This is a genomic window from Bifidobacterium intestinale (assembly GCF_023656765.1).
In the GTDB taxonomy this organism is placed as follows: Bacteria; Actinomycetota; Actinomycetes; order Actinomycetales; family Bifidobacteriaceae; genus Bifidobacterium; species Bifidobacterium hominis.
Genome location: NZ_JAMOKR010000007.1, coordinates 1 through 53019 on the forward strand (window position 1 = coordinate 1; position 53019 = coordinate 53019).

The 53019-nt window shown below is 56.4% G+C and carries 39 protein-coding genes and 2 pseudogenes; 26 read left to right on the plus strand and 15 right to left on the minus strand.

The annotated features are described in order from the left end of the window. Positions 1 to 346: 346 nt before the first annotated feature. Both ahpC and NBH13_RS08440 read left to right on the plus strand, forming a co-directional pair. Positions 347 to 910, plus strand: coding sequence for an alkyl hydroperoxide reductase subunit C (gene ahpC / locus NBH13_RS08435; protein WP_039776050.1), 564 nt, complete (start codon positions 347 to 349; stop codon positions 908 to 910). A gap of 102 nt (positions 911 to 1012) precedes the next feature. Beyond that, positions 1013 to 2779, plus strand: a complete 1767-nt coding sequence (locus tag NBH13_RS08440; protein ID WP_284703051.1) for an FAD-dependent oxidoreductase — start codon at positions 1013 to 1015, stop codon at positions 2777 to 2779. Positions 2780 to 2927: 148 nt separating this feature from the next. On the opposite strand, the gene NBH13_RS08695 is transcribed toward NBH13_RS08440, so the two are convergent. Beyond that, a complete protein-coding gene (locus NBH13_RS08695) occupies positions 2928 to 3050 on the minus strand; it encodes a hypothetical protein (RefSeq protein WP_004223384.1) in 123 nt (40 codons plus the stop codon). A 274-nt stretch (positions 3051 to 3324) separates the two neighbouring features. Between NBH13_RS08695 and NBH13_RS08445 the strand changes: the two genes are divergently transcribed. The 4 genes and pseudogenes from NBH13_RS08445 to NBH13_RS08455 all read left to right on the plus strand — a co-directional run bounded on the left by NBH13_RS08445 (position 3325) and on the right by NBH13_RS08455 (position 4615). After that, the gene (locus NBH13_RS08445; protein WP_236824334.1) at positions 3325 to 3645 is read left to right on the plus strand and encodes a carbohydrate ABC transporter permease; all 321 of its coding nucleotides are present in this window, start codon (positions 3325 to 3327) and stop codon (positions 3643 to 3645) included. A 255-nt stretch (positions 3646 to 3900) separates the two neighbouring features. After that, positions 3901 to 4011: pseudogene (locus NBH13_RS08450) on the plus strand (dihydrodipicolinate synthase family protein); the annotation flags it as partial. Between the two features lie 17 nt (positions 4012 to 4028). Continuing rightward, the gene (locus NBH13_RS08795; protein ID WP_444128536.1) at positions 4029 to 4268 is read left to right on the plus strand and encodes a glycosyl hydrolase family 95 catalytic domain-containing protein; all 240 of its coding nucleotides are present in this window, start codon (positions 4029 to 4031) and stop codon (positions 4266 to 4268) included. A gap of 68 nt (positions 4269 to 4336) precedes the next feature. Next, positions 4337 to 4615 carry a type 1 periplasmic-binding domain-containing protein gene (locus NBH13_RS08455; protein WP_250779563.1) on the plus strand — a complete coding sequence of 93 codons (279 nt, stop codon included), beginning with the start codon at positions 4337 to 4339 and terminating at the stop codon, positions 4613 to 4615. A 248-nt stretch (positions 4616 to 4863) separates the two neighbouring features. Here the strand turns inward: NBH13_RS08455 and lacZ are convergent, their stop codons facing one another. Then, positions 4864 to 7935 carry a beta-galactosidase, LacZ type gene (lacZ, locus tag NBH13_RS08460; protein WP_250779564.1) on the minus strand — a complete coding sequence of 1024 codons (3072 nt, stop codon included), beginning with the start codon at positions 7933 to 7935 and terminating at the stop codon, positions 4864 to 4866. Between the two features lie 311 nt (positions 7936 to 8246). Between lacZ and NBH13_RS08465 the strand changes: the two genes are divergently transcribed. From NBH13_RS08465 to NBH13_RS08480, 4 genes are all read left to right on the plus strand, one after another. After that, entirely contained in the window at positions 8247 to 9767 is a 1521-nt protein-coding gene (locus NBH13_RS08465) for a glycoside-pentoside-hexuronide (GPH):cation symporter (protein ID WP_250779565.1), read from the plus strand. A gap of 286 nt (positions 9768 to 10053) precedes the next feature. Continuing rightward, complete coding sequence (locus NBH13_RS08470; RefSeq protein WP_250779566.1) at positions 10054 to 11421, plus strand: ABC transporter permease; 1368 nt, start codon at positions 10054 to 10056, stop codon at positions 11419 to 11421. Beyond that, positions 11418 to 12641 (plus strand): ABC transporter permease, encoded by a 1224-nt coding sequence (locus NBH13_RS08475; protein ID WP_250779567.1) that lies wholly within the window; start codon positions 11418 to 11420, stop codon positions 12639 to 12641. Before NBH13_RS08470 ends, NBH13_RS08475 begins: the two co-directional genes overlap by 4 nt. 12 nt (positions 12642 to 12653) lie before the next feature. Next, entirely contained in the window at positions 12654 to 13289 is a 636-nt protein-coding gene (locus tag NBH13_RS08480) for an ABC transporter ATP-binding protein (RefSeq protein ID WP_250779568.1), read from the plus strand. 306 nt (positions 13290 to 13595) lie between these two features. Here NBH13_RS08480 and NBH13_RS08485 read toward each other — a convergent pair whose 3' ends face one another. Then, complete coding sequence (locus NBH13_RS08485) at positions 13596 to 14033, minus strand: GNAT family N-acetyltransferase (protein WP_080723487.1); 438 nt, start codon at positions 14031 to 14033, stop codon at positions 13596 to 13598. 212 nt (positions 14034 to 14245) lie between these two features. On the opposite strand from NBH13_RS08485, the gene NBH13_RS08490 reads away from it, so the two are divergent. The 4 genes from NBH13_RS08490 (at position 14246) to NBH13_RS08505 (ending at position 20026) form a co-directional block, all read left to right on the plus strand. Beyond that, positions 14246 to 14947 (plus strand): phosphatase PAP2 family protein, encoded by a 702-nt coding sequence (locus tag NBH13_RS08490; protein WP_250779569.1) that lies wholly within the window; start codon positions 14246 to 14248, stop codon positions 14945 to 14947. A 266-nt stretch (positions 14948 to 15213) separates the two neighbouring features. After that, positions 15214 to 17643 carry a beta-glucosidase GluB gene (gluB, locus tag NBH13_RS08495; protein ID WP_250779570.1) on the plus strand — a complete coding sequence of 810 codons (2430 nt, stop codon included), beginning with the start codon at positions 15214 to 15216 and terminating at the stop codon, positions 17641 to 17643. Next, positions 17636 to 18193, plus strand: a complete 558-nt coding sequence (locus NBH13_RS08500; RefSeq protein WP_250779571.1) for a GtrA family protein — start codon at positions 17636 to 17638, stop codon at positions 18191 to 18193. Before gluB ends, NBH13_RS08500 begins: the two co-directional genes overlap by 8 nt. Positions 18194 to 18691: 498 nt before the next feature. Further along, positions 18692 to 20026, plus strand: a complete 1335-nt coding sequence (locus NBH13_RS08505) for a chloride channel protein (protein ID WP_284703052.1) — start codon at positions 18692 to 18694, stop codon at positions 20024 to 20026. Between the two features lie 104 nt (positions 20027 to 20130). Here NBH13_RS08505 and NBH13_RS08510 read toward each other — a convergent pair. Beyond that, a pseudogene (locus tag NBH13_RS08510) lies at positions 20131 to 21476 on the minus strand (sensor histidine kinase). A gap of 104 nt (positions 21477 to 21580) precedes the next feature. Continuing rightward, positions 21581 to 22297: a LytR/AlgR family response regulator transcription factor gene (locus NBH13_RS08515; RefSeq protein WP_180753713.1), complete on the minus strand. Its 717-nt coding sequence runs from the start codon at positions 22295 to 22297 to the stop codon at positions 21581 to 21583. A gap of 319 nt (positions 22298 to 22616) precedes the next feature. On the opposite strand from NBH13_RS08515, the gene NBH13_RS08520 reads away from it, so the two are divergent. Next, complete coding sequence (locus NBH13_RS08520; protein WP_004220968.1) at positions 22617 to 23744, plus strand: ABC transporter ATP-binding protein; 1128 nt, start codon at positions 22617 to 22619, stop codon at positions 23742 to 23744. 383 nt (positions 23745 to 24127) lie between these two features. Continuing rightward, a complete protein-coding gene (locus NBH13_RS08525) occupies positions 24128 to 25537 on the plus strand; it encodes a DUF4032 domain-containing protein (protein WP_250779572.1) in 1410 nt (469 codons plus the stop codon). 220 nt (positions 25538 to 25757) lie between these two features. On the opposite strand, the gene rlmB is transcribed toward NBH13_RS08525, so the two are convergent. Next, a complete protein-coding gene (gene rlmB, locus NBH13_RS08530) occupies positions 25758 to 26759 on the minus strand; it encodes a 23S rRNA (guanosine(2251)-2'-O)-methyltransferase RlmB (protein ID WP_099571454.1) in 1002 nt (333 codons plus the stop codon). A 67-nt stretch (positions 26760 to 26826) separates the two neighbouring features. Between rlmB and NBH13_RS08535 the strand changes: the two genes are divergently transcribed. Next, positions 26827 to 28107: an MDR family MFS transporter gene (locus tag NBH13_RS08535; protein WP_250779573.1), complete on the plus strand. Its 1281-nt coding sequence runs from the start codon at positions 26827 to 26829 to the stop codon at positions 28105 to 28107. Positions 28108 to 28241: 134 nt separating this feature from the next. On the opposite strand, the gene NBH13_RS08700 is transcribed toward NBH13_RS08535, so the two are convergent. The 4 genes from NBH13_RS08700 to NBH13_RS08545 all read right to left on the minus strand — a co-directional run bounded on the left by NBH13_RS08700 (position 28242) and on the right by NBH13_RS08545 (position 31889). Continuing rightward, complete coding sequence (locus tag NBH13_RS08700; protein WP_267471485.1) at positions 28242 to 28364, minus strand: hypothetical protein; 123 nt, start codon at positions 28362 to 28364, stop codon at positions 28242 to 28244. 397 nt (positions 28365 to 28761) lie between these two features. Then, positions 28762 to 30240 (minus strand): ATP-binding protein, encoded by a 1479-nt coding sequence (locus tag NBH13_RS08540; RefSeq protein WP_250779574.1) that lies wholly within the window; start codon positions 30238 to 30240, stop codon positions 28762 to 28764. Between the two features lie 314 nt (positions 30241 to 30554). Beyond that, positions 30555 to 30677 (minus strand): hypothetical protein, encoded by a 123-nt coding sequence (locus tag NBH13_RS08705; RefSeq protein ID WP_267471485.1) that lies wholly within the window; start codon positions 30675 to 30677, stop codon positions 30555 to 30557. Positions 30678 to 30998: 321 nt separating this feature from the next. Then, a complete protein-coding gene (locus NBH13_RS08545; protein ID WP_250779575.1) occupies positions 30999 to 31889 on the minus strand; it encodes an HdeD family acid-resistance protein in 891 nt (296 codons plus the stop codon). Between the two features lie 574 nt (positions 31890 to 32463). Here NBH13_RS08545 and NBH13_RS08550 point away from each other — a divergent pair. Beyond that, positions 32464 to 35469: a cation-translocating P-type ATPase gene (locus NBH13_RS08550; RefSeq protein WP_250779576.1), complete on the plus strand. Its 3006-nt coding sequence runs from the start codon at positions 32464 to 32466 to the stop codon at positions 35467 to 35469. Positions 35470 to 35756: 287 nt separating this feature from the next. Here the strand turns inward: NBH13_RS08550 and dcd are convergent, their stop codons facing one another. The 3 genes from dcd to NBH13_RS08565 all read right to left on the minus strand — a co-directional run bounded on the left by dcd (position 35757) and on the right by NBH13_RS08565 (position 39969). Further along, on the minus strand, positions 35757 to 36338 hold the full coding sequence (gene dcd / locus NBH13_RS08555) for a dCTP deaminase (protein WP_055063865.1): 582 nt from the start codon (positions 36336 to 36338) through the stop codon (positions 35757 to 35759). 233 nt (positions 36339 to 36571) lie between these two features. Then, positions 36572 to 37375, minus strand: coding sequence for an alpha/beta hydrolase (locus NBH13_RS08560; protein WP_144171032.1), 804 nt, complete (start codon positions 37373 to 37375; stop codon positions 36572 to 36574). A gap of 521 nt (positions 37376 to 37896) precedes the next feature. Continuing rightward, on the minus strand, positions 37897 to 39969 hold the full coding sequence (locus tag NBH13_RS08565) for a cation:proton antiporter (protein WP_250779577.1): 2073 nt from the start codon (positions 39967 to 39969) through the stop codon (positions 37897 to 37899). 107 nt (positions 39970 to 40076) lie between these two features. Between NBH13_RS08565 and NBH13_RS08570 the strand changes: the two genes are divergently transcribed. Beyond that, positions 40077 to 40526 (plus strand): nucleoside deaminase, encoded by a 450-nt coding sequence (locus NBH13_RS08570; RefSeq protein WP_003835363.1) that lies wholly within the window; start codon positions 40077 to 40079, stop codon positions 40524 to 40526. 234 nt (positions 40527 to 40760) lie between these two features. After that, entirely contained in the window at positions 40761 to 43073 is a 2313-nt protein-coding gene (locus tag NBH13_RS08575; RefSeq protein WP_099571448.1) for an alpha-galactosidase, read from the plus strand. Between the two features lie 75 nt (positions 43074 to 43148). Here the strand turns inward: NBH13_RS08575 and NBH13_RS08580 are convergent, their stop codons facing one another. Further along, on the minus strand, positions 43149 to 44351 hold the full coding sequence (locus NBH13_RS08580) for an ROK family protein (RefSeq protein ID WP_250779578.1): 1203 nt from the start codon (positions 44349 to 44351) through the stop codon (positions 43149 to 43151). 207 nt (positions 44352 to 44558) lie between these two features. Here NBH13_RS08580 and NBH13_RS08585 point away from each other — a divergent pair, with 207 nt between their 5' ends. From NBH13_RS08585 to ilvA, 5 genes are all read left to right on the plus strand, one after another. After that, positions 44559 to 45851, plus strand: a complete 1293-nt coding sequence (locus tag NBH13_RS08585; protein ID WP_250779579.1) for an ABC transporter substrate-binding protein — start codon at positions 44559 to 44561, stop codon at positions 45849 to 45851. A 14-nt stretch (positions 45852 to 45865) separates the two neighbouring features. Then, positions 45866 to 46789 carry a carbohydrate ABC transporter permease gene (locus tag NBH13_RS08590; protein ID WP_237949477.1) on the plus strand — a complete coding sequence of 308 codons (924 nt, stop codon included), beginning with the start codon at positions 45866 to 45868 and terminating at the stop codon, positions 46787 to 46789. 18 nt (positions 46790 to 46807) lie between these two features. Then, positions 46808 to 47698: a carbohydrate ABC transporter permease gene (locus NBH13_RS08595; RefSeq protein ID WP_250779580.1), complete on the plus strand. Its 891-nt coding sequence runs from the start codon at positions 46808 to 46810 to the stop codon at positions 47696 to 47698. Between the two features lie 402 nt (positions 47699 to 48100). Continuing rightward, the gene (locus tag NBH13_RS08600) at positions 48101 to 49921 is read left to right on the plus strand and encodes a glycoside hydrolase family 13 protein (RefSeq protein WP_250779581.1); all 1821 of its coding nucleotides are present in this window, start codon (positions 48101 to 48103) and stop codon (positions 49919 to 49921) included. Between the two features lie 245 nt (positions 49922 to 50166). After that, positions 50167 to 51432 carry a threonine ammonia-lyase gene (gene ilvA / locus NBH13_RS08605; protein ID WP_099571442.1) on the plus strand — a complete coding sequence of 422 codons (1266 nt, stop codon included), beginning with the start codon at positions 50167 to 50169 and terminating at the stop codon, positions 51430 to 51432. Between the two features lie 106 nt (positions 51433 to 51538). Here ilvA and NBH13_RS08610 read toward each other — a convergent pair whose 3' ends face one another. After that, the gene (locus NBH13_RS08610) at positions 51539 to 52300 is read right to left on the minus strand and encodes an SIR2 family NAD-dependent protein deacylase (protein ID WP_099571441.1); all 762 of its coding nucleotides are present in this window, start codon (positions 52298 to 52300) and stop codon (positions 51539 to 51541) included. Between the two features lie 128 nt (positions 52301 to 52428). Between NBH13_RS08610 and NBH13_RS08615 the strand changes: the two genes are divergently transcribed. Next, complete coding sequence (locus tag NBH13_RS08615) at positions 52429 to 52725, plus strand: alpha/beta hydrolase family protein (RefSeq protein ID WP_250779582.1); 297 nt, start codon at positions 52429 to 52431, stop codon at positions 52723 to 52725. Positions 52726 to 53019: the final 294 nt, after the last annotated feature.

Consider the following 53019-nt stretch of genomic DNA (forward strand, 5'->3'; position numbering starts at 1 on the left):
AAGCTAAGGCCTGGCTGCGGCGATGGTACTGCACTCGAGAGGGTGTGGGAGAGTAGCGCGCCGCCGCATTCTACTTGAGGGGGTTCCCGTCGAGCGTCACGCTCCGGGAACCCCCATTTTTTTTTATCCGCTCGCGTCCCCTTTTCATCCGTCTCCCGGTCCTTGCTCCCCGTGGCATGCAGGAGTTTTTATTTTGCGGCACCTTTGTATCGCATGGTCTGTCGGCGTGACTGTTATTAATGATGTGATGAGTCTCACGCGTTATACCCGCGCGGGTTCCAGAGAATCACGTTACGATAGAAAACGGCAGAAGCCAGATGATTGACAATCAGCGAAAGGACCGATGATGACTCTTCTGCAGCATGAACTGACCGATTTTAAGGTGAACGCGTTCCAGAACGACGAGTTCCATGAGGTGACCAAGGCTGATGTGCTCGGCCACTGGTCCCTGTTTTTCTTCTACCCGGCTGATTTCACTTTCGTGTGCCCCACTGAGCTTGAGGATCTGGCTCGCAACTACGCCAAGTTCAAGGAAATCGGATGCGAAATCTACTCCGTCTCCTGCGATACCCATTTCGTGCACAAGGCATGGCATGATGCCAATGAAAAGATCGCCAAGATTCAATATCCAATGCTTGCTGACCCGACCGCTCTATTGGCCAAAGATCTTGATACCTACAACGAGGTCGATGGCATGGCTGAACGCGGTGATTTCATCGTGAGCCCCGAAGGCAAGGTCGTGGCCTATGAAGTCATCTCCTCCAACGTTGGACGCAATGCCGAAGAACTACTACGCCGTGTGCAAGCCTCTCAGTTCGTCCACGAACATGGCGATCAGGTCTGCCCTGCCAACTGGACTCCGGGCGAGGACACCATCGAACCTAGCCTCGATCTTGTTGGCCAACTGTGATCGTTATTTGACGGACGGATTGTCAATCTAATCCGACGGGTTGTCCGGAGAACCTCCGGGCAACCCCTTGAACAGACAGATTAAGGCGCGAAGGGATTCATTATGTCTCGAAATGATTTGTACGATGTCATAGTTGTCGGCGGCGGTCCCGCTGGTCTGACGGCGGGATTGTATCTGGCCCGTGCCCGATATCGCGTGCTGATTCTCGAGAAAGACGATTTCGGCGGACAGATCACCATCACCAATGAGGTGGTCAACTATCCGGGTGTCGGCCGCACCACTGGCCGTGAGCTTACCCAGACCATGCGTCAACAGGCGCAGGACTTCGGCGCTGAATTCCTTTCCGCCGAAGCCATCGGCCTCGACGTGCATGGCGACGTCAAAACCGTGCATACTTCACGCGGCGACTTAAAGGCTTTCGGTATTCTCATCGCCACCGGCGCCAGCCCACGCAAACTAGGGTTTGAAGGGGAATCCGAATACGCTGGCCGCGGTGTGGCCTACTGTGCTACCTGCGATGGCGAATTCTTCACCGGCAAGGAAGTACTGGTGGTCGGAGGAGGGTTCGCAGCAGCCGAGGAATCCGTGTTCCTGACCACATACGCCTCCAAAGTCACCGTTCTCGTGCGGGAACAGGATTTTACTTGCGACGCCACGGTGGCCGCCGCAGCCAAAAACAATCCAAAAATCGACGTGCGTTACCAAGTCGAGCTGCAAGGCGTCACTGCCGGTCAAGGCGGTTTGCGTGAAGCTACGATCCTGAACCGGGCCACCGGCCAGACCGAAACGTGGAAACCTGCTGACGGTGGCACGTTCGGCGTGTTCGTGTTCGCAGGATATGTGCCCGCCACGAATCTGGTGCGCGGTGTGGTGGAACTGGACGATTATGGTTACGTGGTCACGCACGGCTATCTCGAAACATCGGTGCCCGGCGTGTATGCGGCCGGTGATCTGCGGGCCAAAAACCTGCGGCAAGTTGTTACTGCCACCGCCGATGGTGCTATTGCCGCGGTGGAGTTGGAACGGTATGCCAAGCGGATGAGCGAGAAAACCGGTTTGATACCACAGCGCCCGACCTCTTGCGTCTACGAGCAGTCCACGGCGAAGACAGATGCCGCCTCGTTGGCTGACACCACGCCCGCACCGGCACCCGTCAAACGCAGCACCGATGCCGCTGCCGCAGCAAACGCCGTCAGGAAGCCCGGCGAATTGTTCTCCGACACCACCAAACAGCAGCTCAACGTGGTCTTTAACCGTATGTCTCGCCCGGTCACGCTTGCTTTGGAACTGGATGATACGCCGCTGTCCACGGAACTGCGGGGATTCATTGATGCGATGGTCGCGTTATCCGATGGCAAGCTGAAATCGGTAGTGGTCGATGGTGAGTACGAGAAGGATGATGCGGGGCGTGCGGTATTCGACGTGGAACACGTGTTGCCGGCAGCACGTCCATGCGTGCGCATGGTGGTGGATGGCAAGCCGACCGGCCTCGCCTTCCATGGCGTGCCCTCCGGCCATGAATTCAATTCGTTCGTGCTGGGCCTGTACAACGCGGCCGGTCCCGGTCAGCCGTTGGGCGATGATCTGATCGAACGGGCAAAGTCCATTGCAAGCCCGCTGAATATCATGATTCTCGTCTCGCTCACCTGCACGATGTGCCCGGAGACCGTGCTTGCTTCCCAGCGCATCGCCTCGCTGAACCCGGCCGTGCGCGCCGAGGCCTACGATGTTGCGCACTTCCCCGAGCTTAGGGACCATTATGGTGCGATGAGCGTGCCTTGCATCGTCATCACACGGGCCGACGGCACGCAGCGGGTCGAGTTCGGCAAGAAGAGCATTCCGCAGATGCTCGAATTGGTCGGCGCGTAACCGCGATTTGTTTCGACTGGCCGCCGGACGGTCTTGTAATGCGGGCGGGGAGGTCTCTGCCCGTTACAGGAGCATATATGAGAACGCCTCGGCTGCTGAACCGGTTCATCACAGCAGCCGAGGCGTTTGATAAAGACTTTTAGGAATCTTACTTGCTGAAAACCTTCTTGAACAAGGTAGAGGAGGCTTTGGCGAAGGCGAACTGGCTGAGGCCGGCATCCATGGAAACGGTGTTGGCGCTGGCGATCTGGTCGAAGGTATTGTTCTGCATTTTTCTTCCTTTCACCCGGCTCGTCGTTTCGTTTGTTGGTTCATGCTTCGTGCGGAGCCGTTTTTCTGTTGTGGCTTCATTGTAGGCATACCTCTGATGTGAAATCTCGTCAGTTTCATCGCTTCTTTTGTATCTTCATCTGGTAAACAGAAATAAATGATTGTGACGGAGACAGGCGGAGACATGCTGCATATGCAGGGGTGCTTCGTGGAAAGGATGGCAACGATGTTGTTGGCAGGCTCATTCAGACGGGTTAAGAAGAAAGAGAAAAACTATGATAAATGCAACGGCGAAGCCGGATACTTCCGGGATACGCAAGCCGAAGCGCGAGTACATAGGCATGTTGTATTGTCTTCCATACGTGTTGGTCTTCCTGTTCGGCATGATCATCCCGATGTTCTACGCGCTTTATCTCAGCTTCTTCAAGCAGTCCCTTCTCGGCGGTACCACATTCGCGGGCTTCGACAACTTCACCCGAGCATTCAAGGATGAGGCTTTGTGGGGCGGCTTTAAGAATGTGCTGATTTACGCGGCGATTCAGATTCCGATAAATCTGATTCTGTCCCTTGTAGCGGCGCTCATCTTGGACTCCTAGAGAATCCGCCATATCGCAGTGCCGCGAATTTTGCTGTTCCTGCCTTATGCCGTCCCAGGCGTCGTTGCAGCGCTGATGTGGGGATACATTTACGGCGATAAGTATGGTCTAGTTGGCCAAATTTTTCATATGATGGGTGTGCAAGCCCCCAACATGCTGTCGGAACAACTCATGCTGTTCGCTATCGCAAACATCTGCACTTGGTGCTTCCTTGGCTACAACATGCTGATCTATTATTCTGCACTGATCGGCATCCCGAACGACCTGTCTGAGCTGGTGGCGGATCTCGCAGCGGAGAACCAGAACATCATTGGCATCAAGGACACTGTCGACACCATCAGCCACACCAGGAAGGTCATTGCTGCCCGTTCGGCCAGGCATGGATGTGCCGGAACCTGTTCGACGAGTATCTGTTCAACCAGGATGCATCGTACCTGTCCCACATTTGGCCGATCATGCGGGACACCGCGCGATTCTGCATGGATTTCCTATCGGAGACGGAACATGGACTGGCCCCGTCCCCTGCAACATCACCGGAGAACTGTTTCTTGGTGAATGGAGAACCGGTATCCGTTGCGCTGTTCGAAGCCCACAGAGATTACACTGAACGTTCTGGGGACTGATATGGGACGTGTCGTACTGTCTCCAGATAAGCCATTCAAGGGATCCATCCGGCGTTAACGTTGAGAATATGCCGCGATACCAGCGTGTCACCATTCCTCAGGACATCGCCTTGTTGGACAATGCTGTTCCGGACGAGGGCTTGCAAGACATGCACTTCAACGAGCTTAAGACATCCCTCTACCGGCATGCGGAAGATGAGCGCATGCATGTAACTGAGTATCGTGATGTGAACGATCTCATCAAGAATAAGGGCAAGTATGCTGGTTGTATTTCAATCGGTCCGGCACCGTTTGAGAAGAATGTGCTCCTACGATTGCATGAGGCTTTCCGCAAAACTGGTGGTTAGGGACAGTTTCGTGCCATCTTTATGAAAACCATATGAAAGAGGCCTGATGTCCAACCCTTGGGGCTTGGGCATCAGGCCTCTTTCCTGATATGAGCAGAGGATGCGGCATGCGGAAAACATGAATCCATGCCGCATCTTCTGCGTTATGAAGCATCGTCACCGGTTAATCCAAGGTGAAGGAACCTTGCAAGACAATGCCGTCCCTCCTCCACAGGAAGGAGTAGAGGAGGGACGGCATTGTCTGATCGTCAGATCAGTTCGAGATTGACATCGAGGCTGATTGGCTGATCGGCGGGGATGTGATACTGGGAGTGGACCGGAGACATCCAGGAATCGTCGCCTCCGACACCCATCTGCGCGGCGAGCACACGGAGGAACATGTGCTTTGGAGCCGGCAACTCGTCTTGGTGCTGGGCTTCTTCGATCATGAAGCTGGAATACGGCTGCAGGCTCACAGCGAACGGTGCGGCACCATTCGCGCGGCTGACTCGCAGACCATGTCCATTTTCATCGGTGATCTCCGCCCAACGGACCTCCTCGTGGTTGCCCGTCTCCTGCGGCATGAGATACGGAGCATGATCCTTGAACGCATCGGTGCTCCACACGCCCAGCTTGGCGTGCTTGCGATCCTGGTACGTTTCCTCGGGACCAGCGCCGAAGAACCTCAGGTTCGAATACTGGACCGGCAGAGTCCATTCGATACCAAACGCAGGAATGGTGGGTAGCTCGCCGGACTCGCCCGGATATTCCACATGCAGGTTCAGACGGCCAGTGGTATCGGCGGTGTATCCGACGGTGACCTTGGTGCACTGCGGCGTGGCAAGCTCATACGTGTATACGGCCTTGAGCGTGTCTTCATCGACCTGTTCGATGACATTGTCCACGCAACGGGCGTAACGGCCGGCCACCATCCACTGGGCTCGCTCGAATCCATGGCCGGCGCCACGATCGTTGTCCGTCAGCGCGCGGAATGTGGTGATCGCCGGGCGACGCAGCACGAATTCGTGACCGTCGAACGTGTAGGAAACCAAACCGCCCTGGGTGCGAGAAAGAAGAATCTCTCGTCCGGAACCCTGAACACCCGCGTTCCAACGGCCAACAGTGACGATGCCATCCGCAGGCAGAGCCGCGTCTTCGGCTGCCTTCGTTCCGGCTACAATAGTCTGGCCGAAGGCGAGTTCGTACCCGGCAGGAGCCCAATCGGTCGCCTCAGCGAGGCGCTGGGACACTTCAAGCACCAGCTCATCGGCATTGGCGCGGTAGAGATCCACCGGCCATTCGACATCGAACGTGCATGCTGAATCGGCGGGTACGTCGAAGCGACGCTCGGACTGCCATACCGGCTCTCCGTCAGCGAGGATGCGCAGCACGAACTGGTATCCGCCGGTCGAGATGAACAGATTGTCGTTCTTGATGGACACCGAACGATCGGTCACGTCGATATGGACGTTGGAATACAGCTGCTTGACTTCCTGGGCCTTCGGCGCGGGAGTGCGGTCGGCGAAGACCAGTCCGTTGCCGGAGAACTCGTAATCGCTCGGACGGTCGCCGAAGTCTCCGCCATAGCACAGACGGGTGGAACCGTCCGGCTGGGTGGCATAGATCGCCTGATCAATGAAGTCCCAGATGAAGCCGCCCTGATAGTGCGGGTAGCGCTCCAGTGCCGTGTATTCGTCCAGATTGCCGACCGAGTTGCCCATTGCGTGCATGTACTCGCAGGAGATGTACGGCTTCTGCGGATCGTTCTTGAGATATTCCTCAACCACATCGGCATGCTCGTACATGCGGGTTTCGATGTCGGTCACATCGTCGTAGTCGCGGTTCTTCGTCACACCCTCGTAGTGCACGGGGCGGTTCGGATCGATGTCGTGCACATGCTTGTACATGGCGCGGAACACATCGCCGGTGTAGGACTCGTTGCCGAGAGACCAAATGACCACGCTCGGGTGATTGTAGTCGCGGCGCATCATGCTGTTGACACGATCGACGCAGGCACCTTCCCAATGTGCCTTGCTTCCTGGAACCGCGGTTTCGGCGGTGACCACGTCGCCGGGCAGGCACCAGCTGCCATGGGTTTCGAGATTGGTCTCATCGATCAGGTAGATGCCGTACTCATCGCACAGATCGTACCAACGCTCCTGGTTCGGATAGTGCGAGGTGCGGATGGCGTTGATGTTGTGGCGCTTGCAAAAAATCACATCATCGATCATGTCCTGCTCGGTGATGGAACGGCCGCGCTTGGCGTCGAACTCGTGACGGTCCGCGCCCTTGAACACGATGCGCTTGCCGTTAAGGGTCATGATGCCGTTTTCGATGCGGAAACGACGGAAGCCGACCTTTTGAACGGCGGTTTCAACAATGTTGCCGGCCTGGTCGATGATGTTGACTTCAAGTTCGTACAGGGATGGGTTTTCGGCGCTCCACGGCTCGAGGCCCTGCAAGGAACCGCTTGCGATCGTGGTATTGGCGTCGGCGTTGGTCGAGGTCTCCCATATCACGTTGCCTTCGGAATCCTTCAACGTGGCCGAGATGGTAGCAGCATCGGAGGCGTTGCGCACGGACAACGCGGCGTCAAGAGAGGCGGTGCCGGACTCGGCGTCCCAATCGGCTTCGAGTTGCATGTTCTCGACATGGACGTGGGGCTGCGCCGTCAGTTCGACGGAGCGGAACAGACCGTGCAGACGCCAGAAGTCCTGGTCTTCAAGCCAGGATGCGCTGGAATACTCGTAGCAGGCGACCGCTACGACGTTCTCTCCGTCATGCAGCAGGTCGGTGATATCAAACTCGTTGGGAGTGAATCCGTCCTCGCCGTAACCTGCGAACAGGCCGTTGACCCATACGTAGATTGCGGTTGCCATTCCATGGAAGACGATGGAGACGCTTCCTCCGGACTCCTTGGTGTCCGCAAGACGCTTGGACACAACGAACTTCTTGCGGTAGAGCGCCACGTGATTGTTTTCCGGAACATTCGGCTCCAGCGGATTCTCGTGGCCGTCCCACGGATACTGGATATTCACGTACTTGTTCTTCAGCAGGCCTGCCATCTGCAGATGGCCCGGAACCTGGGCGCGGCAGAAAGAGGAATCATCGAAGTTCTCAGCAACGAATGGCTCTTCGTTGAAGTCGATGTCGGAAGCCTGTACGATTTCGACGCGCCATTCTCCGTCAAGGCTTTGCGTGAGATCGGAGTGCTCGCCACTCTGCGGATCATGCGTGAAGCACTTGTGGTTGGAGTGCGCCGGCGTGCGGTTGACTTCGAACACAGTCGCGTCGGTCAGCCACGTTTCGGATGCGTGCTCAACACGATTGCTGTTTGCCATGTTTCCTGCTTTCTTTCATTACTTCGTTGTGAATGATGTGGAAGCTAAACTTCCTTTACTGGTAATGATAAATGTTTTTTACTGAAAAAGCAAATCGTATTTACCGTCACGGTTCCCTCTGTTTTTCAAGCATTCCCATAAACATGTTTAAGTCGATGACGGACAGGCTTTTGCATTATGGGAACCATTGCAACACGCCGGCAAAAACCTTGATTACTAATGTTTTTTACTTCCGTTTATAAAACGGCGTATAGTGGCATTACAAGATCAATGGGTGATCTCAGCTCTAACTATCTTAGAGGAGAAGAAAAATGAGCAACGCAACAGCCGCGGACGGTGGAGTCCGCAAGGGGAAGCTTGGCCAGCGCATCGCCTACGCATGCGGTAACTTGGGTCAGTCTGCCTTCTACAACGCAATGAGCACGTACTTTGTTGTGTACGTGACCAGCTGCCTGTTCTCCGGCGTCGACAAGGCGTTGGCGACCAAGCTTATCGGCGTCATCACCAGCCTCGTGGTGATTATCCGTATCGCAGAAATCTTCATCGACCCGTTGTTGGGCAACATCGTCGACAACACCACCACCAAATGGGGACGCTTCCGTCCTTGGCAGTTCATCGGCGGTGCCGTTTCGGCCGTGCTGCTCGCCATCGTCTTCAGCGGCATGTTCGGTCTGGTGAACGTCAACACCACGCTGTTCATCGTGCTGTTCGTCATCACCTTCGTCGTGCTCGACGTGTTCTACTCCCTGCGAGATATCTCCTACTGGGGCATGATTCCGGCACTGTCCTCCGACTCCCATGAGCGTTCCACCTACACCTCTCTGGGATCCTTCACCGGTTCCATCGGCTACAACGGCATCACTATCGTCGTCATCCCGATTGTCACCTACTTCAGCTACATGTTCACCGGCAAGAATGCCGAAAGCCAGAGCGGCTGGACCGCATTCGGCATCATCGTTATGCTGCTCGGCATCCTCACTGCTTGGACCGTTGCCTTCGGCACTAAGGAAAGCACCAGCGCCCTGCGTTCCAAGGCCCAGAAGAACGGCAACCCGCTCGAGGCGTTCAAGGCACTGTTCCAGAACGACCAGCTGCTGTGGGTCGCCCTGTCCTACCTGCTGTACGCCATCGCCAACGTGGCCACCACTGGCGTGCTCCTCTTCCTGTTCAAGTTCGTGCTCGACAACTCGGCCGCCTACTCCGCGACCGGCGTCATCGCACTGGTGGCCGGTCTCATCATGGCTCCGCTGTACCCGATTCTGAACAAGCACATCCCACGCCGCTACCTGTACATCAGCGGCATGATCTCCATGATTGTCGCTTACGTTCTGCTGGGTCTTTTCTCCACCAACATCGTCGTGGTGTTCATCGCACTGGTGCTCTTCTACGTGCCGGCCACGCTCATCCAGATGACCGCCATCCTCTCCCTGACCGACTCCATTGAATACGGCCAGCTGAAGAACGGTAAGCGTAACGAGGCTGTCACCCTGTCCGTCCGCCCGATGCTCGACAAGATCGGTGGCGCCCTGTCGAACGGCATCACTGGCTTCATCGCCGTCGCGGCAGGTATGACCGGCAGCGCCACTGCAGCCGATATGACCCCTGCGAACATCCACATCTTCGAAGTTTGCGCCTTCTGGACGCCGCTCGTTTTGATTGTGCTCAGCCTGCTGGTGTTCGTCTTCAAGGTGAAGATTAACGAGAAGATGCACGCCGAAATCGTCGAGCAGCTCGAAGCCAAGCTCGCGGCTGGTGAGGTCTCCGACGAGGAAGCCAAGACGGTCGAGACGGTTGAAGCCGTCAACGAAAAGGCTAAGACTCTGACTGAATAAATAACCAGTACTTGCCACTCCTTCCTTTCTCTCTGATGGAGGCCCCAATTTCGGTTGGGGCCTCCATTGGTATATGCGCTGTTTATAACCGCTCAAAGTTTGTCAAATGAACAAAACGACAGATACCCCGGAGCATAATGCAACCAATGTTGTTTCGCTTTTTTGCTCAAGGCATATCTTGCCATGTTCTGAGGTGAACCATGTATTTTCGTGAATGGCCAATCGAAGAATCGAATTAGATTTCATTGTTTCGGATGAGAAGGTCCCAGCTTTACAGGGGGTATTAATGACATTCATCTCACGGGCGGCGCGCTATGTGTCCAGAAAACGAGTGCGCACCGCGGTGCTGTTCATTGTGCTGACCATCATAACGGCGAGTATGCTGTCCGCGACCGCAGTTTCTCAGGCAGCTCAACATGAGGCTGGACAGATTGAGAAACAGGCGGTCGGCGGATTCGTGCTGGCTAGTAACCTGCAAGGCAGCATGCTGACACCTCGCGGAGGCGGAATGGTCCGTCCCGCTGATGTGCAACGAATCTCGAAGCTGTCCGGGGTTGACTCGTACATGGTCAGGCAGAACGCCACCGCCGATCTCGTGGGAGCCAGCGTGGTGAAGGTCCCCGGCGGCGATGATTACGATGCGGAGAAAGAACAGCAGTTCGGCAATACGGCCAACGTCATAGGCACAAACGATTCGTCAAAACTCAATGTGTTCACGTCGCACACGCTCGGCATGGTCGAAGGACGTCATCTCAAGGCATCCGATAAGCATATGTCGATGGTCCATGAGGATCTCGCCAAAACCAATGGGCTTAAAGTCGGCGATACCCTCACGCTCAAGGCCAATCCATATGATGCCGACAATGAGTCGCATTCGACGGCAACTGTCAAAACCACCATCGTTGGAATATTCAAAGGGGACAGCGACAGAAAGGTATCCAGCCGCGCGGAACTCACCTCCAATACTGTGTACACCGATTTGGACACTACAAGTACTCTGTACCAGTACAAGGCTGGCAAGGAAATATATCAGGATGCCACTTTCGTTCTGGACAAGGGCGTCGACGTGGAGAAAACCATGGAAGAGGTGAAGAAGCTTCCAGTGGATTGGAACAACTACCAGATCACGCGCAATGACCAATATACGTCGAGCATGCTGAATGCCGCCCGAGGTGTGCGTTCCATGATGCGCAGCGCTTTGATCGGCGTGACCATTTCTGCTGTGATAGTTCTCAGTCTCATGCTCTTACTGTGGATGAACGATCGACGTCAGGAGATGGGCGTATTGGTGTCCCTCGGCATCGGCAAGCCATCCCTGATCGCCCAATATCTAACCGAGATGATTCTGATTGGTCTGCCGTCCCTGGTCTTCGGATGGTTGTGCGCACGAGGAGTGGCCCAATGGCTTGGCACCTCGGCCCTCCGTTCCGTGAACGCCTCCGCGGCGAAGGAGCTGAGCAGCATGGGGCAAGTCGGCGGCGATCTCGAGTCCAATATGTCGGTTCGCACCTTGGATTCGCTCACGGTATCAATCGATACGAACGCCGTACTGTATGTATCGCTCGGCCTGCTGGCGGTGATGCTGGTATGCGTTGCCATATCGTGCATACCGATGCTGCGCAAGTCGCCACGAAGCCTGTCGGAGCTCCGATGATGGGCATGAACGTGTGGAAGCGTGCCACGCTGGCAATCGTACGTAAACCGGTACGCAGCGGAATCATCGGACTGTTGATGCTGATGGTTTTCACCAGTCTTGTGGCTCAGGTCGGAGTGTCAACGGCGCTTCAGGAAATGTCCGACGATATCGGCAGAAGCATGGGAATAGGTTTTACCGTCGACACAGGCGAGAATCCTGCAAGTCTAAAGGAAGCGAGCCGGTTCTCGCGCATCCCCGGCGTAAGAAAAACCGTTTACGAACGTAAGATCCTGGCAGGGGTGGATGGCGCGCATCCGGTTGTCCCCGAACATGGTCCTCGACTGGATTCCGGTCTATCCACGCAGGTCAGCGTGCTGGGCACTACTGACTCCTCGTTGTCCGAAGAGTTCCAAAGCGGTCTGTACCGGTTGGAACAAGGACGCCACATTTCAGGTAATGGCCGGAACGTACTGATTCACCGGGATTTCGCACGTGAGAATGGACTATCGGTGGGATCAACACTCCAGCTCAGTCAGGAAGACCGCGATTCCACCGTTCGCGTGGCCGGAATCTTCTCTGGCAATGTGCAGGCACAGAGCCCTATGCCATCGGACGCATCGGAGAATCTTATCTATTCGGGCGTTCAAGTGGTTTCCGCGCTGACTGGAGAGGAACGGGTCGGCACGATCCGGTGCCTTTCAGATAATCCGCAGACGCTTTCCGCCGCAATGGCCCAAGCAAAAAAAATCGCTGGAAGCAAGTATGGCGTCACCGATGACTCGGCGCGGCTTTCCGGCGTGCTGCAGTCAGTGGAAACGGTGCGCGATCTGATCCGCATGGTGCTGTTGTCCGTTTGCCTGGCTGATGTGTTGGTACTGGGCATGGCGCTTGTTTTCTGGATCCGCTCACGTATCCATGAAATAGGCACCCTTCTGGCTCTCGGCATCGGCAAGATGCAGATTATCGCCCAGTTCGCAATCGAAACCGGTCTCATGGCTGTGGTCGCCGCCCTGTGCTCGCTGGGCACAGGCTCCCTATTGTCTGGTTACGTGTCCTCGCTCCTGCTGCACGATTCGGGAGTCGCGCCTCTTGAATCATTGCAGGTGGAGGCTCTGCCGCCAGAACAGACGCTGCTCATTCTGCTGCTCGGATGCGCGGTCATCGCAGTCGCGCTTGCCGTGTCGTGTGCCGCAGTGCTGGCCAAATCCCCGAAATCCATTCTTTCCTCTATGCGTTAGGAGATATTAATCATGACTATCTGTCTGCAATTGGACCATGTCAATTACTCATATGGCGCGGCGAAGATTCGCGTTCTTTCGGACGTGAACGCAGATTTCGAATCCGGAAAGATGTATGCGATAACCGGCCCATCGGGAGCGGGGAAGAGCACTTTGTTGTCTCTGTTGGCCGGTCTGGATGCCCCCTCTGATGGAGTGGTTCGTTTTGAGGGCAAGGATATAGCTACGACGGGTTACTCAAAGCACCGTCGCGAGCACGTGTCCTTGGTGTTCCAGGACCATAACCTGATCGACTATCTCACCCCCGAAGAGAATCTTCACCTGGTCAATCCCAAGGCCGATATGAGGATCCTCGAGGATCTGGGGCTGAGCCGTGAGGAATCGAAGCGCAACATCATGCACTTGTCGGGTGGCCAACGCCAGCGGGTGGCGGTCGGCCGCGCCCTAGTGGCGCCCGGCCGTGCGATTCTGGCGGATGAGCCGACTGGCAGCTTGGATCCGGAAATGACTGACGAGGTGATTGATCTTTTGCGGCAGGCCGCTCATCAACTCGGTAAATGTGTCATTGTGGTGACGCATTCCAAGCGTGTCGCCGGTTCCGCCGATGCCGTTTACACTCTCAGACATAAGAAGCTAGCCAAGGCATAGCTCGCTCGCATAGACCGCGTTTTCCGTCGGAACAGCGTGGATTGGGGCGACATGCACGGGTTTGGGTAGATACTTTCGTCGCGGACGCTCGCGTTACTCTGGCATCCGTTCGTTATACCCGCCTGTTTGCGCAAATCCTCGGAGGGATGCGTAGCTCCCTGTGTGTTGCCCCGTTTGCTGAGTGCAAGGGTTGTCATATCGCTTTTGCCTGTTTATACAAGTAAAAACTACTTGTCGTGGGATGCAACTGCGGAACTGGGCTATTGCGCCCAGAGACACAGTGCGAGCGTGTTAGATGACTTGTTATTACAACGGCAGTTCCCGATAAACCAAATCGTCACGGACTGCAAAGCCCTGCCGTTCCCAGAAATCGTTGCCGGCATCGTTGTCTGCGGGCACTCCGACAGCGACTTTCGGCAGACCGATCGTACGAAGCGTTTCAACCACACGGCCCACCAACATCGAGCCAATGCCCCTACCGCGCGCGTCGGGGTCAACCGCCGTGTGGTAGATGCGCGACCGTCTTCCGTCGTGGCCGGCAAGAATCGCGCCAATGATTCTTCCTCCATCGTCCTCGGCTACGAAACAGGTGTCGGGATTGCGTTTGAGAAACGTCTTTATTGCATCCTTGCAATCGTCTATATCCCTCATAGTGAAACCTGTGCATCGCGTCCACAGTCCGTATACCAGCGGATAATCCTCGATTTTCATATGGCGTATGGTCATTGCTATCGGTTCGGTCATATTTCCTTCTTTTTCTTGAACGTTAACTCCGATTCTCGCATCGTTCACGGTATTTTCTGTGCGGGTATGCCATATTTGCGTTGCACGGCCGTTCGTGGCGTGCGTGTCGGGGAAGCCGTGGAAGTACCTTGAAGGACAATCCGTCGTTTTTCGGAGATACACCGGATGTGAACACATGGCAACGGCACGGTGAACTATGCTTAACTGGAATTATGCATATGAAGAACAGAAGGATCGCGAGAGCGGCGGCTGTGGTAATCGCAACCGCCATATTGTGCGGCATTGTGCCTATGATTGGCGTCGCACTGCGCAATTCGGCAATCGCAACAACGCGTGAAACCAATATTTTGCAGACTTTAGCGACGCTGCCAGAAGGGTTGCGCGACTGCTCCGCAGTACTTGCGTACCTATTTTCAACGGTAGGCTGCATCACAATCGTCGCCGCGCTTGCCGCTGTCGATTTGCGTATTACCGGCAGCAGGCGCGTCGTCATCCGCGATGTCGTCGTGTCGGCGGCGCCAATACTGTACGTGACCGGCGTCAAATGGCTGGTCGAACGTCCTCGTCCGGTCACGTCCGTCGGCAGTGGTCTGTTGCCTGGCGATCCAAGTTTTCCGAGTGGCCACACGGCGGCCGCGGTGATCGTATCGGTCATGATGATTCTTACCGTACGTAATTTCGCGCACAAATGCTTCCCCGATGGAGAAGATGACGGGCGTGCAAACCGAAGACGGGTATTCCTCCGCAGGGCGATCATTGGCGCTGTCGCGCTTGTCCTGGCGGTTGCCTGTTCGCGACTACTGCTCGGCTTGCACTATCCGACCGACGTGATTATTTCCGCCACCATCTGCCCACTCATTTCCTACGCCGTGTGGTGTGTATGGAACGCATGCGAAAGCGCGGGGGAGCGGTAAAAACGTATCTGCCATGTGAGTTCCTTTGATTCTGAAATCAGTTTGGGGATATCCGATTGTGCGTGCAAAACGACAGGTTGTGTAATACGGCAGTGGTGATGTGACAAAAGCTGGTTCAATCAAACTAGCGGCGAAAACCTGCGTGCGGCACGGCACGATGCAGCGCGGTGCGGCAGCGGGAAAATCGCAAGAAAAACCACAGTGAAGCCGAGCAAGACAGACCTGACGAAGTGGGTTTGCGACATACTTAGTGCAAGGGAGAGCCAATGGAACTCGAAGAACTTTCGGTCGTTGAAAAGGCCGCAATGCTTTCCGGTGGATCCGAATGGGATTCGCGAGGCAACGCCCGCGCAGACATCCCCAGCTTCGTGATGAGTGACGGCCCCCACGGTGTACGCCGCCAGCTCGGCGAAGGTGACCATCTCGGCATCGGCGCATCCAAGCCGGCCACCTGCTTCCCGACCGCAGGAACCGTAGCTAATTCTTGGGATCCGGCGCTCGCTGAAGAGATGGGCGAGGCCCTCGGCAGCGAAGCACACGATCTTGACGTGAATGTGCTGCTCGGCCCAGGCTTGAACATCAAGCGCAACCCACTGTGCGGACGTAACTTTGAGTACTACTCCGAAGATCCGATTGTCGCCGGACGCATGGCAGCAGGCCTGATTCGCGGCATTCAGAGCAACGGCACCTCCGCATGTCCGAAGCATTTCGCCGTCAACAGCCAGGAATTGCGCCGTCAGGCCAGCAACTCCGTGGTCGACGAACGCACCATGCGCGAACTGTATTTGACCGGTTTCGAAATCGCAGTGCGCGAAGCCAAGCCGCTGACCATTATGACCTCCTACAACGAGATTAACGGCGTCTACGCGCACGAAAACAAGCATTTGCTGCAGGAGATTCTGCGCGACGAATGGGGCTTTGACGGCATGGTCGTCTCCGATTGGGGCGGATCCAACTCCGCGGTCGCAGCAGTCAAGGCCGGCGGTTCTCTGGAAATGCCGTCTCCGGGCTTCACTTCCGTACGTGAGCTGGAAGGTGCGGTCAAGGCTGGAACCTTGTCTGAAGCCGACCTCAACGCTCGTGCCGCAGAAGTCGCAAAGATCGCCGCAGCGACCAAGCTGGTCGGCGTTGGACGCAACGATCTGCTCAAGGACGAAGTCGCAGCGGCCCATCACGAGGTGGCACGCAAGGTGGCGGAAAGCTCCAGCGTGCTGTTGAAGAACGATAACGCAACTTTGCCGTTCAAGGCTGGCACTCGTGTGGCTGTGATCGGCGATATGGCGGCAACCGCACGCTATCAGGGATCCGGCTCCTCCAAAGTGAACGCCACTAAGGAAGAGAACATTCTTGAGGAAGTCAAGAACGTTGAGGGCCTGGTGCTTGCCGGTTACGAGCAGGGCTACGACCGTCAAGGCAAGGCTGATCGCGTGCTCGTGGAAGACGCCGTAGCCCTGGCCGGTAAGGATAATGTGGATGTGGTGCTTGCGGTCGTCGGTCTTGATGAGCGTAGCGAATCCGAAGGTCTTGACCGTTCCACCATGGCGATTCCGCAGGTGCAGAACGATTTGGTCGAGGCGTTGAAGGGTACTGGCAAGCCGATTGTGATCGTGCTTGTTGCCGGTTCTCCGGTGGAACTGCCGTGGATCGATGATGTTGCCGCAGTACTTTACGTGGGCCTGTCCGGTCAGGCCGGCGCTTCCGCAACCGTACGTGCACTGACTGGCGAAGTCAATCCATCCGGCCACTTGGCTGAAACCTGGCCGGTGCGTTACGAGGATTGCCCGAGCTCCGGTTGGTATCCGGCAATCGGTCGCGATGCGATCTACCGCGAAGGACCATTCGTTGGCTACCGTTATTACGAGACCGCCGGTGTGCCGGTGCGCTTCCCGTTCGGCTATGGCCTGAGCTATTCCAAGTTCACCTACAGCGCCGCAACCGCCGGCGAAAAGGGCGTTGACGTGATGGTCAGCAACGATTCCGACGTTGCCGGTTCGACCGTTGTACAGCTGTATGTGCGCGGCCCGCAGGGTGGCGTGCTGCGCCCCGATCGCGAACTCAAGGGCTTCGCCAAGATTTCGCTTGCCGCGCATGAAAGCAAGAGCGTGCACATTGATTTCGATCGTTATACCTTCCGTCACTTCGATGTTGCCAGCAACGAATGGAAGACTGAATCCGGCGAGTGGACGCTGATGGTGGGCGACAATGTCGAGCATCTGCCGGTTTCGATTCCGCTCACTGTTGCCGGCGATATCGATCCCGTTGCCGCAGATGTTGCGCTCGGACATTACCTCAGTGGTCACGTCAAGGAAGTGACCGATGCTGAAATGGCCATTCTGTTCGGTCGTGAGGTTGTGGCTCCGGGAAAGCCGGTGACGTTCGATGTGAACGATCCGATCATGTCTTGGGTGGATTCAAAGGGCTTCGTGGCGCGTACCGTCGCCAAGATGCTCACCAAGCAGGAAGCCAAGATCCGTCAGAAGACCGGTGCTCCGGACCTTAATACCTTGTTCATCCTGAACATGCCTCCGCGAGCCATGAGCAAGATGACCCAAGGCATGGTCGATTCCGCGATGGTCGACGCCATCGTCAAAATCGCCAACGGCCACACCTTCCGCGGATTGGGCGGCGTTATCGCCGGCTTCTTCCGCAACCAATCCGCAAACAGGCGCACTGCAAGGGAGCTGAACAATGACTGATAACAATGCAACGCAGCCGGCCAGGAAGGTCGGTCCGATCCGCCAGTGGATCAAGGATCACCCGAACATCTGGGAATTCATCCTGTTCAACCTGCTGTCGAACATCTCCACCATCACCCGTTTTGTGGTGACGTGGATCGGCACTGCCATCTTCATCAGCGGCATGGGCCTGACTCAGCCGTTCCACTTCCTGATCTTCAACTACGACACCCAGGGAAACGGTCTGGGCGGCTTCCTCACCTTCCTGCTTGCCGAGGTGCTCGCCCAGGTGGTGAATTTCTTCGTGCAGATGAAGTGGGTGTTCAAGTCTGACTCCAGCTTCAAGGACGCCGCTTGGAAGTATGTGATTCTCGCCGTGATCATCGTGGTTGTGAACCTCGTGCTGCCAGGCTATGTGACCGGTCTGTGCCAGGGTTGGGGCATGGGCGCTGGCATCGCCGGCACCATCGCTTCCGTGGTCAACACCCTGCTCGCCGTGATCGTGAGTTACCCGCTGCTCAAGTTCTGGGTTATGCCGAAGAGCAAGGGCTCCAAGAAGGCCACCAAGTAACCCTTCATAGCTGACTTCCTTTTTCCCTTCCTCAACCCGCCCGGTCTTCCCCCTTTTTTCGGGCGGGCTTTCTTATGCCCTTTTGCTGCTTTCCTGCAGTTTCTTGTGATTTCTCAATATCGAAATGCAATCGTCAGCAGTGTTGCCGACGTAAAATCGAAAACGAGATTGGCGTAAAATCAAAAGTGCGGAATGATGAGTGATTTAAAAATGGCGGAATATCGTCCTCGCATTGCAGACCGGTGACTGGAAAAACTGTTGCGCGCTTTTGGTGCCGTTGAGATTGTAGGTCTCCACCTGATTGACGATTTAAAAGGATGAGAACCTTCTCTTCATGCAAAATCTCGAGTTTGCACGAAGCTGAAACGCTATTTCGTGGATACTTCACTGCCGATCGCCACGCTCGGGGCGTAACAAACGAACGTTGCGGCAGGTGGGACAATTGGGGGTGGATTGAACGAAGGAGACGGTGTGCAAGGAGTGCGGCAGGTGCGGGAATTGCGGGAATCGCAAAAAACACGGGAATCGCAGGAGTCGCAGAATTCTCAAGGAACGCAGCCAAAGATCGGCAGAATTCCGGCGCTGATTGCGGCGGTGGTAATTGTGGGAGTGGCCATTGGTGCGGCCGCCGGTCTGCTGACGTTGATGCTGTACGGCGTCGAGCATCTTGCGCTTGGCTATGTTGAGAATTCGCAGGAATCCGGCCCGTTCAACGTTCCTGTGATTCGTCGACTGATTTCCGTGACCGCGGGTGCGGCCATCGCGGCCGTGATTTGGTGGCTGTTGCGTACGCGCAGTACGAAAGTACCGTCCGTTAAAAAGGCGGTAAATGGCGATATTATGCCGATTTGGCAGACCGTCGTGCATGTGCTGCTGCAGATTTTCATTGTCGGTACGGGCATGTCGATCGGTCGAGAAGTGGCGCCGCGCGAGTTGGGTGCGATGTTCGGCCAACGGTTCGCGCGTTGGGCGCATCTTGATGCGAAAGACACCCGTATGCTGGTGGCAATCACGGCTGCGGCTGGCCTTGCGGGCGTGTATAACGCGCCGCTTGCGGGCACGTTTTTCGCGGTCGAGATTCTGCTCGCCGATATAACTCTCGAAACGGTGACATTCGCATTCGCCTGTTCCGCGCTGGCTTCGTGGGTGGCGTCGCTGGTCAAGGGCACGCATACGTTCTATTTGATCGGTGAAACCGACGGTTTGTTTACTCCCGATTACATGGCGTTCGCACTGGTTGCCGGCATGATTTTTGGCGCTGCCGGCGCGCTGTTCCGTCGTGGCTCGCAGTGGGCTGAGAAATCCAAGCCGTCGGGCGTTGGCATTCTGTGGATGCTGCCGCTCGCTGGCTTGCTGACCGGTGTGGTGGCGATTTGGGCGCCGCAGGTCATGGGTAACGGTCGTGCCACGGCACAGTTGAGCTTCTCCAGTAATGCCGATTTGGCCGTCATTCCGATTCTGCTGCTGTCTTTTGGTGCCAAAGCGATCGTCACATTGCTGACGATTCGTTCCGGCGCCTCTGGCGGCGTACTGCAACCGGGTATCGCATTGGGTGCTTCCGGCGGTGCGATGCTTGGCATTCTATGGATGCAGATATTCCACACGAACTCAATCGGCATGTATGCGCTGCTGGGCGCGTGCGCATTGCTGGCGGCCTCCCAGCAGGCTCCGCTTATGGCGATTTGTTTGGTGATGGAACTTGCGGATGCTCCGATTAATCTGTTTGTGCCCATTGGCTTCGCGGTTGCGGTCAGTGCGTTCGTCGCAAGCCGTTTGGGCGGACCGCTTGCTGCTGTTCATCTATCGAAAAGTGCGAAAAAAGAGGCTAATTAAGAAGAATGCGCATGTAAGGGTGCATTAGACGATAGGCTAGGGGGTTGGTGTACGGGTGGCCGGTGTTGCGCACCCGATAATGAAGATGACTCAGGCGCGGTTTTTCATATGGCCATAAGACCGGTTTTCTTCGGAATGAGCGCGGTCAGCACGAACCAGTGGTCTTCGGTGCGAATCGTCACTTCGCCGCCATACTGTTGCGCGATATGACGAATTGACTTCACGCCGAAACCGTGCCGGTGCGCTGGTCGTCGCGCTTGGTGGTGCGCAAATTGCCTTCCGCATCTTTCTTCAGCCGGGAATCGTAATAATTTTCCACACGGATGACAATAAAGTGATTTTGCTCGTATAACGCAAGTTTGATTAGTCGCTGTTCGCATTTCGGCAGTTTTGACGTCGCTTCGATCGCATTGTCGAGCGCGTTGCCGAACAACGATGCGATATCCATTGACGACATGCCGCTTAACAGCGATCCGTCCGCGACCGCGGTGAACGTGATTCCGCGATCAGCGCAGGCGCGCTCTTTCGTGGTCAGAATAACGTCAAGCACGGGATTTCCCGTATGTTGCTGCGCGCTGTAGCGCTGCACGGATTGTTCCAATTGCTCGAAGCCGGCTGCGGCATGCTTTGGATCGACTTCGGCACGCAATGCGGTGATCTGATGCTTCAGATCGTGCGCAAGGCGGCCCAACGATTCGATGTTTTCCTTCGATTGAAGATATTCCTGATGCTGGCTTTCCAGTTGCGCGTTGATCGACGCGAGTTCCGTGTTCGCTTCGATGCGACGCGCCTGCTCCTGTTGCGCGTACAGAATCGCGAAACCGCAGAAATCAACCAGCGTGCGAATGTAGAAGATCTCCTGGCCGACCGAACCGGAAAACGGCGTGTTCGTCGATACGAAACTCAAATTGCTCATGGCGAATGTGACGATCATGATGGCCATCGTCGCAATCGCGGCAGAAGCGGTCGGCAACGTCGGCGCGGTCTGGCTGAAATTGCCGCGTTCAACCAGCCAAGCCAAACTGAAGCACAATGCGTACGTAACGACCAGCAGCACGATTGCAGGCCAATCGTAATCGGCGAAACCATCGCGCATGCCAATGAACGTAACGATCTGCCAATGCAGCGACGCTACCAATTCGGCCAGTACGAACGCGCGTGCCGTAATATACAGGCCTTCGCGTTTGCCGGTGCCCGCGCCAAGCAGAATCGTCGCATACATGCAGGCGAATGCGAGCAGCATGCCGATAATCCAGAACCAGATCGGCATACTGCCGTCAAAATACTGCACTGCAGTCAGCAGCAGCAGTCCGGCCGCGCTGACGATGATCGACCGCTGGAGTGGAACGCGCCGATACAGCACTGCGATATACACCATGCAGGCAGCCCATTCGCAGATCGCTGTATATGAACGAGGAATGTCGGGCAGGGCGTTGGTGATCGGCGTCATCGACGGCACCGAAAGCACGGTTATCGTGGTCGAAGGTGTTGTAGGGAGTATGCTCGCCAATCCTGCAGCCAATCCGGCCAGCATATTCGGCAATACCGCGCCGATCACCTGCCACCCCCCATATAGTCGGTCAGTGCGGTCAGGAACGCCTTCTTGCGTGGGCGGCTCACGCGCAGCTGCTCACCGTTCGACATCACGCAATCTTGGTCGGCAACGCCCGTCACATGCTTGAGGTTCACCAGATAGCAGGAGTTCGAGCGGAAGAAATGATGGTCGGTAAGCTTGGCTTCCATGTCTTTGAGCGTGCCATTGATCGACAGTTTGCCTTCCAGCGTGTGGATGACGATGGTGTGCCGAATCGATTCAAGATACAGAATGTCGGCAAGATTCAGGCGCATCTGCCCGTTGCCGGTTTCGATGAGCATGGAATCATCGCCATTGCGTCGCACCATGTCGATCGACTTTTTGAGCTCCTGCGAAAACGCGAACCATGGTAGAGGTTTAAGCAAGTACGACAACGCACGCACCTCATACCCGCTGATCGCATACTGCGGTGCAGCGGTGATGAACACGATCACGACTTTGTCATCGCGCTCGCGGATGCGTCTCGCGGCGGCCATACCGTCCATTTCGCTCATCTCGATGTCGAGCAGTAAAATATCGTAAACGGGGGTATATTTTTCTACGATTCGCGCACCGTCGTCGAATACGGAAACGGTAAATTGCTCGCCATTTTCCTGTTGATATCGGTTGAGATAGTCGAGTACCAGCTGGCAGCTTGCGGGATCATCCTCGACCACGCCGATTCGAATATTGCGCAATTGCAACCTCCCTGTTCTGTCTTTCGCTCCGCACCATTGTCTTGCATGATGGCGATAAATGCGTGTATTTACTACGCTGTTAGCCCCCTTTTGCCAGCGGAGACAAACAGCACGACTCGCGACACGCATTGACAGTTTTAGCGTTGTATGTATCATGGAACGTGGCTCAACGAAGAGAACCTTCGCTAAACCAAAGAAATAAATTAACGCTTTGAATTGTGGCTTTGTCGAAGTTGTAAGCCGCAAGGCGAGGCACCGAAAGAAATCCCTTTACAACGGATCGTGAGGCACGTACCTGCCTCTGAAAGGATGACAAATCATGGCAGAAGTCGTATTCGACCATGTTACTCGTATCTACCCGGGCAACGATAAGCCGTCGGTGGATGATTTGAATATGGACATCAAGGACGGCGAGTTCCTGGTGCTGGTTGGCCCGTCTGGCTGCGGCAAGTCCACTACTCTGCGTATGCTCGCTGGCCTTGAAGAGGTCAACAAGGGCCGCATCCTCATCGGTGGCAAGGACGTCACCACGATGCAGCCGAAGGACCGCGACATCGCAATGGTGTTCCAGAACTACGCTCTGTATCCGCACATGACCGTGGCCGACAACATGGGCTTCGCTCTGAAGATCGCCGGCACCCCGAAGGAAGAGATTCGCAAGCGCGTCGAGAAGGCCGCTGAGATCCTCGACCTGACCGAGTACCTTGATCGTAAGCCGAAGGCTCTGTCCGGTGGCCAGCGTCAGCGTGTGGCTATGGGTCGTGCAATCGTCCGTGAGCCGAAGGTCTTCCTCATGGATGAGCCTCTGTCCAACCTCGATGCCAAGCTCCGCGTGCAGACCCGTACCCAGATCGCTGCTCTGCAGCGCCAGCTGGGCGTCACCACCCTGTACGTGACCCACGATCAGACCGAAGCTCTGACCATGGGTGACCGCATCGCCGTTATCAAGCTCGGTGTCCTGCAGCAGGTCGGCGCCCCGACCGAGCTGTACGATCGTCCGGCCAACGTCTTCGTCGCTGGCTTCATCGGCTCCCCGTCGATGAACATCAACACCCACCCGGTGGTCAACGGCAAGGCAAAGATCGGCGAAGACACCGTGGATCTGCCGGCTGAGGCTGTCAACAAGCTCACCGCTGAAGACAACAACCAGATCGTCGTCGGCTTCCGTCCGGAAGACGCTTCCCTGGCCGCCCCGGATGACGCCAACGCCTTCTCCCTCAAGGTCATGAACGTTGAGGATCTGGGCTCCGATGGCTACATCTACGGCAACATCATCACCGATGGCTCCGCTGCTGAGGCATCCACCATGATGTCCGATCAGAACAAGCTCACCACGATCCGCGTGAACCCGCGTGCTCTCCCGAAGGTCGGCGATACCGTCAAGATCAAGATCGACCCGTCCAAGATGCACCTGTTCGCTCCGTCGACCGAGCTGCGCCTGAACTGAGCTGATACCGAGTAACCAACCGTTGGCTGTTTCTTCAGGGGGATATCTTTTGCGGAAATCGGCTGGCGGGTGGCTGAATAAAAACTTGGCGGAAGCGCGAACTTCCGTCAACCATTAAACGAGACGTACTCTTCCTCTCTTACCGTCTCGTTGGAGAAGCCCCGCGTTGGTGCGGGGCTTCTTTTGTTGTATCTGCAATAGTGAAATTTGTTTTCCTGTAGTGAGATTCTATTATTGAGATTGCAATGGTGAGATCTCAAATGAAATGCGACATTGGAATTTCAATGATGATCATCGCATATCGATGAATGAAATATCGGCAGGTGAAACGGATTCGTCCATATTCGCTTCTTCGGGTAGGTCAACAGGTAAATTGTTGATTTATGGAATCTCTTGAATTGCCACAGATGGATCCCCGTGTGCTGAAAGCAACTTCCGTGCAGGCCGGAGATCCGGCCGCACAATCTCCGGAGCCGCAGGCGCTGAAAATCACCGCCGCAAGCTCGAATCCGAAGATGTTCACCCTGCCGTGGGAAAAGCCGCTGGCTACTTGGCCGGAAGACCTGCTGGCCAATCTTCCGCGTGGTATTTCCAGGCACGTGGTGCGTTTCGTGCACGTGGGTGACGAAGTGTACGCTATGAAGGAAATCACGCGCAATGTGGCGGAACGAGAATACGAGCTGCTGCGTCGCCTGCAGAAGCTGGAACTGCCGACCGTGCAGCCGATCGCCGTGGTCACGGGCCGTCATAGCCGTGAAGGCGAGCCGCTGGAAGCGATTCTTGTTACCAAGCATTTGAAGTTCTCACTGCCGTATCGTGCGCTGTTCGCGCGTAATCTGCGCCCTGATACCGCGGAACGACTGATTGACGCACTGGCTGTACTGATGGTGCGCTTGCATTTGGCCGGCTTCTATTGGGGCGATGTGTCGCTGTCGAACGTGTTGTTCCTGCGTGATGCCTACGCGTTCTCCGCATTTTTGGTTGATGCGGAAACCGGTGATCTGCAGATTAATCTGACGGAAGGCCAGCGCGAGTACGATGTTGATTTGGCTCGTACGAACATTATTGGCGAATTGATGGATCTTTCGTCCGGTTCGCTGCTGCCGAGCGGTGTTGATGAGATTGAGATCGGCAACCGTTTGGTGGATCGTTATCATTCGCTGTGGAGCGCGCTGACTGATACCGACAAGTTCGGTCCGGATGAGATGTGGAAGATTGAGAAGCGCGTTAACAAGCTAAATGAGCTTGGTTTTGATGTGGATGAGCTGGAAATGAAGACCGCTGAGGATGGCAAGCGTGTGCTGGTGCGTCCGCGTGTGGTCGATGCCGGTTATGCGAATCGTAAGCTGCTGCGTTTGACTGGTCTTGATGTGCAGGAGAATCAGGCTCGTCGACTTCTCAACGATTTGGACGCCTACCGTGCTTCCACATGGCGTGATGGTGAGGATCTTGAGATTGTTGCCACCGATTGGATGCGTGAAGTGTTCGAGCCGACCGTGCGCATGATTCCGCGCGAATACCGTTCGCAGATCGAACCGGCGCAGTTCTTCCATGAGGTGCTTGACCACCGTTGGTTCCTGGCCGAGAAGGCGGGTCATGATGTGCCGATGGCCGAGGCTGTGCAAAGCTATGTGGAGAAGGTGCTTCCGCAGTACAAGCTCACCACGAAGGATGTGGACGCGTTGAACGCCGAAGCCGATTCCGGTGTGATCGACGACGAATACACCTACGACGATCCCGACGACGGCTACAACCCCGACGACGATCCCGACGCAGCTGTATGGGCACATTGATAGAAAAAGCTCCAGTGGAGCTTTTTCCAATGTGCCCTGAGACGAGGCGATGGCGGGGGAGTGGGTCTGCGGTAAGCCCAGAATCAATCCAAGTACAGACTTGCATAACAAATGAGCGGATAATCCGTATGGACTATCCGCTCATAATCATTTCAGACGTGCTGCTTTGCCGTGTTTGCTTCCGCAGTTTCGCTGTGCTTGCTGTTGCTTTGCGCGTTGTCTACTTCGCGTCGGCTGCGGCACCGGCTTCGCGGCGGGCACGTACGACGGAATACAGCGTGATGCCTGCTGCGACGGAAGCGTTCAGTGACTCGACCATGTTCGACATTGGAATGCCTGCGATGGAATCGCATGCCTCGCGTACGAGACGGCTCAAGCCGTTGCCTTCGGAACCGAGCACTACGACCAGCGGGTCGGTTTCGAAACCGGTTTCGCCAACGAGGGCGTCACCGCCACCGTCGAGGCCGACGCTGTAGTATCCGCGTTCCTTCAGGCTTTCAATGGCTTTGGTGAGATTTACCACGCGGGCGACCGGCATGTGTGCGGCTGCGCCTGCGGACACCTTCCATGCGGCTGCGGTGACTGAAGCGGAGCGACGTTCCGGCAGAATCACGCCGTTGGCGCCGAATGCGGCTGCGGAACGGATGACCGCACCCAGATTCTGCGGATCGGTGACGCCATCAAGCGCGATGAACAGCGGACGTGCCGCAATGCGTGCGCTTGCGGAGTTGGCCGCTTCCATGGCGCGGGACTTCTTGTCGGCGCGTTCCACCAGCTCGGCGAGTGAGGAATACTGGAACGGCTGCGCCTTCATCACCACGCCCTGATGGTTGGAGGAGCGTGCGATGCGATCCATTTCCAAACGGTCGGCTTCCATAAGGTTCAGTCCATGAATGCCGGCGAGGCGAATGATTTCGCGCGTGCGGTCGTCGTGCTCGATGCGCGCGGCCACATACAGCGTGCTTGCGGGCACACCACAGCGCAGCGCCTCGAGCACGGCATTGCGGCCGATGACGAGATCATCGGATTCCGAGCTGAACTTTGCCGCGCGACGGCGTGCTGCCAGCCGCGGATCCGCCATCTTACGGCGATTGGTAGCCTGCTTTTCCTTGTAAGCCTTGTGATACACCCGGTCTTCGGCCTTGGGAGTTGGTCCCTTGCCCCTCAGCGAGTTACGATGCTTTCCACCCGACCCCTTGGTCGGTCCTTTTTTCATTGCCATAACTGCCTATTGTCCCAGCACCCCGGGAAAAACGGCTGCTTCGCTCCTAACCGATATGATGGATGGAATGGAGAAAAGAAGAGAGTTTTTTGGTTTGCCCGTCATGTTCTGGGGTTTGTGGGTCACGTTGCTCATCCTGTGGATGGGCCGTTTCGTCACATCGTTCCTTTCCATGTATCTTGTTTCCGACATGCATGTGAGCGCGGGCGTGGCCGGCACCATCGTGTCCATGTACGGTTTCGGTGGCATTTTCGGCTGCCTGTACGGTGGCGCGTTGTCTGACCGATTCGGGCGGCCTGCGATGATTGTCATCGGCAACTTGGGTTCCGCTGCGATGCTGGTTTTGCTGGCTTTTATCGGCGATCCTTGGATTATGGCGATTGCGTTGCTGATATACGGTGTGATTTCCTCCATGCCGACGCCCGCGGTCTCGGCGTACGTTTCCGACGTTGTCCCGTTCCGTAAGCAGAAGCGCGCGTATTCGTTGCAGACGTGGGCTGTGAATTTCGGTTTTGCGATCGGGCCGATCATCGCCAACCAGCTTGTCAAGATTTCCTATTCGCTGATGTTCTATGTGGAAGCGGCGGTGCTGGTGTTCGCCACGTTGCTGATGATGGTGTTCTTCAAGGAAGCTGGATTGGGTGTGCGCGTTACCGGACGGTTTGTGAAACGCGTCGTGAAACAACCTATGGAACGTTCTGAAACTTCACAAACTACCCAATCGCAGCAATTCTCCATATGGCGTAGCTATCGTCGCGCGTGCGCCGACAAAGCGCTCATGTCGATGGTGGTGCTGATGTTCCTGTACACGCTGGCGTATTACCAGATCGTCAGCGGCCTGCCGATCTCCATGACGCAGATTGGGCTCGGCACGGACGAATATTCCAGCCTGCTGACCATCAACGGTGGCATTCTGTGCTTGCTGCAGATTCCAGCGATCGCGTTGTTTCAGCGGATGAGCAACACCCGTGTGCTGGTGCTTGGCATGTCCATCACGGCGGTTGGTTACGCGTTCCAAATCGGCGCCGATTCGTGGGTGACATTTGCGATTGCGACCGTGTTGTGGACTCTCGGCGAGCTTGGCACGTTCCCGATTGCCGCCACGACGGTGGCGAACATCGCGCCAAAGGATGTGCGCGGCACGTATCAGGGCCTGTACAACCTGGTGTGGTCGCTGTCCAATGCGTTCTCGCCGCTTGTCGGAGGTTGGATTCTGAACGCGTTCGGCAGCCACGTGCTGTGGACCTGCTGCACGGTGATGTTCGTGATTGTGGCGATTGGTTTCTATGTGACACGCGGTCCCCGTGAACGTGCCGCAGCCCGTAATCTCGCTGCTGAGGAGGTGTAGCCGGCGTACGTGAAAAGCGGGAGGCCGCGATTCCGTTTGGAACCGCGGCCTCCCGCTATGTGTTTTAAGGATTGGAAAGAAGCGGAGCGGGGTGCTGCCGCGCCTGCGCCTTGCCTTCTGTCTAGGAAGCGGTCTTACTTGTTGAGGACCTTCTTCATCAGGTCGGCGGAGGCCTTGGCGAGAGCGAACTGGCCGAAGCCCGGGTCGATGGAGGCGAGGTCGGAGTTGATGATCTGATCAAAAGTGTTGTTCTTCATGATGTTTCCTTTCGGACGGCCGCCTGGTCTCTTTTGTCTTCCGTCTTCTTCACGTTGCGCGGTCGTCGCTGCTGTCTTTGTTCTCTTGTTCTTCGTTCTTCTGTTGTTTTTCTGTTGTGCCCTCACTATAGGCACGCCGGTATGCGTTTGTCATTCCGTAATCCTTATTTTTATTGTATGATCATCGGTCCATCTTGAAGAAAATGTAAATAATCTGCCTGCATAACGTTGCTTCCGATGGTTATTTGGGAGTGTTTCGGCTCGGAACGACTCGAATTGCCGCAGAACGAAACCGGTGACGTCAGTCTGTCCGCTTGTTGCGGCCAGCCTGCCGATGCTACCTGCATTGTGCGTTGGCCGGTTGCTGGTGGGGTTCGTACGAAGTTGGTGAGATGGGTTATTCCCCGGCCAGCCGATACCGCTGTTTTGGGCTGCGCGCCGGTTCCGTCGGCTCCACAATTTCGTTAGCGATCATGGTCCGCAGGTGAGTGGTGATGGTCGAACGGGATAGCCCCGATAGCTCAGACAGTTCCTTTGAAGTTGCGGAACTGCGCTTGCTCAGCAGTTCGATGATTGCTTCTTCTACGGATAGTGGGTTAGTATTGGTTTTCTCGCTTTTCGTCATTCTGCGTTTGTTGAAAGTCAATGAGAAAAAAGTCAACGTGTTAAGCGGTTTCGGTGGATTCATGAGCGCAGCTTGGAGCTGCTCTTCGATGACTTGGTAACCCGTTCCGCGATTCTCTACAACATACCCGCCACCGGGATATGGTGTGGTTTCCAGAATGTTGGAAAGGAATTGGTTTCTTGAAGAAGAGATGCCCACGGTGCCCAACGTGTCGATGGTTACGTTGCCGAACAATCCGCCGGGATTAAGGATTTCTAGCCGGTCGGCATATAGGTTCACCTGCACTTGTGATCCGCGGGCGTCTGGCGAGTAATCGCGGTGCATGAGTGCGTTGGCGATTGCCTCGCGAACCGCCTTACGCGGATAATCGGGCACATCCTGGCGAAATGCTCCCTCGATTACAGCTCCGGTACGCATGTTTTTGGTGACGGCATTCAATGCGTCTTCAATAATGAAAGGAATGGGGCCGATGATGGTCTGTGCGTCAAGGAATCTGCGGTTCTCGTCCACTATTTCGGCTTTGGTGATACCTGGGAAAGCGGTGAAAGTGATATTAAGCCTCGGGAAGAATTGCTGAGGGAATGATCCGAGTGCCAGCAGGCCGCCAAGCGTTGGCCGGATGGTTCCTTCATCGTCCTTTTTTGCGACGTGCATGCTGATGGTGATGTTTTCGTCACTGCGAGTGCCGAAAATACGTGGATGCAATTCACGTTGACGGTTGATGAATTGGGAAAGCAGATTGTGGTTCAGATCGTCTAGTGTGGCCTGCGCCACAATTTCGTCGTCGAATGTGGGCTGGCTGTGTTCTTCCATGAGGCGGTCGATTTCATATTGGGTGAGCTTGCGATCGCCGTCACCGGTGCGGATGTACGACCCTTGGTAGCGTCCTTTAGTGGTGATGTAGCACGGTCTGTCTTTGAGTGGCATTGCGGGGATGTGCGCCATGAGAACGTTGGTGCCTTCAAAGGGAATTACTTCCAGCGTCGGCCGTACGCGAGGCGTCATCTGCTCGCATTTGGCGCTCAGCGCTTCCTGTATGGCGCGCGCGTCGAAGGATTCCACCGGCGTGAACCCTTCCTTCTCGGATACGCCGAGAATGATGGTGCCTCCGTTACCGTTGGAAAAGGCGGACAGGGTATCGGTGATGCTTTCAGGTATTTTGTTACGTGCTTCCTTGACTTCGCAGGTTTGAGTATCGTTGCCGATTTGACGCATCTGTAAGATGAGATGTTTGAGTTCACTTGCGTTCATGACCGTCCCCCTGGCGCAAATCCATTTACTTGCAACAAGCTTAACATAACTTAACAGCAACTTCGCAGTTGTTAAGTTTGCTGTTAAGTTCGTGCGAAGTTAGGTGGAAAACGATGTATTGGCATGATTACGCGGAGCGAATGGTGAATATTGCCGGCAGGGCAGGTGCGTGTGTGTATGCGTGCGCGTGCGAAAAGCGGGAGGCCGCGATTCCGTTTGGAACCGCGGCCTCCCGCTATGTGATTTAAGGATTGGAAAGAAGCGGAGCGGGGTGCTGCCGCGCCTGCGCCTTGCCTCCTGTCTAGGAAGCGGTCTTACTTGTTGAGGACCTTCTTCATCAGGTCGGCGGAGGCCTTGGCGAGAGCGAACTGGCCGAAGCCCGGGTCGATGGAGGCGAGGTCGGAGTTGATGATCTGATCAAAAGTGTTGTTCTTCATGATGTTTCCTTTCACTTGGCTTGGCGGCGCGTTTTTTCTTCTTGTCATTCCTCTGGCCGCTGCCGTAAGTCTGTATTGTGTTTGCCTTTTTTCTTCGTTCTTCTGTTGTGCCTTCATTCTAAGTCGGTCAGGCCGCCAATGTCATGCGACGATCGTCACTTCTTTGGTATATTCATCGGTTAATCTTGAAGAAAAAGTAATAACTTGTGAAGGCGAACGCCCACAGACACGAAAAAGAAAGAAAAAAAGGGCACCGAGCTGTTGCTTGGTGCCCTTGGGAAAACAGAGATAATCAGACTTTACGGCCTGCGCCGTGAAAAATTACTTGCGCTTGGGCTTGCCGAACGTGAATGCGCGCACGATCGCGACGATGCCGATTGCCACAAGCGCGCATCCGCCGAACAGAATCAGCCAAGTCGTGGAGCTGATGGGGGAGAACAGCACGATGAAGCCGGCGACGATTGATAGCAGCGCGTAAATCACAGCCCATGCGGAGCTTGGCATGCGCCACGACTCCACGAGCGCCATCACACCTTCCAGCATCCAGCCGAGACCGACCACCATGGTAACGAGCACGGCGAGCGTGGCTCCGGAAAGCGCCGCGTTCTTCAGCATGGCCACACCGCCGACGGCCAGCATCAGACCGATTAGAATGTCAAGTACGCGCCATCCGCCCGGAAGCCCGAGTTCCACGATTGCGGTCACAATGCGGACCACGCCGGAAACCACGAAGTATGCGCCGAGTGCGATTGCGGCGACTTTCAGCGTGGCTCCTGGCCAGATCAGCAGTGCCAGGCCGAGGATGATGGCGGCGATGCCAAGTATTGCGTAGGTGCCGCGGATCGCGTTCTTCGCCTTCTTTGGCAGCCATTCCTCCGCAAGTTTGAACGGGCTGATCGGCTGCCAATTGTCGTTGCCGGTTCCTGGTTGGCTGTTCTGCTGTCCGTACGGTTGGCCGGTGGTGTAGCTCGCGTAGAAGAAGCCGTTCTGGTTCGGGTTTTGGTTGGCGTTGGGGCCGTCAAAGTAGCGTGGGGTCTGCGGCTCGCTCGGATACGGATTGCTCGAATTGTTGGGATTGCCGCTCTGCTGTTGGCCTTGCGATTGCTGATTTGGCGCGTATGCCCCGTATTCCGGCTGACCTTGCGGATGCTGTCCGTTGCTGCCGTTCGGATTCGGATTGTTCGCATACGGGTTGTTCATTGCGTCGCTCATGATGGCCCCTTTCCTTGAAGAGCTTGCTTCGTGACGTTCGGACGTGTGTGAATGTGTCCGCCTGCGCTCAAACGTTTCGGAAGCCCTACCCCCTCATTCTAGGCAATCTGTCTAATTTAAGCCATCAACAAAATCCTCCTCATCGTCCATTTTGATGGATGGGTCGCATGATTTGGCTGTCTTGCCACGCGATTTGAACAAATTGCCACACGATTTTGATCTGGTGACCTCACGATTTTTTCGATAAAGATGGTAGCGACGTTGCGGCCCATGTTGTCTTGTGATGGAACAATCGATTGGGTATGTGATTGAAGTGAGATTGCGAATTGTGTTTCACGACATGTTTCACGAATTTGCGAAATTTTGACAAAAGACGGTGTGTGGCACTCTTGCAAAATGGTCACGGTGTGCAATAATGGCAGGAATGCACCGATGGCGTACGCCCGGTGTCCGCAACCGCGCAGCATTGCCCAGCTCAGCGAGTGTTTGTGAAATCGCAATTTTCCGCGGTTTTCGCACTATCGCAACGGCAGGGGAGAGCTGACTACTCCGCGGCGCTCCCAAGGAGATCATCATGGTTGATCGCAAGGAAGATCAATCCACCCAATTCCGCGATACCAGTGCGGGCAATTTCGAACAAGCAACGAAAACCGTTACGCAAAAGCAAGTTGATCCGTCGCTCGCCGATGCGCAAACCGTAGCGCAATCGCTTGGCGTCGATTTGAATACCGGCCTGAGCCAAGCGGAAGCCAAGCGGCGACTCGACAAGTACGGACCGAATGAACTCGCGTCCGCACCACCGGTGCCGAAATGGAAGAAATTCCTCGAACAATTCAAAGACCCCCTTGTCTACCTGCTGTTGGCTGCAACCGGCATTTCGCTCGTCGCATGGTTCATCGAACGGGCCAACGCCGTACCGGGTGCGGAAGGCGGCGAAGCATTGCCGTTCGACGCCATCGTCATCGTGCTCATCCTCATCGTCAACGCGGTGCTCGGCTACATTCAGGAATCGAAGGCGGAAGCGGCCGTCGAAGCTCTTTCCAGCATGACCGCGCCGCAGACCAACGTGCTGCGTGACGGCCAAATCGCCCGCATCAACACGGTTGACGTGGTGCCCGGCGACATTATCGTGCTCGGTGAAGGCGACTCCGTTTCCGCGGACGGGCGTCTCTTCGCGGCCGCCAGCCTGCGCGTCGCGGAAGCCAGCCTTACCGGCGAAAGCGTGCCCGTCGGCAAAAAGACCGACACCCTCGCACAGGCGAAAGCTCTCGGCGACCGTGCCAACATGGTGTTCAACGGCACGTCCATAACGCAAGGCACCGGCCGAGCCATCGTAACCAGTACCGGCATGGGTACGCAGGTCGGCAAAATCGCGGATCTGCTACAAGCCACGGAAGACGACGAAACCCCGCTGCAAAAGGAAATGAACTACGTTTCCAAAATCCTCGGCACCGCGGTATGCATCATCGCGGTCGTGGTGCTGGTCGCGCTTGCGCTTACCGAAGGCTTCCACGACGTTCACGATGTGATCGATTCGCTGCTGTTGGCCGTTTCGTTGGCGGTCGCGGCCGTGCCGGAAGGTTTGGCTGCGATTCTTACGGTAGTGCTTGCACTCGGTGTGCAGCGCATGGCCATGCACAATGCGATCGTCAAGAAGCTGCATTCGGTGGAAACGCTCGGTTCCGCGTCGGTGATCTGCTCCGACAAAACCGGTACGCTCACCCGCAATGAGATGACCGTGGAACGTGTGGTCACGCCGAGTGGCGAAGTGCAGCTCACTGGCACCGGCTATGCGCCGGAAGGCCGCATGGTGGTCGATTCGCAGATCATGGAACATGCGCAAATACGCGAGATCATCGAATCGGAGGCCGTCGCAACCCTTGCCGTGGGTGCGCTGGCGAACGACGGCGAACTGCGCGAATCTGCTGCTTCTGCCGGAAATGCGGAAAACGTAACGTGGGAGGCAGTCGGCGACCCGACCGAAGTCTCACTCATCGTCGCAGCACAAAAAGTGAAAGCGAATCGCAAGTATGCCAACTACGGGCGCGTCGGCGAAATCCCGTTTACTTCCGAACGTAAGCGCATGTCCATCGTGGCGCAAGACAACGCCGACGCTGGCCGTCTGACCGTCTTCTCCAAGGGTGCCCCCGACGTGCTTCTTGGATATTGCAGCAGAATTGCGGTCGGCGGTGCCGTTCGTCCACTTACGGAAGGTGATCGTCAGCAGATTCTTGCGACTGTCGAACAGCTTTCTTCCGACGCGTACCGCACGTTGGGTCAGGCATACCGTCCGCTCGGTACCGCTTCGCTTGCACAAGTGCCAGGAGTCATGCTGAACTCCGCGGGTCATGTTGCCGATATTGCGGAACAAAGCGATGTGCTTGAGAATGATTTGATTTGGGTCGGCATGGTCGGCATCATCGATCCGCCGCGTACGGAAGTGCGTGATTCCGTGGCAGAAGCGCATCGCGCCGGCATCCGTACGGTAATGATTACCGGCGACCACCCGCTGACCGCAGCTCGCATCGCCACCGATTTGGGCATTATCGACAAGGGTGGCAAGGCCATGACCGGCAGTCAGCTTGACGAACTGCCCGACGAAGCGGCCTTCGACAAGGTGACCAGTGAAGTGTCCGTCTATGCGCGAGTCGCGCCGGAACACAAGCTGAAAATCGTCGAATCGTTGCAGAGGCAAGGGAATATCGTGGCCATGACCGGCGACGGCGTGAACGACGCTCCTGCCGTCAAAACCGCCGATATCGGCGTCGCCATGGGCATTACCGGCACTGAAGTAACCAAACAAAGCGCGAAAATGATTCTCGCCGACGACAACTTCAGCACCATCGTCGCAGCCGTGCGCGAAGGACGAGGCATTTTCGACAACATCCGCAAGTTCCTGCGCTACCTGCTGAGCTCCAATGTGGGCGAGGTGTTCACCGTGTTCGGCGGCGTGATGCTCGCCGGATTCCTCGGCATCACTCAGCCCGGCAGCCAAGGCGTGATCGTGCCGCTGCTCGCCACGCAGCTGCTGTGGATCAACCTGCTCACCGATGCTGCGCCCGCGCTCGCTATGGGCGTTGACCTGTCTACCGATGACGTGATGGCACGCAAACCGCGTAAACTCACGGATCGTGTGATCGACGCCGAAATGTGGGGCGACATCATTTTCATCGGTGTGATTATGGCAGCCGTCACCCTGATCGGCATGGACATGCATTTGGCCGGCGGCCTGTTCACCGACCGTTCCGTCGATGCGATCGGCCACGATGCGCAAATGACCGAAGCGCGCACCATGGGCTTCACGATTCTCGTGTTTGCCCAGATGCTGAACGCGCTCGCCTCTCGTTCGCACCTGCAGTCGGCGTTCGTCGGCCTGTTCTCCAACAAGTGGCTATGGGGCGCGATCGCACTGAGCGCGGTATTGCAGCTGGGGGTGATTTACATTCCGTTCCTCAACACCGCTTTTGGGACGGTACCGCTCAGCGCCGGCGCATGGGTCGAATGCTTGGGTCTTGCCATGATCGTGCTCATCGCCTCCGAACTGCGCAAATGCGTCCTTCGCGCCATGCACAAGCGCTAAAGGGCACTAGTCATAAGCCATAAACAGCGAGCGGGGCCATTCCTAATCGAGAATAGCCCCGCTCGCTGTACTCCACGCGCCGTGCGATGTTTATCGCAGACGCATTCGTCGTTTTATGCGTTTCAATCACGCCGTCTGCAGTTGGCGCTTCCCATACTTGCGACGTGCGGCTTCGGCGGTGACGCCAAGCGCACGACCGATGGTGTTCCATGACTGGCCGTGTTTGCGGCTGACTGCAACGGTATTGTCTATTCCGCGTTCAGCAATCCGTGCTGAATATTCGGTAATCAGTCGGCGATGTCGGCTTTGTAGAAGTTCACGTAGGAACGGCTCGGCGTCGGACCGCGCTGACCCTGATAATGCGAGCCGGTGCCTTGCGAACCGTACGGATGTTCTGCGGGGGAGCTGAGCTGGAAAAAGCACATCTGACCGATCTTCATGCCCGGCCACAACTTCACCGGCAACGTCGACACATTCGACAATTCCAACGTGATATGACCCTCGAAACCAGGGTCGATGAAGCCTGCGGTGGAATGCGTGAGAATACCCAAGCGGCCCAGCGAGCTCTTGCCCTCCAGGCGGGCGGCAATCGTCGGATCAAGCTTCACATACTCCCACGTGGATCCCAACGCGAACTCGCCCGGATGCAGAATCCACGGTTCGCCCGGAGCCACCTCGAACTGCTCGGTCAGCTCGCCCTGATTCTCAGCCGGATCGACATACGTGTACGCATGATTGTTGAACAGGCGGAAGAAACGGTCCAAACGCACGTCAATGGAAGCAGGCTGCACCATTTCCGGGGTCCACGGATCGAGTGAAATATGACCTTCGGCCTGCGCGGCGAGAATGTCGCGATCGGACAGCAGCATCGAAACTCCTTATTGCCAGGCACGCGAATGTGCCGATATGGCGCTCGCCAACATTCGAACGTTCGCATGGTTGAGCGTGCGAATGCCGGCAATTGCGAAATGATTATTAGCTGGCTCTAGTCTAACGCGGTATCGCTATATCGTGGCTTATATCGGGTTGTAACGATTGCCGTGTGCTTGGTACGCAAAATCCGGTGCATCGGATTTTCTACGGGATTCTTCTGCAGGATTTCTTACAGGATTCCCGGCGCGATATCATGTGCTGCAAGCCAGTCGCGCAAATCGCTGAATTCGTTGAGGCTAACCGCATGATCGAGCCCACGGTAGCTTTTCGACGTGAGGAACGTATGCTCGTCCAGCCAGGCGGCAGTCGCGAAAAGCTCCGGCATCGGAATCACGGTATCGTTCTTGCCATAACCGTAGAACACAGGAATATTCAACTCCGCGACATAACTGTCGGCAGGCGCGCTGCCGGCGACGATTCCCGGAGCGAGGAAGCCGGAAAGTGAGATTGATGCGGCGTACCGTTCCGGATGGACGCGCAGCAATTGAATCGCCAGCAAACCACCCTGCGAAAAACCGATCGGCACCACAGCGCGATCTTCGGAAACATTGCGCGCAACCCAATCGTCAATGGCTTGGGCGGCAGCATAAGCGTCGCGATCCAAATCTTCGCCGGAAGGCACGCAATCATGGAACCACGAATACGCGCCCTGACCGAAACCGAATTCACCGGAACCAGCCTCCTGCAGCACGAGCGGCGCGCGCAACGACGCGAAATCGTTGTAGGGAGCTACGTAACGCATCATGTCGGCCAAATCAGCCTCATTGGAACCCCAGCCGTGCAGGCAGAGGAACAGCGGGCGTCGTGGAGCCGCATTGCCACCCCCGCGCGAATACTGCACGTGCGTGACCTGCAGCGGCTCGCCGAACCGCCCCGGAACCACCTGCGATTCGCGCCCGATCAGACCGGTCGGGGTGTTCGGATCGCTGGAGTCGTGGGAATCGCTGGTTTCGTGCTCGCGTATTTCACTCATGCCTCCAATATACCCGTTTCAGCGGGGCAATCCTCACAGTCACTGGAAGGATTGGGACGCTGAGCGGCTTGTAAGCGGGATGATTGTTCTAGTGGGTGGAGGTTTTGGGACGCTGGGCGACTTGCCAGCGGGCAGATTGTTCCACTGACTGGAGGAATCCACCCCGCTGAAGGCAAAAAGAAACCCCGGTGGAGAGAAGACCACCGGGGAGAGAAAGGAGAGAGAAGAAGAAAGGGTTCAATTGTCGGGAACTGCTGTGGGTTCCTGGTCGGCTCTTTTGCTGACATCTCCTATATAAGCAGACGATGCTGAGTACATGTCTGGTGTTTTCTGGGAACTTTCTGAGAATTTCAATTCCCCATGTTTTGGATTGTGGAATAGCCTTCAGTTTGCCACGTTATACGCGTGTTCCGTTTCCGCAATTGTCTCGTTCTCCACGTCCACACAGCTCGTCCGCAAACAAACCTACGGCAGACCGCCGGCTCACGCCAGCTTGCTAACCCCATCAGATCAGCTGGATGCTAGATCTGCGCGTCGGCGTCCACACTCATCACATACACGTTGCGTCGCAGCTGCTTGGACTGCGCGCGCGTAATGTCGCCCGCTTCGTACATATCCTGAATCACGCCCAATTCGATACCGTAGCTTTCGCGCTTCACGTCTTCCGCCTGCGCCTGCGCCTCCGCGCTCGTGCCCACATTCGGGCGCGCCCTCAGCGTAGCCTCGCCTCGTCGATAATCCAGCAGCAGTGCCGAGCAATGTTCCGTGTTGTACGTGTCGCGGCCCATCTCCTCATACAGGCGGTCGATCACATGTTCGATGGCATCCACCTGCACCACGCGGACGTGCGCGAACAGCTCATCGTCGCTGAACAGCGGGGTAGTGCGGCGAATGCGGCTGTTCACACGCTTCACCACCGTGCCCAAGCGTCTCTGCAACGCCCTGAAACGGCCTTTGACCCGCCAAATGGTACGTCCGGAATTATGTTCCGTTTCGATATGGCGCAGCGAGCTCATGATTTGGTCGAGCAGGCGCTCGCATGCTTCGATTTCCAAATCGTGCGCTGCCTTGTCGTCGCTTGGCGTCGCCTTGACTTTCGCCAGTCGCGTCTTGACGTATTCCTTCTCCCAGTTGAGCGCGTTGATCTGCAGTTGCATATACCCTTGCGGGTCGATTTCTCCGATGCGCTGCTTCAGTCGCGTAATACGTTTCGTATACGAGTCGATGATCATCAGTACCGCGCGACGATTGTCGGGTGTGACTCGTCCCGTCAGTTCCTCCACGGTCCGTCGCAGCACTTCGATGGTGATTTCGGTCATTTCCACGGAAGTGTCTTTATTGCGATTCGGCGCCAGCAGAGGCAGCAGGAAGTTGGCGAGCAGCAAGGTTACGACGATCACGCCACCTGCGATGAAGATCAGCTCGTCACGCATGGGGAACCACGCGCCTCCCGTAATGGTGTACGGGATCGTGAACATCAACGACAGGGTGATGGTGCCTTTCGGCCCGCCGAACGTCATGACCGCGGCCGAACGCCAACGTTGCGCCGTCATCTTGCGTCGCTTACCGGTGACGGTATCTCGTGCGAGACGCAGCATCAACGAAATCCACAGAAATCGCATGACGATCACCACTGCGGAAACCGTAAGAATCGCAACCAGCAGCCGCCAATTGCTGACCTGAGGATCATCCCAGCTTGCGCTCATCGCATTCGGCAGCAGCATGCCAAGCAGAATGAACACCGTGCCGTTGAGCGTAAACGAGAATACCCCCCATACGCTTGACGAAACAATGTTAGTGCGAGCAACATTCGGGCCGATGCCGGTTCGGTCGAAACGGATGATCAAACCGGCCGTCACTACCGAAAGAATGCCGGAAACATGCACTGCTTCCGCACCCAAATACAGAATGAACGGCAGGAACAATTCCATCAAAATACGGCTTGTGGTCGTCTCCCAACCGAAAGATCGCAACGATTCAAATAACAGGTCGGCGATCATGCCTACTGCCAAGCCGAAAATAGCGCCGCCGAAGAACGAGAACACGAACTGTATGGCAGAATCGCCCACTTCGAATACGCCGCTGATGGCCGCTGCAATCGCAAACTGGAAGCCGACGATGCCGGACGCGTCGTTGAACAGGGATTCACCCTTGAGCACGCTGGTTTGCCGTTGCGTAAGAGCGGCTTCCTTGCCAAGCGAAGATACGGCGACCGCGTCGGTCGGCCCAAGTGCTGCGCCGAGCGCCAAAGCCGCGGCAAGGGGAATTGCGGGCCATACGGCATGCAGTGCGAAGCCAACGGCAACCATCGTGGCGATCGCTAATCCAATTGCCAATGAAAGCGACAATTTAACGGATTTCAACAGCTCATTTTTGTCGATCTCATGCGCTTCCAAATACAGCAGTGGCGCAATGAACAGCACCATAAACAGTTCCGGGTCGAGCGTGACGTTCGGGAAAAACGGCAATTGCGATGCCAACGCACCCAACGCGATCTGTACAAGAGGCGTGGAAACCTTGGGAATGAAACGGCTGATAAAGGAAGACAGCACAACCGCGGCGATAATACATACAATCAATTCGAATACCGCCAACGTGCCTCCTTTGCGCGCATTTTCCAAACTCTTCCAGCCTACCAAGAGGTATTTATGGGTGTGTTTCGCCTTTTGCTTCACGTGAATGGAACCGTATAGTGGCGGATATGCAGTGGAGTGACGACATGGGACTTGCGATTGAGTTGGCTCGTGAAGCCGCAGCGGAGGGTGAGGTGCCGGTCGGTGCCGTCGTGCTTGACGCTGGGGGAGCGGTGATTGGTCGGGGGCGTAATCTGCGTGAGGCGCATGCCGATCCGTTGGCGCACGCCGAGGTCAAGGCCATGACGCAGGCCGCTCGGTCGCTTGGTACGTGGAATCTTGCCGATTGCACGTTGATTGTTACCTTGGAGCCGTGCCCGATGTGCGCCGGCGCGTGTCTGCAAACGCATGTCGGACGAATCGTGTTCGGCGCGTGGGATGCCAAGTTGGGTGCATGCGGTTCGATTTGGGACATTCCGCGTGACCCTCACGTCGGCCATGTTCCGGAAGTCGTCGGTGGTGTGTGCGAAATGGAATGCGCACGATTAATGACTGATTTTTTTGCTGGAAAACGGTAACTCGATTTTGCAGTCGCAAGAAAAACGTAAGAAATATTGAAATACCAAGTAAATCTCGGTAAAGATGATTGCTGACTGCGCAGTAACGTTCACGAAGAAGATTGCGGTGATTTGACGGTCGCAAGAAATACTTTCCGAAAGAAAGAAACACGCTCGACGACGTCAACAAATAAAGCTTGACATATCATCGAAGGTGACAATACAAGGCAATCGCAATATGTAAAGGATGCTGCAATGACGCTCATTCAGACCTTCCATGGCAACGCTACCAACGGTACCGAACTCACTGCGGTCTACGCCGAACAGCCAGCCGCGAACGTGGCGTTCGCACTCGTATTCCCCGGTAATGATCTGCCGCGACTTGTGCACTGGGGCCGTCCGCTCGCAGCCCCGGCAACCGTGATCGACATGTTCGACGCGCAAATGCCACAGCGCGTTTCCGGCGCGCTCGACTACACCCCATGGCCGAGCGTACTGCCCACGCAATCCGAATCCTGGATTGGCGCAACCCGCTTCGACGTGCGCCGCGACGGCGTGGAACTGTTCTGCAAGTTCGCAGTCAGCAACATCACCGCCGAAACCGTGGCAGCTGGCAAAACCTACGTCATGGGTGAAAAAGACGGATACCCGAGCTGGAGCGTGGCCGACGAACCCAAGCAGACCCCAACTGTTACCGTCACCGCAGAAGACGTGGAACAGCATGTGAAACTCATCTGGACCTGCGAACTCGACGAAACCGGCCTCATCCGCCAGAACGCCGAAGTCGTGAACACCGGCGAAGGCCAGCTCGAAGTCGGCAAGATCGAACTCGCATTCACCGTGCCGGCCGACGCCAACGAAATCCTCACCACCACCGGCCACCATCTGCGCGAACGCTCCCCACAGCGTCAAGACTTCACCCTCGGCCGCTTCGCCAAAGCATCCATGGCCGGACGCCCAGACTTCGATGCCACCCTGCTGCTCAGCGTCGGCGAAAAAGGCTTCGGCTTCACGCACGGCAACGTCTACTCCGCACACGTGGCCTGGAGCGGCAACAGCGTGCTTTCCGCGGAACGCCTGCCCTATACCAGCGGCGTGATTGGCGGCGGCGAAGTGCTGTTCGGCGGTGAAATCAGCCTCGCCAACGGAGAGTCCTACACCACCCCATGGCTCATCGGCTCCTATGGCGAAGGCCTCAACGAAGTCGCAGCCCGCTTCCACGGCTACATTCGCCGCGTGCACCGCGACTGGCTCGTTGAACACAACATCGCACCCAAGCCACGCCCGGTCATTCTCAACACGTGGGAAGCCGTCTACTTCAACCATGATTACGACACCCTCACCGCACTCGCCGACAAGGCTGTGGAAAGTGGCGTGGAACGTTTCGTGGTGGATGACGGCTGGTTCGGCTCCCGCCGCGACGACACCTCCGGCCTTGGCGACTGGCAGGTCTCGCAAGACGTGTGGCCCGACGGCGACAAGTCACTCAAGGCACTCGCCGATTATGTGCACGGCAAGGGACTCGAATTCGGCCTGTGGTTCGAGCCGGAAATGGTCAACCCGGATTCCGACCTGTTCCGCGCGCATCCCGACTGGGTGTTGAAGCCCACTGAAGGCCGTCTGCCAATGCAGGGACGTACCCAGCAGGTTGTGGACCTGACCAATCCGGACGCCTACGACTACATTTACGACGCAATGGACAAGCTCGTTGGTGAACTCGGCATCGACTACATCAAGTGGGATCACAACAAGCTCGTCACCGAAGCCGTCTCTCCGCGCACCGGACGCCCGGCAGTGCACCAGCAGACGCTCGCCGTATATCGCATTTTCACCGATCTGAAGGCCGCACATCCGGGACTTGAAATCGAAAGCTGCTCTTCCGGCGGCGGCCGCGTGGACCTCGGCATTCTCGAAGTAGCCGACCGCATTTGGGGATCCGACTGCGTCGATCCGGTGGAACGCGCCGACATCCAGCGCTACACCTCGCTGCTCGTGCCTCCGGAAATGATCGGCGAACACGTGGGCGCATCACCGGCACACTCCACGCACCGCGCAACCACGCAGGAACTGCGCATGGCCATGGCCTTCTTCGGACACATGGGCATCGAATGGAACCTGCTCAAGGAACCACAGGAAGACATCGACAAGCTCGCCGAATGGGTCGCCGAATTCAAGAAGCATCGCGAATGGTTCGCCGTCGACACAGTCGTGCATTCCGACGCCGCCGATCCGGCAGTGCGCTTGGATGGTGTGGTCATGCCCAACAAGGCGGCCGCCATCTACCGTTTCACCCAGCTCACCACTTCGCAGACCTACCCGGCCTCGCCGGTACGCCTGCCCGGCCTCGACCCCGACAAGGTGTATGAGGTGTCTCCGCTCGACGTGAGCCTCGACCTTGCCAAGCAAGACATCACCAACGGACAGAGCCCGCTCGGCTGGTGGAAGGTCGAAGGTGTGAAGATGACCGGACGTGCGCTCGCCACGTACGGCATCCGCCCGCCGGCATTGCATCCGGCGCAAGCAGTCCTTTTCAAGGCCGTGCTTGCGCCCGTCGAGAGCGCTGAATAAGCCGTAATCGCATAACAAAAATCCTCCCTGAACAAAAGGGAGGATTTTTGCATTAAAAAACAATCAAGTAATCAATCAGCCAACATATTGCCGAATCGCCTGCGCTGCGGCAGCCTTGGCCCACAATGCCCAATCATGGTCGGGAATTTCAAAATCCACTGGTGCGGCCTGGCTATGCCGATACATGTTGATGCCGTTGCGCAAGTCGTCAATGCCGAATTTCGCGATGAACGACGATTCTCCAGCGATCATGATTTTGTCTGGCATGGCAAGATTGGCTATGGTCGCCACCATGGTGCCGAGACGGAAGCAGGTGCGGTTCACCAGATTCGTCGCCTGCGGTTTGTTCGTGCGTGCGTCACGTGCGAAATCGTCGAATGATGCGGGATGTCCGATAATCTGCGAATATTCCGCCGCGATTGAGTTGTCGGACAGGCATTGCGCGCATCCCTTGTGTCCGGAAACACAACGCGGTCCATCCGGATCGACCAGAATATGCCCGACCAAACCGTAACTTTTATCCGGACAGCTCACCAGCTCGCCGTTGACCGTCAACGAATAGCCGACGCCTGCGCCGAACGTCAGTACCGCGAAGCTACCCAATCCAACGCCGGACCCAAACATGCAGGCATCAACGACCAACGAATCGATATCGTTGTAAATGCCCGTCGGCAATCCAGTAGCCTCGCGAACCATAGCGGAGAGCTCCACGGGCTGAGACCAGTGCATGAACGGTGCGAACGTCACTACGGCATTGTCGACGATATGCCCGCCCAGTGAGATTCCCACGGCGCACGGTTTCGGCCATCCCGCCATCTCCGCCTCGTCGGAACAGTCGATCGTTAGTTGTTTGATCAGCGCGACCACGGCTTGCGGCGACGTGTCTTCGATTTCCAAATCGTGGCATCCGGTGATAATCTGCCCGATTGCGTTGACCGCAACCGCCGAAATATGCGTCGCATTGATTTTCATACCGACGAAAGATCGCGCGTTCTCGATTATTCGCAATCCCGTTTGCGGGCGGCCGCGACGTTCCGCATTTTCTTTCTGAACGAAACCTTTCGGCAGTTTACCGGCCTTGCCGGACGGCATCGGCGTCTCCTCGATCACGCCAGCATAAATCAGATCGCTGGTAATACGAGAAACCGCGCCCTGCGAAAGTCCTAAAATCTGCGCCAAAGTAATACGCGAAATCGGACCGTATTTCATGACGCAAACCGCGACTTTATGGGTATATTCCGAGCCTTCAAACCACTGTGGCAGAGGTGAAACCGCCATCTGCACCATCCTTCGTACTCCCGTTCGCGCACATCGTGCATCAAATTACTTTCTCAGAGTAACAAAATCTCGTCGTTTTTGTTTTCCACCCCGTACAGGCGCGCTGAGCTGGGAATGAAAACTGCCTCCTTCTATAATTTCCAGTAACGGTGATGCGGTAAGGAAGCTGCTTCACCGTAATGGAGAAAAGATACAAAGGAGTCGAGAATGAAACCTGATTCCATCACTAGTGTAGGTAAATTCAGGAGGATTGTATACCGTACGCTCACAACCGTATGCGCAGTCGCATTGACTGCCGGTCTTGCCGGTTGCGGCAACAGCACCGCTGGAACCGTCACTTTGGATTTCTTCCAGTATAAAGCCGAAGCGGCGGACTGGTTCACCGCAAAAGCAAAGGAATTCGAGAAAACCCATCCCAACATCAAAGTCAACGTCAACAATTCGTCCGACGCAACCACCGATCTGCGTACGCGACTGGTGAAAAATCGCGAACCCGACGTCATCACCATCAACGGCGACATCAATTACGGCATGCTCGCCGAAGCGGGCGTCTTCCACGATTTCACCGACGACGAGATCGTCGACGAACTCAATCCAGGCATGGTGAACATCGCCAAGAGCCTTGTACAAACCAACGACGAATCCAAGAAGCGCCTGTACGGCCTGCCGTATGCGGGTAACGCATCTGGCTACATCATCAACGCCGACGTGTGGGAGCAGGCGGGCGAGGATCCCGACAATCCGCCGCAGACATGGAGCGAATTCATCGACCTGCTGCAACGCTTCAAGAGCAAGGGTATTGTACCGATCGAAGCGAGCACTGCCGATCCGTGGACACTTCAGGCGCCGTTGGCGTCACTCAATTCCACGCTGGTGCCGGAATCCGAATATCTTTCCCTCAAAGACGGATCGAAGAAATTCTCCGACCTGTGGGGCACTGTCAGCGATCAGCTGGTCGAGATCTACCAGAATTACACGCAGAAGAATCCGGCAGTTACCTACCAGCAGGCTACGCAGGATCTGGCCGCTGGCAAAGCCGCGATTCTGCCACTCGGCACCTACGCGATTCCGCAGATCCGACTCATCAACAGCGATGCCAACCTGCGGTTCGCGCAAATGCCGGCAACTGATAATGCCGAAGAACAGCAGCTCACGGCAGGCGATGACGTGATTCTGACCATGGGTGCGCACACCAAGTATGAGAAGGAAGCGCGCGAATTCATCGACTTTCTGATGAACGACGAAAACATCAAGGACTACTCCAAGCAGCAGTCCGCATTCACCCCCTACAAAGACACGTATGTGGGTGACGAAGCGCTGAATGGCGTGCTCGACTTCTACCAGGCGGGCAAGCTGGCCGATTTCTGCGACCATTACGTGCCAGCCAGCATCAATCTCGCAGGCTTCCTGCAGACGCTGATTCAGTCGGGCAACACCGAAAAATTCCTGAACAGCATGCAATCCGAATACGACAAGATCGAAGCCAGAAACTTCAGGTGAGGGGAGGAACGACAATGACTGGCAATACTGCTGCAAAGCTTGACAAGAAGCCGAAGAAGAAGGTTTCGCAGTTCTCCAAGCGCAAGGTCGATCCGGCGTTCTATTGGATGACCGTCCCGGCCGCGATTCTCGTGGGCATCTTCCTGTACTGGCCATTCCTGCAGGGCGCGATGTATTCGTTCACCAATTCGCAGGGTTATGGCGATTACAAGTTCATCGGTCTGAAGAACTACATCGCCATGTTCCAGGATTCGCGTGTGGGCCACGCCTACCTGTTCACGATCTTCATCGCCATCCTGATCACCATCGGCACGAACTTCATCGGCATGTTCCTGGCGGTGCTGCTGAATTCCAGAATCGCTTTCAAGAACGGCTTCCGAGCCATCTTCTTCATTCCGTACACCCTGTCGGTGCTGGTCATCGGCTATGTGTTCAAGTACATCTTCATGACTCCGCTGCCGGCCCTCGGCCAGGCGCTGCACATCGATTGGCTGTCCACGTCCATGATTTCCAATCCTGATCTGGCATGGTTCCCGATCGTGTTCCTGTCGATTTGGCAGGGCGTGGCGTACTCCACGCTGCTGTATCTGGCGGGTCTGCAGACCATCGACAACGAAATCTACGAGGCCGCGGCCATCGACGGTGTGAACGCTTGGCAGAACTTCTGGCAGATCACCTTCCCGCTGATTGGCCCATTCTTCACCATCAACATGGTGCTGAGCCTCAAGGGTTCGCTCGGCGCGTTCGATCAGATCATGGCCTTGACCAAGGGCGGCCCGGATTCCAAGACCGAAACCGTCTCCTACCTGATCTTCGCGAACGGCCTGGGCAACGGCGAATACTCCTATCAGATGGCCAACGCGGTCACGTTCTTCATCGTGCTGGCAATCTTCGCGTTCGTGCAGCTGAAGTTCTTCAGCGGCAAGGAAAAGGTCTGAGAGTAAGGGGAAGAAATCATGACTAGCGCAACTGTTGCAACCAAGCCGGCCGCCGCGCAAAGCGGACAATCGCAAGCGAAGCCGGAGAAGATCCGCAAGGACCACAGCATCAACTGGTGGCTGACGGCGGCCGTCGCCGTACTGAGCCTGACGGTGCTCGTGCCGCTGTACTTCGCCGTCGTCACCGCGCTGAAGACGCCGGGCGAAGCGGGCACGTTCAGCCTGCCGACCACGTGGGAATGGCATAATTTCGCGGACGCGTGGAACAAGGTGAACTATCCGAAGGCCGCGCTCAATTCTGCGATCATCACCGTGTGCGCTGTGGTGCTGACGCTGCTGACGAACACGTTCGTCGCGTACGCCGTGGCAAGGAACATGGACAAGCGGTTCTTCCGCTTCCTGTACTACTTCTTCCTGGCCATGATGTTCGTGCCGTTCACCGTCGTCATGCTGCCGATCGCCAAGGAAATGGGCTCGCTGCACCTTGACAACCAGCTCGGCCTGATCGTGCTGTACACGATTCTGGGCATTGGCACCAACCTGTTCATCGCGATCGGTTTCATCCGCTCGATTCCGATTTCGTTGGAAGAGGCGGCTCGCATTGACGGTGCTTCCACTTGGCGCATTTTCTGGACGATCATTTTCCCGCTGATGGGACCGATCAACGCGACGATTGCGATTCTGACCGCGTTGTGGGCATGGAACGACTTCCTGCTGCCGCTGATCACGCTGACCGACCAGAGCAACCAGACGATTCCGTTGGCACAGTACGTGTTCCAAAGCCAGTTCACGTCGAACTATCCGATGGCTTTCGCCTCCTACCTGATGGCTATGGCCCCGGTCCTCATCGTCTACGTCTTCGCCCAAAAGTGGGTCGTCGGTGGCGTGATGCGCGGAGCCGTTAAGTGAACAGTCCTGTGGACTGTTCATAGGCTCCTCCTGAGCCGATCCGATAGGCGAGTGAAGGCAGGGACAATGCGGCCGTAGGCCGTCCGTTCAGGAAGTAACACTTCACCGCTCTGAGCGGGACTGGCCTATCCCATTCCCCAGCGCGGGACGTTCCATTTCCCTTTCTGGAACGTCCCGCGTTTTTATTTTTGCGGATTGGTTTTTCGCGTCCGTAAGAAGCGTATTCTTTTCTTGCTTTGCACAACTCGCCGCGGGAAAGAAAGAAAAACAGGGTTGCATACCATAGGGGAGTAGGCAAAATCGATCTTCTGCATGAAGCTGACATGAGCTGAAAACGGGCAGAGTTAGTCACGAAAGATCGAACGAAAATCCAACAAACGTCAAGCAAAGGAGCTCCACGACATGACGAATTTCAATCGTTCCACCCTTCCCGACACCGTGCGTTCCAACGGCGCGACCCCGAACCCGTGGTGGGCCAACGCGGTGGTGTATCAGGTGTATCCTCGTTCCTTCCAAGACACGAACGGCGACGGCATCGGCGATCTGAAGGGCATCACCAGCCGTCTCGACTATTTGGCCGATCTTGGCGTGGACGTGGTGTGGCTGTCCCCGGTCTACAAGTCGCCGCAGGACGACAACGGCTACGATATCTCCGACTACCAGGACATCGACCCGCTGTTCGGCACCTTGGAGGACATGGACGAGCTGCTTGCCGAAGCGCACAAGCGCGGTCTGAAGATCGTGATGGATCTGGTGGTCAACCACACGTCCGACGAGCATGCCTGGTTCCAGGCCTCCCGCGACAAGGACGATCCGCGTGCCGACTGGTATTGGTGGCGTCCAGCCAGGCCGGGGCATGAGCCGGGCACTCCGGGCGCCGAGCCGAACCAGTGGGGTTCCTATTTCGGCGGTTCCGCTTGGGAGTACGATCCGAAGCGCGGAGAGTATTTCTTCCACCAGTATTCCAAGAAGCAGCCGGATTTGAATTGGGAGAATCCGGAAGTGCGCAAGGCCGTCTACAAGATGATGAATTGGTGGATGGATCGCGGCATTGACGGCTTCCGTATGGATGTGATCACGCAGGTTTCGAAGACTGTTGATAAGAACGGCAAGCTGCCGGGAGAAGACGGCTGCGAGATTGAGGATTATCCGGTTGGTGAGGAAGGCTATTCCAGCCCGTTCCCATGGTGCTCCGACGGTCCGCGCATCGACGAGTTCCTTGCCGAAATGCGCCGCGAAGTGTTCGAAGGCCGCGAAGGCTATATGAACGTCGGCGAAGCGCCGGGCATCACTCCGGCACGCAACGAGCATGTCACCGATCCGAAGAACGGCGAACTTGACATGCTGTTCCTCTTCGACCACGTGGGCATCGACCAGGAAGGTTCCAAGTGGAACACCGTGCCGTTCGAAGTCAAGAATCTGCGCGCCCGCCTCGCCGACCAGCAGGAGGCTGTGAGGAACGCCGGCTGGGCCAGCCTGTTCTTCTGCAACCATGATCAGCCGCGCGTCGTCTCCCGTTGGGGCAATGACACGGACCGCGAGTCGCGCGAGCTGAGCGCCAAGGCGTTCGGCATGCTGCTGCACATGCACCGCGGCACCCCGTACATCTACGAGGGCGAAGAGCTGGGCATGACCAACGCCCACTTCACCACGCTCGAGCAGTACCGCGACCTGGAGGCCATCAACGCCTACCGCCAGCGCGTGGAAGAAGCAAAATGCCAGTCCGCAGAATCGATGATGGACGCGCTCGCACTCATCGGCCGCGACAACGCACGCACGCCGATGCAGTGGGATGCTTCCAGGTATGCCGGCTTCACCGCGCCGGACGCGGCGACGGAACCGTGGATCGGCGTGAACCCGAACCATGTGGAGATCAACGCCGCCGAGGAATTCGACGATCCCGGATCCGTGTACAGCTTCTACAAGAAGCTCATCGCCATGCGCCACAACAACGCGACCATCGCGACGGGCGAATGGAATCTAGTCGCGGCAGACAGCGAGCAGGTGTATTCCTTCACCCGTACCAGCGGCGACGACACGATTCTCGTCATCGTCAATCTCACTGATAAGACGGCGCAGGTGCCTGCTGAGGTCGCGCAACTGCTTGAGGATGGCGTGGGCGAGTCGCAGGTGCTGCTCAGCACCTATGATGCCGTGCATAGCGTAAAGTCGGTCGCTCGCGGCGAGCTTGCTCGTTGGGAGGGGGTCGTGATTCAGCTCTGATCGATCTTTCCTATAAACTCTCTGCAAAAAGCGTTCGTGCGATTCATCACGGGATCGTACGAACGCTTTTTTATTGCGATTGTTGTATTGCGATTATTCCTGATTATCTCCGATTGCTCCGATTGCTCCGATTGCGTTTGTAAGCAATCTCAATTTCGCAAGTATTTGCAAAAATAATCTCACTTTTCATGGCAGAATCCGCATGATCAGGTAGTTTCGGCAGACGTGCGCTTACAATAACGTTCATGGAACAAAACGAGGTTCTCAAAGCATTGCAGCGCGATCACGCAGCTGAACTGAAACTAGCCGCCGAACGGCTCAAGGGCACTGCACGCCACACGGCAATCATTCCGTCCAAGGTGCTGTCCGACATGACCGGACATGAGATTCTGCTCAAGCCTGAGAATCTCCAGGTCACTGGATCGTTCAAGATTCGTGGCGCGTACAACAAGATCGCATCCCTGAGCGACGAGCAGCTGGCTCACGGCATTGTCACCGCTTCCGCCGGTAACCATGCGCAGGGCGTGGCATATGCGGCTCGCGAACGCGGCGCAAAAGCAACGATCTGCATGCCGCAGATCACCCCGCCGCTGAAGGTCGACGCCACTAAGGCGTACGGCGCAGACGTGGTGCTGTACGGCGAAGTATTCGACGAATCCGCAGCCCGCGCCCAGGAATTGAGCGACAAGGAAGGCATGATTTACGTGCCGCCGTTCGACGATTACGAGGTGCTGTGCGGTCAAGGCACTATTGGTCTCGAGATCCTCGAAGACGTGCCGAACGTCACCGATGTGGTCGTGCCGCTGGGTGGTGGCGGCCTCGGTGCCGGCGTGGCGCTTGCCATCAAGACGTTCAAGCCGGAAGTGCGCGTGATTGGCGCGATTCCGGAAGGCAGCCCAGCGTGGAAGAACTCGCTGGCCGCGGGGCATGTGGTTGCCGCCGACCAGGTGCGTACGTCTGCCGAAGGCGTTGCTGTGAAGCGTCCGGGCGATCTCACGTTCGCGCTGCTCAATGAATTCCTTGATGACATCGTTACCGTGACCGAGCGTGACATCAACGAGATGATCCTGCTCATGCTCGAAAAGCACAAGCTGGTTGTCGAAGCTGCTGGCGCCGTGTCTCTGGCTGCGCTTGAGCATCTCAACCTGCGCTCGCGCAAGTTCGCCGAGGCGAAGGGCCCGCATGTGGTGGTGCCGATCATGTCTGGCGGCAACGAAGATACGGTATCCATCGGCGCTGTGATTCAAAAGGGTATGATCACCCGCGGCCGCATCATGCATTTCGAGGTCGAGCTGCCTGATACGCCGGGCCAGCTGGTGAAGGTTGCCACGTTGCTGGCCGAGCAGCGCGCGAACGTCATCGCGCTGGATCACGACCAGTTCAAGGCGTCCAGCCACTACGCGAACGCTGTGGCGTTGGGTGTGACTATTGAAACGAATGGTCCCGATCACATCGATCGTGTGCTCGAGGCGTTGCGCGAAGCCGGTTTCCAGCCCAAGCGTATTTACTGATCGTCCACGGTGGATAAGTGCGGATTTCGCATATCTTCCGCATCAAAAAGGCTCCTCGATCCAATCGGGTCGAGGAGCCTTTTCGTGTACTTTTGCGTACTTGACGTCACTTGCCTTGTTCTGCGGCGATTGTCTCATCAACGAGTTGCGGCAGAGCGGTCGCGATATCGTCGTGGATGAGCCGGTCTGCCAGGCGGTCGTATTGCGTGCGCCCCATGTTCATAATGGTGATCGGCACGCCAGCCTCTGCGGCCAGGGGCACGATGCTTGCCGCGGGCATGACTTCCAGTGTGGATCCGATGACCCACAGTTCGTCGGCTTGCGTCGCGAGGCGATATGATTTTTCGAGCGCGCCGTCCGGCAGAGCTTCGCCGAAGTAGACTACGTCGGTTTTGATGAGTCCGTTGCATGGCATGTTGCCGTTGTATGGCAGTCTGCGATGGCAGTGCGGGTCTGGTTCGTTGTCGAGATTCGCCATAATGTCGGCGGTGTCGTATTTCGCATGACATTTCATGCAGTGCGAGGTGCCGATGGTGCCATGCAGATTGACGATGATGTCGCTGCTATTGCCGGCTTTTTCATGGAGTGCGTCGAAATTCTGTGTGGCGAGCAGTGTTAGCAGTCCAGCCTGTTCCAGTTTGACGAGCGCTTTGTGCGCGGTACCTGGCTGCGCGTTCCATACGGGCGATTCCTTCTGCCAGCGCCAGGAATACTCGCGGTCTTCCTTGTGGTAAAGGAACGCTTCGATGTCATACACTTTCGTTTGTTCAGGGTGTTTGGTCCAGACGCCGTCCGGTCCACGGAAGTCGGGAATACCTGCGGACGTGGAAATCCCCGCCCCCGTCAATACTGCGATCTTTTTGCTCATATCTTAGGTATAGCCGCATATCGTAACTTCCGATGTTTCACGTGAAACAGGGAATGTCAGGCAATCAAATCTGAGAAAAACCATTTCGATAATCATATACGGAACAGGAATGGAATAAGAGGTGCATTATGACTACTGACATTGCACGGCATATTGCGGATGACGGCGCTGATACGACCGAAACGGCTCCGGCAGTTGCAGCGATCGATATCGAATCGATGGCGGTGCCGCCGTTGCTGATTGTGCATGGTGGCCGCGATCAGTTGGTGCCGTTCAATCAAAGGTGTCGTCCGTATGCCACGTTGAAGTCGCTTGGCAAGGATGTGACGTTCTACAAACTCGATAACACTTGCCATGCCTGTTATGGATTCTGTAGCACCCGCGCATTGCGTTTGGTGTTTGATTGGCTTTCCGATCGTTTGTGATCTGCTGTGATGTATTGATTTGCTGGTTGCCGTGTGGTTGCCGCGTTGTTGCGGTGTGCGACACGCGGCTGCCAGCTTTTTCTGACGGTTTTTGGGCGGTGGTGGGGTTTGTTTTGTGATTCGCGGCGCGTGGAAGGCCGTTTTCGACACGCCGGTGGAGTCCAGTGTTTTCAATGGTTTTCGTGGTGTTCGTGGATGTCCGATTTGCGTTGCCGGCCGTTGTGCTGTAGGTTTATCTCTTGCTGCCGCTCAGCGAGTGGTTCCCCGGCTGGGGTTCCCTGAGGTGGGTGAGTG

Bases quoted from the DNA above. Each gene is read 5' to 3' on its own strand.
- NBH13_RS08500 (WP_250779571.1), top strand. From the start codon at position 17,636: ATGACTGATAACAATGCAACGCAGCCGGCCAGGAAGGTCGGTCCGATC.
- lacZ (WP_250779564.1), bottom strand. From the start codon at position 7,935: ATGGCAAACAGCAATCGTGTTGAGCACGCATCCGAAACGTGGCTGACC.
- NBH13_RS08535 (WP_250779573.1), top strand. From the start codon at position 26,827: ATGGAGAAAAGAAGAGAGTTTTTTGGTTTGCCCGTCATGTTCTGGGGT.
- NBH13_RS08485 (WP_080723487.1), bottom strand. From the start codon at position 14,033: ATGACCGAACCGATAGCAATGACCATACGCCATATGAAAATCGAGGAT.
- NBH13_RS08580 (WP_250779578.1), bottom strand. From the start codon at position 44,351: ATGGCGGTTTCACCTCTGCCACAGTGGTTTGAAGGCTCGGAATATACC.
- NBH13_RS08570 (WP_003835363.1), top strand. From the start codon at position 40,077: ATGCAGTGGAGTGACGACATGGGACTTGCGATTGAGTTGGCTCGTGAA.
- NBH13_RS08595 (WP_250779580.1), top strand. From the start codon at position 46,808: ATGACTAGCGCAACTGTTGCAACCAAGCCGGCCGCCGCGCAAAGCGGA.
- NBH13_RS08490 (WP_250779569.1), top strand. From the start codon at position 14,246: ATGCATATGAAGAACAGAAGGATCGCGAGAGCGGCGGCTGTGGTAATC.
- NBH13_RS08600 (WP_250779581.1), top strand. From the start codon at position 48,101: ATGACGAATTTCAATCGTTCCACCCTTCCCGACACCGTGCGTTCCAAC.
- NBH13_RS08475 (WP_250779567.1), top strand. From the start codon at position 11,418: ATGATGGGCATGAACGTGTGGAAGCGTGCCACGCTGGCAATCGTACGT.
- NBH13_RS08575 (WP_099571448.1), top strand. From the start codon at position 40,761: ATGACGCTCATTCAGACCTTCCATGGCAACGCTACCAACGGTACCGAA.
- ahpC (WP_039776050.1), top strand. From the start codon at position 347: ATGACTCTTCTGCAGCATGAACTGACCGATTTTAAGGTGAACGCGTTC.
- NBH13_RS08470 (WP_250779566.1), top strand. From the start codon at position 10,054: ATGACATTCATCTCACGGGCGGCGCGCTATGTGTCCAGAAAACGAGTG.
- NBH13_RS08455 (WP_250779563.1), top strand. From the start codon at position 4,337: ATGCCGCGATACCAGCGTGTCACCATTCCTCAGGACATCGCCTTGTTG.
- NBH13_RS08465 (WP_250779565.1), top strand. From the start codon at position 8,247: ATGAGCAACGCAACAGCCGCGGACGGTGGAGTCCGCAAGGGGAAGCTT.
- NBH13_RS08545 (WP_250779575.1), bottom strand. From the start codon at position 31,889: ATGAGCGACGCAATGAACAACCCGTATGCGAACAATCCGAATCCGAAC.
- ilvA (WP_099571442.1), top strand. From the start codon at position 50,167: ATGGAACAAAACGAGGTTCTCAAAGCATTGCAGCGCGATCACGCAGCT.
- NBH13_RS08445 (WP_236824334.1), top strand. From the start codon at position 3,325: ATGATAAATGCAACGGCGAAGCCGGATACTTCCGGGATACGCAAGCCG.
- NBH13_RS08550 (WP_250779576.1), top strand. From the start codon at position 32,464: ATGGTTGATCGCAAGGAAGATCAATCCACCCAATTCCGCGATACCAGT.
- NBH13_RS08615 (WP_250779582.1), top strand. From the start codon at position 52,429: ATGACTACTGACATTGCACGGCATATTGCGGATGACGGCGCTGATACG.
- NBH13_RS08795 (WP_444128536.1), top strand. From the start codon at position 4,029: ATGTGCCGGAACCTGTTCGACGAGTATCTGTTCAACCAGGATGCATCG.
- NBH13_RS08540 (WP_250779574.1), bottom strand. From the start codon at position 30,240: ATGAACGCAAGTGAACTCAAACATCTCATCTTACAGATGCGTCAAATC.
- NBH13_RS08590 (WP_237949477.1), top strand. From the start codon at position 45,866: ATGACTGGCAATACTGCTGCAAAGCTTGACAAGAAGCCGAAGAAGAAG.
- NBH13_RS08695 (WP_004223384.1), bottom strand. From the start codon at position 3,050: ATGCAGAACAATACCTTCGACCAGATCGCCAGCGCCAACACCGTTTCC.
- NBH13_RS08560 (WP_144171032.1), bottom strand. From the start codon at position 37,375: ATGAGTGAAATACGCGAGCACGAAACCAGCGATTCCCACGACTCCAGC.
- NBH13_RS08480 (WP_250779568.1), top strand. From the start codon at position 12,654: ATGACTATCTGTCTGCAATTGGACCATGTCAATTACTCATATGGCGCG.
- NBH13_RS08520 (WP_004220968.1), top strand. From the start codon at position 22,617: ATGGCAGAAGTCGTATTCGACCATGTTACTCGTATCTACCCGGGCAAC.
- NBH13_RS08610 (WP_099571441.1), bottom strand. From the start codon at position 52,300: ATGAGCAAAAAGATCGCAGTATTGACGGGGGCGGGGATTTCCACGTCC.
- gluB (WP_250779570.1), top strand. From the start codon at position 15,214: ATGGAACTCGAAGAACTTTCGGTCGTTGAAAAGGCCGCAATGCTTTCC.
- dcd (WP_055063865.1), bottom strand. From the start codon at position 36,338: ATGCTGCTGTCCGATCGCGACATTCTCGCCGCGCAGGCCGAAGGTCAT.
- NBH13_RS08705 (WP_267471485.1), bottom strand. From the start codon at position 30,677: ATGAAGAACAACACTTTTGATCAGATCATCAACTCCGACCTCGCCTCC.
- NBH13_RS08585 (WP_250779579.1), top strand. From the start codon at position 44,559: ATGAAACCTGATTCCATCACTAGTGTAGGTAAATTCAGGAGGATTGTA.
- NBH13_RS08700 (WP_267471485.1), bottom strand. From the start codon at position 28,364: ATGAAGAACAACACTTTTGATCAGATCATCAACTCCGACCTCGCCTCC.
- rlmB (WP_099571454.1), bottom strand. From the start codon at position 26,759: ATGGCAATGAAAAAAGGACCGACCAAGGGGTCGGGTGGAAAGCATCGT.
- NBH13_RS08525 (WP_250779572.1), top strand. From the start codon at position 24,128: ATGGAATCTCTTGAATTGCCACAGATGGATCCCCGTGTGCTGAAAGCA.
- NBH13_RS08440 (WP_284703051.1), top strand. From the start codon at position 1,013: ATGTCTCGAAATGATTTGTACGATGTCATAGTTGTCGGCGGCGGTCCC.